The sequence below is a fragment of the Glaciihabitans sp. UYNi722 genome (assembly GCF_040549465.1).
In the GTDB taxonomy this organism is placed as follows: Bacteria; Actinomycetota; Actinomycetes; order Actinomycetales; family Microbacteriaceae; genus Lacisediminihabitans.
This window is the reverse complement of sequence record NZ_JBEPTL010000024.1, coordinates 1-50,750: the sequence shown is the minus strand read 5'-3', so window position 1 is coordinate 50,750 and position 50,750 is coordinate 1. Positions and strand designations below refer to the sequence as shown.

The 50,750-nt window shown below is 64.8% G+C and carries 53 protein-coding genes, 2 tRNA genes and 3 pseudogenes; 41 read left to right on the top strand and 17 right to left on the bottom strand.

Translation table 11 applies throughout. The features are described 5' to 3' along the window. Positions 1 to 128: 128 nt before the first annotated feature. From ABIB56_RS15430 to ABIB56_RS15420, 3 genes and pseudogenes are all read left to right on the top strand, one after another. Positions 129 to 452 (top strand): annotated as a pseudogene (locus tag ABIB56_RS15430) (transposase); the annotation flags it as partial. A gap of 55 nt (positions 453 to 507) precedes the next feature. Next, positions 508 to 1,578 carry an IS1595 family transposase gene (locus tag ABIB56_RS15425; protein WP_502917619.1) on the top strand — a complete coding sequence of 357 codons (1,071 nt, stop codon included), beginning with the start codon at positions 508 to 510 and terminating at the stop codon, positions 1,576 to 1,578. Between the two features lie 9 nt (positions 1,579 to 1,587). Continuing rightward, positions 1,588 to 1,812 carry a M23 family metallopeptidase gene (locus tag ABIB56_RS15420; protein WP_354570114.1) on the top strand — a complete coding sequence of 75 codons (225 nt, stop codon included), beginning with the start codon at positions 1,588 to 1,590 and terminating at the stop codon, positions 1,810 to 1,812. A gap of 639 nt (positions 1,813 to 2,451) precedes the next feature. On the opposite strand, the gene ABIB56_RS15415 is transcribed toward ABIB56_RS15420, so the two are convergent. Continuing rightward, positions 2,452 to 2,525 (bottom strand) — tRNA-Gly (locus ABIB56_RS15415). Between the two features lie 163 nt (positions 2,526 to 2,688). Here ABIB56_RS15415 and ABIB56_RS15410 point away from each other — a divergent pair. Together ABIB56_RS15410 and tig are read left to right on the top strand one after the other, a co-directional pair. Next, positions 2,689 to 2,762, top strand: a tRNA-Pro gene (locus ABIB56_RS15410). Positions 2,763 to 2,804: 42 nt separating this feature from the next. Further along, on the top strand, positions 2,805 to 4,220 hold the full coding sequence (gene tig, locus ABIB56_RS15405; RefSeq protein WP_354570109.1) for a trigger factor: 1,416 nt from the start codon (positions 2,805 to 2,807) through the stop codon (positions 4,218 to 4,220). Between the two features lie 254 nt (positions 4,221 to 4,474). Here the strand turns inward: tig and ABIB56_RS15400 are convergent, their stop codons facing one another. Then, entirely contained in the window at positions 4,475 to 5,095 is a 621-nt protein-coding gene (locus ABIB56_RS15400; RefSeq protein ID WP_354570108.1) for an amino acid deaminase, read from the bottom strand. A 141-nt stretch (positions 5,096 to 5,236) separates the two neighbouring features. Between ABIB56_RS15400 and ABIB56_RS15395 the strand changes: the two genes are divergently transcribed. The 11 genes from ABIB56_RS15395 (at position 5,237) to ABIB56_RS15345 (ending at position 14,303) form a co-directional block, all read left to right on the top strand. Continuing rightward, on the top strand, positions 5,237 to 5,974 hold the full coding sequence (locus ABIB56_RS15395; RefSeq protein WP_354570107.1) for an HAD family hydrolase: 738 nt from the start codon (positions 5,237 to 5,239) through the stop codon (positions 5,972 to 5,974). A gap of 4 nt (positions 5,975 to 5,978) precedes the next feature. Beyond that, positions 5,979 to 6,953 (top strand): phosphate/phosphite/phosphonate ABC transporter substrate-binding protein, encoded by a 975-nt coding sequence (gene phnD, locus ABIB56_RS15390; protein ID WP_354570106.1) that lies wholly within the window; start codon positions 5,979 to 5,981, stop codon positions 6,951 to 6,953. A gap of 3 nt (positions 6,954 to 6,956) precedes the next feature. Continuing rightward, positions 6,957 to 7,781, top strand: a complete 825-nt coding sequence (gene phnC / locus ABIB56_RS15385) for a phosphonate ABC transporter ATP-binding protein (protein WP_354570105.1) — start codon at positions 6,957 to 6,959, stop codon at positions 7,779 to 7,781. Next, positions 7,778 to 8,572, top strand: coding sequence for a phosphonate ABC transporter, permease protein PhnE (gene phnE / locus ABIB56_RS15380; RefSeq protein WP_354570104.1), 795 nt, complete (start codon positions 7,778 to 7,780; stop codon positions 8,570 to 8,572). Before phnC ends, phnE (ABIB56_RS15380) begins: the two co-directional genes overlap by 4 nt. After that, positions 8,569 to 9,405: a phosphonate ABC transporter, permease protein PhnE gene (phnE, locus tag ABIB56_RS15375; RefSeq protein WP_354570103.1), complete on the top strand. Its 837-nt coding sequence runs from the start codon at positions 8,569 to 8,571 to the stop codon at positions 9,403 to 9,405. The genes phnE (ABIB56_RS15380) and phnE (ABIB56_RS15375) overlap by 4 nt, the downstream gene beginning before the upstream one ends. Continuing rightward, positions 9,389 to 10,249 (top strand): MurR/RpiR family transcriptional regulator, encoded by an 861-nt coding sequence (locus ABIB56_RS15370; protein ID WP_354570102.1) that lies wholly within the window; start codon positions 9,389 to 9,391, stop codon positions 10,247 to 10,249. Before phnE (ABIB56_RS15375) ends, ABIB56_RS15370 begins: the two co-directional genes overlap by 17 nt. Before the next feature lie 196 nt (positions 10,250 to 10,445). Beyond that, a complete protein-coding gene (locus ABIB56_RS15365) occupies positions 10,446 to 10,700 on the top strand; it encodes a BatC protein (RefSeq protein WP_354570101.1) in 255 nt (84 codons plus the stop codon). 80 nt (positions 10,701 to 10,780) lie between these two features. Continuing rightward, positions 10,781 to 11,971, top strand: coding sequence for a cupin domain-containing protein (locus ABIB56_RS15360; protein ID WP_354570100.1), 1,191 nt, complete (start codon positions 10,781 to 10,783; stop codon positions 11,969 to 11,971). Next, entirely contained in the window at positions 11,968 to 12,891 is a 924-nt protein-coding gene (locus ABIB56_RS15355) for a ferredoxin family protein (RefSeq protein WP_354570099.1), read from the top strand. The genes ABIB56_RS15360 and ABIB56_RS15355 overlap by 4 nt, the downstream gene beginning before the upstream one ends. A 129-nt stretch (positions 12,892 to 13,020) precedes the next feature. Then, the gene (locus ABIB56_RS15350) at positions 13,021 to 13,617 is read left to right on the top strand and encodes an ATP-dependent Clp protease proteolytic subunit (protein ID WP_354570098.1); all 597 of its coding nucleotides are present in this window, start codon (positions 13,021 to 13,023) and stop codon (positions 13,615 to 13,617) included. 17 nt (positions 13,618 to 13,634) lie between these two features. Further along, on the top strand, positions 13,635 to 14,303 hold the full coding sequence (locus ABIB56_RS15345) for an ATP-dependent Clp protease proteolytic subunit (protein WP_354570113.1): 669 nt from the start codon (positions 13,635 to 13,637) through the stop codon (positions 14,301 to 14,303). A 70-nt stretch (positions 14,304 to 14,373) separates the two neighbouring features. Here the strand turns inward: ABIB56_RS15345 and ABIB56_RS15340 are convergent, their stop codons facing one another. The 3 genes from ABIB56_RS15340 to ABIB56_RS15330 all read right to left on the bottom strand — a co-directional run bounded on the left by ABIB56_RS15340 (position 14,374) and on the right by ABIB56_RS15330 (position 16,426). Then, the gene (locus ABIB56_RS15340; RefSeq protein ID WP_354570097.1) at positions 14,374 to 14,988 is read right to left on the bottom strand and encodes a copper resistance CopC family protein; all 615 of its coding nucleotides are present in this window, start codon (positions 14,986 to 14,988) and stop codon (positions 14,374 to 14,376) included. A gap of 3 nt (positions 14,989 to 14,991) precedes the next feature. Next, entirely contained in the window at positions 14,992 to 15,690 is a 699-nt protein-coding gene (locus ABIB56_RS15335; RefSeq protein ID WP_354570096.1) for a YcnI family copper-binding membrane protein, read from the bottom strand. 115 nt (positions 15,691 to 15,805) lie between these two features. Continuing rightward, positions 15,806 to 16,426 (bottom strand): hypothetical protein, encoded by a 621-nt coding sequence (locus ABIB56_RS15330; protein WP_354570095.1) that lies wholly within the window; start codon positions 16,424 to 16,426, stop codon positions 15,806 to 15,808. A 240-nt stretch (positions 16,427 to 16,666) separates the two neighbouring features. Between ABIB56_RS15330 and clpX the strand changes: the two genes are divergently transcribed. Both clpX and ABIB56_RS15320 read left to right on the top strand, forming a co-directional pair. Further along, the gene (gene clpX, locus ABIB56_RS15325) at positions 16,667 to 17,944 is read left to right on the top strand and encodes an ATP-dependent Clp protease ATP-binding subunit ClpX (RefSeq protein ID WP_354570094.1); all 1,278 of its coding nucleotides are present in this window, start codon (positions 16,667 to 16,669) and stop codon (positions 17,942 to 17,944) included. Between the two features lie 192 nt (positions 17,945 to 18,136). After that, positions 18,137 to 19,381: a benzoate/H(+) symporter BenE family transporter gene (locus ABIB56_RS15320; protein WP_354570093.1), complete on the top strand. Its 1,245-nt coding sequence runs from the start codon at positions 18,137 to 18,139 to the stop codon at positions 19,379 to 19,381. On the opposite strand, the gene ABIB56_RS15315 is transcribed toward ABIB56_RS15320, so the two are convergent. Next, a complete protein-coding gene (locus ABIB56_RS15315; protein ID WP_354570092.1) occupies positions 19,312 to 21,348 on the bottom strand; it encodes a M3 family metallopeptidase in 2,037 nt (678 codons plus the stop codon). The genes ABIB56_RS15320 and ABIB56_RS15315 overlap by 70 nt on opposite strands. A 133-nt stretch (positions 21,349 to 21,481) precedes the next feature. Here ABIB56_RS15315 and ABIB56_RS15310 point away from each other — a divergent pair, with 133 nt between their 5' ends. Next, positions 21,482 to 22,105, top strand: coding sequence for an ArsR/SmtB family transcription factor (locus ABIB56_RS15310; protein ID WP_354570091.1), 624 nt, complete (start codon positions 21,482 to 21,484; stop codon positions 22,103 to 22,105). A gap of 75 nt (positions 22,106 to 22,180) precedes the next feature. Next, a complete protein-coding gene (locus tag ABIB56_RS15305) occupies positions 22,181 to 22,417 on the top strand; it encodes a hypothetical protein (RefSeq protein WP_354570090.1) in 237 nt (78 codons plus the stop codon). A gap of 205 nt (positions 22,418 to 22,622) precedes the next feature. Here ABIB56_RS15305 and ABIB56_RS15300 read toward each other — a convergent pair whose 3' ends face one another. Beyond that, positions 22,623 to 24,125 carry an AlkA N-terminal domain-containing protein gene (locus ABIB56_RS15300; protein ID WP_354570089.1) on the bottom strand — a complete coding sequence of 501 codons (1,503 nt, stop codon included), beginning with the start codon at positions 24,123 to 24,125 and terminating at the stop codon, positions 22,623 to 22,625. 87 nt (positions 24,126 to 24,212) lie between these two features. Here ABIB56_RS15300 and ABIB56_RS15295 point away from each other — a divergent pair, with 87 nt between their 5' ends. The 5 genes from ABIB56_RS15295 (at position 24,213) to ABIB56_RS15275 (ending at position 30,950) form a co-directional block, all read left to right on the top strand. Next, on the top strand, positions 24,213 to 25,133 hold the full coding sequence (locus ABIB56_RS15295) for a ribokinase (RefSeq protein WP_354570088.1): 921 nt from the start codon (positions 24,213 to 24,215) through the stop codon (positions 25,131 to 25,133). After that, a complete protein-coding gene (locus ABIB56_RS15290; RefSeq protein WP_354570087.1) occupies positions 25,130 to 26,497 on the top strand; it encodes an FAD-binding oxidoreductase in 1,368 nt (455 codons plus the stop codon). Before ABIB56_RS15295 ends, ABIB56_RS15290 begins: the two co-directional genes overlap by 4 nt. Before the next feature lie 191 nt (positions 26,498 to 26,688). Then, complete coding sequence (locus ABIB56_RS15285) at positions 26,689 to 27,231, top strand: hypothetical protein (protein ID WP_354570086.1); 543 nt, start codon at positions 26,689 to 26,691, stop codon at positions 27,229 to 27,231. After that, complete coding sequence (locus tag ABIB56_RS15280) at positions 27,228 to 28,457, top strand: PrsW family intramembrane metalloprotease (RefSeq protein ID WP_354570085.1); 1,230 nt, start codon at positions 27,228 to 27,230, stop codon at positions 28,455 to 28,457. The genes ABIB56_RS15285 and ABIB56_RS15280 overlap by 4 nt, the downstream gene beginning before the upstream one ends. Before the next feature lie 255 nt (positions 28,458 to 28,712). Next, complete coding sequence (locus ABIB56_RS15275) at positions 28,713 to 30,950, top strand: HelD family protein (protein ID WP_354570084.1); 2,238 nt, start codon at positions 28,713 to 28,715, stop codon at positions 30,948 to 30,950. Between the two features lie 10 nt (positions 30,951 to 30,960). On the opposite strand, the gene ABIB56_RS15270 is transcribed toward ABIB56_RS15275, so the two are convergent. After that, positions 30,961 to 31,911, bottom strand: a complete 951-nt coding sequence (locus ABIB56_RS15270; RefSeq protein WP_354570083.1) for a hypothetical protein — start codon at positions 31,909 to 31,911, stop codon at positions 30,961 to 30,963. Between ABIB56_RS15270 and ABIB56_RS15265 the strand changes: the two genes are divergently transcribed. Further along, on the top strand, positions 31,898 to 32,089 hold the full coding sequence (locus tag ABIB56_RS15265; protein WP_354570082.1) for a hypothetical protein: 192 nt from the start codon (positions 31,898 to 31,900) through the stop codon (positions 32,087 to 32,089). The genes ABIB56_RS15270 and ABIB56_RS15265 overlap by 14 nt on opposite strands. Before the next feature lie 112 nt (positions 32,090 to 32,201). Here ABIB56_RS15265 and ABIB56_RS15260 read toward each other — a convergent pair whose 3' ends face one another. After that, positions 32,202 to 33,536, bottom strand: coding sequence for an MFS transporter (locus ABIB56_RS15260; RefSeq protein ID WP_502917618.1), 1,335 nt, complete (start codon positions 33,534 to 33,536; stop codon positions 32,202 to 32,204). Positions 33,537 to 33,567: 31 nt separating this feature from the next. Here ABIB56_RS15260 and ABIB56_RS15255 point away from each other — a divergent pair, with 31 nt between their 5' ends. The 3 genes from ABIB56_RS15255 to ABIB56_RS15245 all read left to right on the top strand — a co-directional run bounded on the left by ABIB56_RS15255 (position 33,568) and on the right by ABIB56_RS15245 (position 37,007). After that, on the top strand, positions 33,568 to 34,713 hold the full coding sequence (locus ABIB56_RS15255; RefSeq protein WP_502917617.1) for an acyl-CoA dehydrogenase family protein: 1,146 nt from the start codon (positions 33,568 to 33,570) through the stop codon (positions 34,711 to 34,713). After that, positions 34,713 to 35,981 (top strand): CoA transferase, encoded by a 1,269-nt coding sequence (locus tag ABIB56_RS15250; RefSeq protein WP_354570079.1) that lies wholly within the window; start codon positions 34,713 to 34,715, stop codon positions 35,979 to 35,981. Before ABIB56_RS15255 ends, ABIB56_RS15250 begins: the two co-directional genes overlap by 1 nt. A 243-nt stretch (positions 35,982 to 36,224) precedes the next feature. Beyond that, positions 36,225 to 37,007, top strand: coding sequence for a nuclease-related domain-containing protein (locus ABIB56_RS15245; RefSeq protein ID WP_354570078.1), 783 nt, complete (start codon positions 36,225 to 36,227; stop codon positions 37,005 to 37,007). Position 37,008: 1 nt separating this feature from the next. Here ABIB56_RS15245 and ABIB56_RS15240 read toward each other — a convergent pair whose 3' ends face one another. Next, positions 37,009 to 37,788 carry an SDR family NAD(P)-dependent oxidoreductase gene (locus ABIB56_RS15240; protein ID WP_354570077.1) on the bottom strand — a complete coding sequence of 260 codons (780 nt, stop codon included), beginning with the start codon at positions 37,786 to 37,788 and terminating at the stop codon, positions 37,009 to 37,011. Positions 37,789 to 37,830: 42 nt separating this feature from the next. Between ABIB56_RS15240 and ABIB56_RS15235 the strand changes: the two genes are divergently transcribed. After that, a complete protein-coding gene (locus tag ABIB56_RS15235) occupies positions 37,831 to 38,592 on the top strand; it encodes a dienelactone hydrolase family protein (RefSeq protein ID WP_354570076.1) in 762 nt (253 codons plus the stop codon). 9 nt (positions 38,593 to 38,601) lie between these two features. Here ABIB56_RS15235 and ABIB56_RS15230 read toward each other — a convergent pair whose 3' ends face one another. Beyond that, positions 38,602 to 39,786: a MarP family serine protease gene (locus tag ABIB56_RS15230; RefSeq protein WP_354570075.1), complete on the bottom strand. Its 1,185-nt coding sequence runs from the start codon at positions 39,784 to 39,786 to the stop codon at positions 38,602 to 38,604. A 199-nt stretch (positions 39,787 to 39,985) separates the two neighbouring features. Between ABIB56_RS15230 and ABIB56_RS15225 the strand changes: the two are divergent. Further along, positions 39,986 to 41,441 (top strand): annotated as a pseudogene (locus tag ABIB56_RS15225) (phytoene desaturase family protein). Positions 41,442 to 41,536: 95 nt separating this feature from the next. Here ABIB56_RS15225 and ABIB56_RS15220 read toward each other — a convergent pair. Then, complete coding sequence (locus tag ABIB56_RS15220; protein ID WP_354570074.1) at positions 41,537 to 42,259, bottom strand: ribonuclease H family protein; 723 nt, start codon at positions 42,257 to 42,259, stop codon at positions 41,537 to 41,539. 266 nt (positions 42,260 to 42,525) lie between these two features. Between ABIB56_RS15220 and ABIB56_RS15215 the strand changes: the two genes are divergently transcribed. Together ABIB56_RS15215 and ABIB56_RS15210 are read left to right on the top strand one after the other, a co-directional pair. After that, positions 42,526 to 43,086 carry a hypothetical protein gene (locus ABIB56_RS15215; RefSeq protein ID WP_354570073.1) on the top strand — a complete coding sequence of 187 codons (561 nt, stop codon included), beginning with the start codon at positions 42,526 to 42,528 and terminating at the stop codon, positions 43,084 to 43,086. Next, the gene (locus ABIB56_RS15210) at positions 43,079 to 43,498 is read left to right on the top strand and encodes a hypothetical protein (RefSeq protein WP_354570072.1); all 420 of its coding nucleotides are present in this window, start codon (positions 43,079 to 43,081) and stop codon (positions 43,496 to 43,498) included. Before ABIB56_RS15215 ends, ABIB56_RS15210 begins: the two co-directional genes overlap by 8 nt. A gap of 61 nt (positions 43,499 to 43,559) precedes the next feature. Here ABIB56_RS15210 and ABIB56_RS15205 read toward each other — a convergent pair whose 3' ends face one another. The 4 genes and pseudogenes from ABIB56_RS15205 to ABIB56_RS15190 form a co-directional block, all read right to left on the bottom strand. Beyond that, complete coding sequence (locus tag ABIB56_RS15205) at positions 43,560 to 43,904, bottom strand: cytochrome P450 (protein WP_354570071.1); 345 nt, start codon at positions 43,902 to 43,904, stop codon at positions 43,560 to 43,562. Beyond that, the gene (locus ABIB56_RS15200) at positions 43,867 to 44,448 is read right to left on the bottom strand and encodes a cytochrome P450 family protein (RefSeq protein ID WP_354570070.1); all 582 of its coding nucleotides are present in this window, start codon (positions 44,446 to 44,448) and stop codon (positions 43,867 to 43,869) included. Before ABIB56_RS15200 ends, ABIB56_RS15205 begins: the two co-directional genes overlap by 38 nt. A 35-nt stretch (positions 44,449 to 44,483) precedes the next feature. Beyond that, positions 44,484 to 44,882: an SbtR family transcriptional regulator gene (locus ABIB56_RS15195; protein WP_354570112.1), complete on the bottom strand. Its 399-nt coding sequence runs from the start codon at positions 44,880 to 44,882 to the stop codon at positions 44,484 to 44,486. Further along, a pseudogene (locus ABIB56_RS15190) lies at positions 44,883 to 45,071 on the bottom strand (helix-turn-helix domain-containing protein); the annotation flags it as partial. 137 nt (positions 45,072 to 45,208) lie between these two features. Between ABIB56_RS15190 and ABIB56_RS15185 the strand changes: the two are divergent. From ABIB56_RS15185 to ABIB56_RS15155, 7 genes are all read left to right on the top strand, one after another. Continuing rightward, on the top strand, positions 45,209 to 45,862 hold the full coding sequence (locus ABIB56_RS15185) for a DsbA family oxidoreductase (RefSeq protein ID WP_354570069.1): 654 nt from the start codon (positions 45,209 to 45,211) through the stop codon (positions 45,860 to 45,862). 101 nt (positions 45,863 to 45,963) lie between these two features. Further along, positions 45,964 to 46,410: a nuclear transport factor 2 family protein gene (locus ABIB56_RS15180; protein ID WP_354570068.1), complete on the top strand. Its 447-nt coding sequence runs from the start codon at positions 45,964 to 45,966 to the stop codon at positions 46,408 to 46,410. Between the two features lie 323 nt (positions 46,411 to 46,733). Next, the gene (locus ABIB56_RS15175; RefSeq protein WP_354570067.1) at positions 46,734 to 48,071 is read left to right on the top strand and encodes a hypothetical protein; all 1,338 of its coding nucleotides are present in this window, start codon (positions 46,734 to 46,736) and stop codon (positions 48,069 to 48,071) included. 188 nt (positions 48,072 to 48,259) lie between these two features. Further along, positions 48,260 to 48,505 carry a hypothetical protein gene (locus ABIB56_RS15170; protein ID WP_354570066.1) on the top strand — a complete coding sequence of 82 codons (246 nt, stop codon included), beginning with the start codon at positions 48,260 to 48,262 and terminating at the stop codon, positions 48,503 to 48,505. Between the two features lie 31 nt (positions 48,506 to 48,536). Then, entirely contained in the window at positions 48,537 to 48,896 is a 360-nt protein-coding gene (locus tag ABIB56_RS15165; RefSeq protein ID WP_354570065.1) for a GNAT family N-acetyltransferase, read from the top strand. Beyond that, entirely contained in the window at positions 48,896 to 49,039 is a 144-nt protein-coding gene (locus tag ABIB56_RS15160) for a hypothetical protein (RefSeq protein ID WP_354570064.1), read from the top strand. The genes ABIB56_RS15165 and ABIB56_RS15160 overlap by 1 nt, the downstream gene beginning before the upstream one ends. Positions 49,040 to 49,178: 139 nt before the next feature. Next, a complete protein-coding gene (locus tag ABIB56_RS15155; RefSeq protein WP_354570063.1) occupies positions 49,179 to 49,718 on the top strand; it encodes an NUDIX hydrolase in 540 nt (179 codons plus the stop codon). 44 nt (positions 49,719 to 49,762) lie between these two features. Here ABIB56_RS15155 and ABIB56_RS15150 read toward each other — a convergent pair whose 3' ends face one another. Then, positions 49,763 to 50,002 carry a DUF4287 domain-containing protein gene (locus ABIB56_RS15150; protein ID WP_502917616.1) on the bottom strand — a complete coding sequence of 80 codons (240 nt, stop codon included), beginning with the start codon at positions 50,000 to 50,002 and terminating at the stop codon, positions 49,763 to 49,765. 237 nt (positions 50,003 to 50,239) lie between these two features. On the opposite strand from ABIB56_RS15150, the gene ABIB56_RS15145 reads away from it, so the two are divergent. Beyond that, positions 50,240 to 50,635, top strand: a complete 396-nt coding sequence (locus tag ABIB56_RS15145; protein WP_354570062.1) for a PNPOx family protein — start codon at positions 50,240 to 50,242, stop codon at positions 50,633 to 50,635. Positions 50,636 to 50,750 lie beyond the last annotated feature (115 nt).

The window sequence follows — 50,750 nt, the reverse complement described above, 5'->3', positions numbered from 1 at the left end:
TGCTCTCGCCGCCGGAATCTGGCACAACTGGCTCATCGGAGCCCACCACAAACGATCTCTCATCGCCTACGACCATTAGGACTCACTCATCTAGTTGGCCTTTGATCGCCGTGCGCGACGATAGTCATATGAGTAGTCCCGGACCCCGTGCTGGCGGTCCGACCTCGAGGAGGTCGTTTACCCCGGCGCAGAAACTTGATCATCTGGCCGCGTATGAGGCCGCCATCTCGAACAGTGGAGGTGGTGCGTATCTGCGGGAGGAGGGGATCTATTCCTCCCAGATCACCGAGTGGCGAAGGCTGCGTGATGCCGGTGTGTTGGCGGGGAAGAAGCCCGGGGACAGGATTGGCCGGTTAACTCCGGAGCAGGCCGAGATCGCACGGTTGCGGCGCAAGTTGGAAACGACGCAACGGCGTCTGGCGAGAACGGAGGTCGTCTTAACAATTATGGGAAGTGGCTATCCATGTAACTGCCACGATGTCGGGGGCTGTGGGTATCGTGCCGATCATGCTGGAGGCGCCGGTGGAGGGTCGCGACTTTCCGGGATCGCTGCCGGAGTTGCGGGCCTGGTTCCGGTCGGACGCTGACTGCGTTGACTATCTGGACTGGTTGCGATGGCCCGACGGATTCGTCTGCCCGTGGTGCGCGGACGTTGGGGATTGGTCCGCCACTGCCAGCATCTATCGGTGCAACGGTTGTCGACGCCGGGTCAGCGTGACCTCCCAGACGGTGTTCCACCGCACCCGCACCCCGTTGACCGTCTGGTTCGAGGCGGCATGGCTGAAGATGGTGTCGAAGCAGGGGCTGTCGGCGCTGAACCTGCAGCGGGTGACGGATCTGGGCAGCTACCAGACCGCGTGGACGATGACTCATAAGCTGCGAACGGTGATGAGCCAATCCGGGCGCAAGCGGTTGACTGGTCAGATCGAAATCGACGAGACCTACGTCGGAGGGGCGGGCAAGCCCGGCCTGACCGGGCGAGGCGCCGCCGGTAAAACGCTGGTGGCGGGGGCGGTCGAACGGCGGGGCAGAGGGATGGGCAGGGCCCGACTACAGGTCATTGCCGATGCGTCGTCGGCGAGCCTTGAGATCTTCCTCCGCGATCACGTAACACTCGGAGCGACAGTGATCACGGACGCGTGGCGTTCCTATCCCGCCGCGACCGCGGCGGCCGGGGTGGCCCATGAGGTGCGAAATGTGTCAGCGTCGGTGCAGCCCGCGCACGTATCGTTGCCGGGGGTGCATCGTCTGTTCTCGCTGAGCAAGCGGGTCCTTGAGGGAACCTATCAAGGCAGCGTGCAACCGGAACACCTCCAGGCGTATCTGGACGAGTTCGTGTTCCGCTTCAACCGCCGCAACTCGCACACCAGGGGCATGCTGTTTCTCCGGCTACTCGAATCAGCTGTTGCTGGCCACCCGGCCCCATACACGGACCTTGCCGTCATCCACCGCAAGCCGCGACTGGTCCCTGTCCCGCCGCAAGCACCACACGCTCTGCCACGCACCCTCACCGGGCCACCACTCAAACGACCCTGGCGATCTGCCCGAGCCGCGCAATCGTGGCAGTTACATGGATAGCCACTTTTCATAATTCTCGATCATGGAAACGGCATCCAGTCCGCCTACGCACACATAATCGATGGTGGTCGGCTGGTGTCTGACGGGCAAACAGTCACTGCCGGCCAACTGATCGCCCGCACCGGAAGCACCGGAGGGTCCACAGGGTGTCACCTCCATTTCGAAATCCGATCGGGGGGAGTGGCATTCGATCCGGTCCCGTTCATGCAACAGCGCGGAATCACGCTGGGGTGAACGCCTAAACCCACCATCGGACCTGATCCTCACACCTCCGGGTCCGCCTCACACAAGACGACAAAACAATGACCTTGTTTTTCAAGAGAATCTGTACCGTCCCAGAATTCGTGCCGATTTCTTTAAGGTGAGAGGAGGAGTTCCACCCGTCGTCTCCCGCGATCACAAACATTCGTGAGAGTGAGATCTGGACTCCTACTCAATCCGATCGTATGCCCGTAGGCCGAACCTTAAAAGGTCCCGACTCGTGGACTTCAATTTCAACGGACCGTCATGGATCCAGGTGATCTGAGGTTCCTGGTCAGTGCTCTTCGTTTGCGATTTCTTCAATCCAGTCCGTCGCGCGATTGGATAGGTGGAAGCGGTCTGGGCCGTTTTCGCCCACCCACCAGGCACTCGATGTCACAATTCCTCCCGCGACGGTGATCGTAACGCGCCGTCGGCGGGCCTTCGCGCCGGGTAGCTCGTCGGTGTTCCGTGGCCCATGAAACCGGGCTTTGACCAGCCAATAGTTGCTCCCAACGCAATTGACACCAGTGTCAGGAATTATGCGAAGGTTTCAACAACTAATCACTGAGGATCAATCCGCTTGAGGAGTTACATGAGAAGTTGCAGTGGGCCTGCTGCCCAGCGTTTACTTGGAGGGGATGACGGGAATCGAACCCGCGCCATCAGTTTGGAAAACTGAGGCTCTACCATTGAGCTACATCCCCATGGGCTTCGGCCCGGGGGCCAATCGCGCGGTAGCCAGCCTAATACATACCCGGAACGCTCGATGCGAACACACACTCAGGGACCAGCAAACAGTGCGGTAGGATTGCCGAGGCTTATTTTCGGAACCGACTTATGTCATCCGCTCGGCCTCAGTGCATATCACGGGATGTAGCTCAGCTTGGTAGAGTGCTCGGTTTGGGGCCGAGATGTCGCAGGTTCGACTCCTGTCATCCCGACACGGCCCTTCAACACACCAGATAGTAAGCAGGAGAACCATCGTGAAGACCACGGTTGACAAGCTGAGCCCCACCCGAGTGAAGCTGAGCATCTCAGTCACTCCCGAGGAGCTCAAGCCCAGCATTGATCACGCCTACAGCCACATCGCGGAGTCGGTCAACATCCCCGGCTTCCGCAAGGGCAAGGTTCCGCCGCCCATCATCGACCAGCGCGTCGGTCGCGATGAGGTGCTCAACCACGCGGTCAGCGACGGACTGGACAAGTTCTACCGCCAGGCCATCGAAGAGGAGAAGATCCGCCCTCTCGGTCGTCCGGAGGCCGACGTCACGGAACTCCCCGACGTCAAAGACTTCAGCGGCGAACTCAAGGTGACCGTCGAGGTCGACGTGCGCCCCGACTTCGAACTGCCGAACCTCGACGGCATCGAGCTGACCGTCGATGCCATCGAGGTCACGGATGACGAGGTCGAGACCGAGCTGCAGAACCTGCTGACCCGCTTCGGCACCCTGATCACGGTCGACCGTCCGGCCAAGACCGGCGACTTCGCCCAGATCGACCTGGTCGCGATCATCGCAGGCAACGAGGTCGACACGGCCAACGCGATCTCCTACGAGGTCGGATCGGGCGACCTGATCGAGGGCATCGACGAGGCCCTCGACGGCCTGAGTGCCGACGAGACCACGGTCTTCGAGTCGAAGCTGCTCGGCGGCGACAACGAGGGCGAGTCCGCTGAGATCACCGTGAAGCTCCTCGCCGTCAAGGAGCGCGAGCTTCCGACGGCCGACGACGACTTCGCGCAGATCGCCAGCCAGTTCGACACCATCGACGAGCTGAAGGCCGACATCCGCGAGCAGGTGAGCAAGTCGAAGGTGTTCGGCCAGGGCGCACAGGCTCGTGACCAGGTCGTCGACAAGCTGCTCGAGTCGCTCGACATTCCGGTGCCGGAGCAGCTCGTGCTCGACGAGGTGCATCGTCACCTCGAAAACGAGCAGCGCCTCGAAGACGACGAGCACCGCGCGGAGGTCACAGAGTCCAGCGAGAAGACCTTCCGCAGCCAGATTCTGCTCGATACCATCGCGGAGGCTGAAGAGATCAAGGTCAGCCAGGACGAACTCACCCAGTACCTCGTGCAGGGAGCGGCCCAGTACAACATGGAGCCCGGCGAGTTCATCAAGGTGCTCGACCAGAACGGCCAGATTCCCGGCATGATCGGTGAGGTCGCTCGCGGCAAGGCACTGGCAATCATCCTGTCGAAGGCCAAGGTGGTCGACTCGAATGGTGCCGCCGTTGACATCTCAGAGTTCGCCGCACCGTTGGCCGACTCGGATGATGACTCCGACTCCGCAGACCTGCTCGCCAACGCTGACTCGCATGAGGGCCACGAGCACGCGGACGGCGGCCGTGACAGTCACGGACGCAAGTCGAACAACGAGCACTACGGTCACGACCACAAATAACGCCTGAAGGAAGGGCCCGTCGCTGCGGTGGCGGGCCCTTCGTCATCTCATGGCTGATGAGCGCTCGCGTCGCCCGAGTGGGTCAGCCCAAAGGTGGTGTGCCTCCAGTGCCAAATGAAGGCACACTCGCCCGCACCCGCCGCGTTCTTCGGGTGCGGATCTCCAGAACGGGCACGAGTGCCTTCATTTGGCACTCGGGTCGACGCATTTGGCACTCGGGTCGAACTATTTGGCACTCGGGTCGGCGCGGACTCTCAGGAGGTGAGGGGTGACCGCGGTGGCAGCGAGGTGGTCGCGGCGTTGTAGCGCATCCGGGCAGGTTGCTGGGCGAGCGAGCTGAGGAAATGGGATGACGGCGTCACCGGAAACGCGGTGATCGCCCGCATCCGGTCGCCATCGTGCACCCCGTACAGCAGCGCCGACTGCCGACCGACCGGAGGGAGCACCAGGGTGCGGAACACCTGTCCGTCGTCGGACAGTTCGTCACGCAGGAACAGGGAGTCGGGGGAGTGTTCGAGGCGCGGAAGCACCGATTCGGTGACGCGTTGCAGCACCGTCTCCCCGGCATCCGCGGCACTCTCGAGCAGGAACGCGTCGGGTGACAGGCCGAGCGCAATGGCGAGCTCGCCGTCGAGCCACCTGTCGCGTTTCAGCCCGTACGGTGTCTCGATGGTTGACAGCAGGTAGCCGTAGACGTGGAGGAGTCCGGCGTTGCCGATCGGCCAGGTCGCGGTGATGGACGCCGCCTCGTGCAGCTGCTCGAAGACTTCGGGCTCGATCACCGGAGCGTCGATGTTCTCGTCGATCACCGTCGACATGCCCCAGGCATCGAAACGTCGGGCGCGGGTGTCGTCGGCGATCTGCTCGAACATCATCCGCCCATCGTACGGACCTCGTGGGTGACGCTCTACGCAACGTTTACGAGCTGTTAACGCAACGAAAGTCATTTCGTCGCTCAAATACTTCTACTGTGGACATTGCGTCCACGATCGCTGGAGGCACGCGAAAGGATGATCGTGACGGTGCGTGAACGGGTGTTGGTCTTCGACTTCGACGGGACAGTCTCCCTCGGTGACGGACCGGTTCGTTCCTATGCGCGTTTCGTCGCCGAATCTCTCTCGCCTGCTGATCGTGCCAACTTTCTCGACGAGGTCGATGCCGGACTGCTCGGCGAGACCACCCTCGGAGTAAACCCGATCGACGGCTACGACCTCGTGCGCCTGCTGTCCCAGCGGCACGATGTCTCTTTGGAGAACCACTCCCGCGCCTACGATCTCAGCAGGGGAGAGCTCGCCACAGAGCATGCCCCCGTGGTGGCACCAGAGGGCCTCGCCGCATTCCTCGGCACGGTGCGGGAGTCGGCTCGTCTCGTGCTGGCCACCAACGCCCCGGCGACCAACATCGCCGAAGCGCTGGACGTTCTCGGGCTCGACGATCTCTTCGACGCCGTCTACACCTCGGTGGGCAAACCGCTCGGCTTCGAGACGATCCTCGACGAACTTCTCGAGGGTGTTCCGGATGCCGCGACCGCCATGCTCAGCATCGGCGATGTCTGGCAGAACGACCTCGAGCCCGCGTACCGCAGGGGAGCCAGCACCGCTCTCGTCGGACCGCGGGCCGACCCCGCAGCCACCCCCACCTTCCGGGCCGACTCCCTCGAGGAGCTCTACCCGGCCCTGACCTCCTGGCTTTCTTCCCCCGCATCACCGCCACACCGCACCACCTCCTCCTCACCAACACTCGATCGAAGGTAGAAACGTGAATTACAGAAAGGCACTCGTCTTCACAGCCACGGCATCCGTCGCCATGGTCGCTCTCGCCGGTTGTTCGGCATCCGCAGGTTCGGCGAGCAACGACAAGCCGGCCGCCGACCCGAAGTCGCTCACCCTCGCGCTCGTTCCCTCGCAGGATCAGGCCGGCCTGGTGAACACCGCCAAGCCGCTCACCGATATGCTCACCAAGGCCCTCGGCATGCCGGTCACCGGCGTCGTGTCGAAGGACTACCAGGCTGCCGTCGAAGCCATGGGTGCCGGGCAGGCCCAGATCGGATTCCTTCCCTCGCTGCAGCTCTGGCAGGCGAGCGACATGTACAAGGCATCCGTGGTGCTGCAGACCGAGCGCAACGGCAACATCACCTATCCGGCGCAGTTCATGACCAACAACCCCGACAAGTACTGCACCGACAAGCCTGTCGAGCGCGACGGCAAACTGTTCTGCAATGGCGCCGACGCTCTCAAGGGCCCGGCCGGTCTCAGCTCGATCAAGAAGGTCAAGGGCGCGAAGGTCGCCGTTCTCGGCCCAGGATCTCCTGCCGGCTACATCTACCCGATCCTGGCGCTGAAGAATGCCGGGTTCAACACCGACAGCGACATCCAGCAGATCCCGGTCACCGCCAACGACGCCTCAGTTCTGGCCGTATACAACGGTGACGCCGAAGTCGGCTTCAGTTTCTGGGATGCCAGAGACATCGTGAAGAGCGACAAGCCCGACGTCGGCCAGAAGGTCGTCGTCTTCGCGCTGACCGACGAGATCCCGAACGATGGAGTCGCCCTCACCAAGGACCTCTCGCCGAAGCTGCAGAAGAAGATCACCAAGGCGCTCGAGGACTACTCGGACACGGATGCCGGATCGAAGGTGCTCACCTCGATCTACTCGATCACCAAGCTCGCACCGGCGAACCCCAAGACCCTCACTGTGGTCGCGGATGCCGCCAAGAAACTCGGTCTGCAGTAGTCCATGACCGACGTCAGTTCGAACGCGGAGGCCGGAGCTATCGCTCCGGCCTCCGCGCCATGGTCGATTCGGATGCGGGATGTCACCGTGCGGTATCCGAACGGGGTCGTCGCGTTGAACAGGGTGACACTCGACATCGAGGCCGGGGAGATGGTCTCGGTGGTCGGGCTGTCCGGCTCGGGCAAGAGCAGCATGATTCGCACCATCAACGGACTCGTGCCGATCACCTCGGGGTCGCTCGAGGTCGGCGGGCGCCACCTCGAGTCCCTGCGCGGACGCGAACTGCGTCGACTCCGCGGCGAGATCGGCATGATCTTCCAGAGCTTCAACCTCGCCAGGCGTACCAGCGTGCTCAATAATGTGCTTGTTGGACGTCTTGCCCACACGCCGACCTGGCGCACGCTTCTCGGGCTGTATCTCTCCGATGACAAGCAGATCGCCTTCGAGGCGCTCGACAGCGTCGGTATTCTCGCGAAGGCATATGACCGAGCATCGACTCTTTCCGGCGGGCAGCAGCAGCGGGTGGCCATCGCCAGGGCGCTCGCGCAGCAGCCGAAGCTCGTGCTCGCGGACGAGCCAGTAGCGAGCCTCGATCCGCCGACAGCCATCGGGGTGATGGGGGATCTGCGTCGCATCAACCATGAGCTCGGCATCACCGTGCTGACCAACCTGCACCTGCTCGACCTCGCACGGCAATACGGCACGCGACTGATCGGATTGCGCGCGGGGGAGGTCGTCTACGACGGCCCCGCGGCCACCGCAAGCGACGAGGTCTTCGAGAACATCTACGGTCGATCCATCGAGCACGAGGACGTACTCGGCGCATGACCGATCTCGAGCTGCCGCCGAGACCGCGCGGACGATGGAAACCGTGGTTCGCCCTTGCGGTGATCGTGGTCATCACCGCAATCACCCTGAGCCCGCAGCTGGGTATCGCTTTCAGCTTCGATGCGATCGCCCGCAATTGGCAGAACGGCGCGAACAAGATCTTCGCCATGCTGCAGCCAGACTGGGCCTTCTTTCCCCGAACGATCCCACCGTTGCTCGAGACCCTCGAGATGGCCGTGATCGCGACCTTCGTCGGCTCGGCCATCTCGCTTCCGCTGTGTCTCTGGGCGGCGCGGCTGACCAATCCGAACCGCTGGGGCCGTGGCATCCTGCGCACCATCCTCAACATCGTGCGCTCGATTCCCGACCTGCTCTACGCCTCGGTACTCGTCGCGATGGTAGGCGTCGGCGCTCTCCCCGGCATCATCGCGCTGCTGCTGTTCAACATCGGCATCATCGTGAAGATGGTCTCCGAAACCATCGAGGCCAATGACGCCGGGCCGCTCGAGGCAGGCAAGGCCGCCGGTGGCACCCAACTGCAGATCAACCGGGCGATTGCCCTCACCGATGCGGCACCGTCGTTCATCAACCAGACGCTGTATGTGCTCGAACTGAACGTTCGTGCCTCCACCGTTCTCGGCCTGGTCGGCGCCGGTGGCCTCGGCCTGCTCATCGACGCCGTGCGCACCTTCTACCGTTACGACCAGCTGTCGCTCATCATCCTCGAGATCCTGATCGTGGTGGTCATCATCGACTCGGTGAGCGACGCCATTCGCCGGAGGCTGGTATGACCGCGCTCCGGCCGTCCCGCACGGCACCACTGCTGATTCCCAGCCGACCGAAGCGCTGGGGGCGCCTGGCCATCACCGTCGTCGTCATCCTCGTGGTCGTCGCCGCCTTCTGGTCGATCGACATCAACTGGGGCAGGCTCGGCAGCCTCCCCGCCGAAATCGTGCACTACCTGTGGCTCATGTTCTCCAACCCGGACTGGACGAAGCTGCCGGAGGCGCTCTTCCAAACCTGGCGATCGGTGGAGATGGCCTGGGTCGGCACGGTCATCGGGCTCATCATCTCGTTGCCGCTGAGCTTCCTGTCGGCGCGAGGCTTCTCGCCCGCCCCGGCCAGAGTCGGACTGCGGGTGATCTTCGCGATCATCAGGGCGGTTCCCGAGATCATCATCGCGATCGTGATCCTGTCGGTCACCGGACTCACGCCCCTCACCGGCGCGCTGGCCCTCGCGGTCAACAGCGTCGGCACCCTGGGCAAGTGGGGCTACGAGTCGATCGAGGGTGTCGACCCCGGCCCCATCGAGGCAGTTAGAGCCGCGGGCGGTTCGACGGCCGAGGTGATCCGCTGGGGAGTCTGGCCGTCGGTGAGCCCCGACTTCATCTCCTTCTGGCTCTACCGTTTCGAGATCAACGTGCGCTCATCCGCTGTTCTCGGCCTCATCGGCGTTGGCGGAATCGGCGACATGCTGACGTCGTACACCCAGTACCGGCTCTGGTCGGTGGTCGGCGTACTGCTTCTCGTGGTTGTGGTCGTTACGATGAGCATCGACGCCGTGTCTGGTGCGATTCGCCGCCGAATAACAGAAGGGGCCACCGTTCGTGAGCTGGACCGGTAACGACGAGGCGACAGCCACGACGCGCATCGCCACGGTGCTCAACTCACTGCTGCCGAGCGAGCACCGAGTGGTCGAGCTCATCGTCGAGGACCCAGACGGCGTGGTCGAGATGACAGCCCAGGATCTCGCAGATCGGGCCGGCGTCGCGCGCTCCACCGTCATCCGCACCTGTCAGGCACTCGGCTATCGAGGATTCCCGCAGCTTCGGGTGGCTCTGACCCGTGAGCTCGCCCAGGCCTCCACCGGCACGCACGACTACGGCGAGTCGGCGCTCGGCGTGATCCGGGCCGACATCGATTCGCTCGCGGCATCCCTTCCCCAGATTGCCAGCGTTCTCAGCGAACAGGCGGTGGAGGATGCCGTGACCACCGTGATTGGCGCGACCCGTCTGCTCGCTCTCGCCAACGGGCTCTCGTCGCCCCTGGCCTCCGACCTGTCCATGCGCCTCACAGCCATCGGACGCCCCACGGAGTTCGTGGCAGACCCGATCGGTCAGCAGATCTCCGCGCGCACCCTCACCGCCACCGACGCGGCCGTCGTGCTGAGCGGCAGCGGGGCGAATGAGTCGAGTCTCAAGGCCGCGCGAGCTGTGCGGCAGACCGGCGCCAGGCTCATCGTGGTCACCTCGTTCGCGACATCGCCGCTCGTCACGCTCGCCGATGTCGCGCTGGTGGTCGCGCCCGCCAGGGGTTCATTCCGACACGAGCTCGAGCACACCTCGCGTGTGCCGCACGTGATCCTGCTCGAATCGCTCGTCGAAGTGGTGGCGGACAGGCTCGGCGACCGGTCGCGCGAGACCCGTTCGACGGTGCTCGCGATCCTGAGCGACAACCTCAGCGAGTAGTCCGGCCTCGCTCGCGTCGCCGCGAAATGTGAGTGTTCCCTGTGGGGACCATTGTTCCTGTTCGAGCCGGACCATATGTCGCATAAAGGAACAACGGCGACGCGACTTTGTCAACCCACTGCGCTGCGTGGGGGGAGCGACGTAGGGTGAATGCGGGCGACAAAAGCCGCTCTTCAGCTACGTTCGGAGGTTCACCATGAGCATCAACGATGACGACATCAGCAGCACAGATCACTCCGCGGAAGAGGGTCCCGCTGATGGCGGTGCCAGCGCCAACGGTCACGATGAGGGCGCGGACGGCTCGGCGGGCTCCGGTGAGGGAACAGCTGATGGCGGTGCCAACGCCGGTGGCCATGACGATGGAGCCGACGGTTCGGCTGACGCCGAAGGTACCGCTGATGGCGGTGCGGACGCCGACGGCCAAGACGGTGGCGCGGACGGCTCTGCCTGAGCCTGACAGTGTTACCTGGTGACACCGCGTTATTCAGTGACGCCGGGCGCGGGTCGGTTCGCCGGCCCGCGCTCGCACGATTGACAAGCGTTTCTGCCGACAGGTTCGCCGACGACTACTGGAGTCATAAACCATTGCTGTCGCGCGCTGAGGAGCTCGGCCAGGATTTCGGCGACCTGTTCAGCCTCGCCGCCGTCGACGAACTGGTTGCCGATCGCGCCATTCGAACACCGTTCGTGCGAATGGCCGATGAGGGAAAACTGCTCGACGTCTCCCGCTATACCAGCAGCGGCGGCTTCGGCGCCGAGATCGGCGACCAGCTGGATTCCGGCAAGGTGCTGCAGGAATTCGCGGCCGGCGCGACCCTGGTGCTGCAGGCGCTCCACCGCACCTGGCGGCCGATCGCCGACTTCACCCGCGATCTCGTGGCTGACCTCGCCCATCCAGCTCAGGTGAACGCCTACGTGACCCCGGCATCCTCTCGCGGCTTCGACCCGCACTACGACGTGCACGACGTCTTCGTGATCCAGATCCATGGTGAGAAGCACTGGAAGATCCATCCTCCGGTGCACGAAAACCCGCTGCGTAGCCAGCCGTGGACGGATCACAGCGAGGCTGTCGCCCGCCAGGCGGAGGGCACACCCGCCATCGACGAAACCTTCCGCCCCGGTGACGTGCTCTACCTGCCGCGAGGCTGGATCCATTCGGCTACGGCCCTCGGTGGCACCTCGATCCATCTCACCATCGGCGTCTCGGCGCTCAACCGTTGGGATGTCGTGCAGCAGCTCGTCGCCCAGTCCGCTTCAGACCCGGCCCTGCGATCCTCGCTTCCTCTCGGATTCGACGCGACGGATGCCGCGGCTCTCGAATCCCTGGTGCAGGAGACCGTCGACGCTCTCGCCGACCAGCTCAGGTCATCCGCAGAGCGCCCGGATCCGATCGGCGATCGGCTCACCCGCACGCTGCGGGACTTCACGCAGCCCGAGCCGGTCTCGCCCATTTCGACGGTCGAAGCCCTGGCCTCCCTCGACGACAGCGCGATCGTGAGCTGGCGGCAGGGTCTGGTGCGACGGATCGACGAGAGCGAGAATCAGGTGCACATCGTGCTGGCGAAGCGAACCGTGTCACTGCCCGGCGAGGCAGCCGCAGCGGTGCGGTCGCTGGCGTCCGGCGAGCCAACGGCCGCGACAGCCCTCGTCGACCTCGACGCGGATTCCTCTCTCGTGGTCGCCAGACGACTCCTTCGCGAGGGCATCCTGGTTCTGCGATGACCGTGTCCACGCTGCTCACCGGAGCGATCGAAGGTTGGATTCCCTGCAGCGACCGATCGCTCGAACGGGACGATCCGCTGATCGGCACGGCCGGTTTCGGCGAACGCTGGTTCCTGGTGGAGATCGACGGGGCGTGGGGCGAACACGCCTTCGTCCAGTCGCGGCTCGATCCTGAGGCGGCGCGGCGTCTCGTCTCACGCATCGAGGGTGCAGGCATCCGACCACTGGCCATCCGCCGCACCGGCCGCAAGGCCGACGAGAGGCGGGCACAGAAGCGCTGGCGCTGGGCTGCGATCGACGCGCGGCAGGGTCAAGAGTCGGTGCGCTGGGGCGTGGCGGACGATCCACTCGAACTGCTCGAGATTCCCCTCGACGGTTCGACAGGTGAACTCTCCGACGAACCGGTGATCTGCGTCTGCACGCATGCACGGCACGACCAGTGCTGCGCGGTGAAGGGCCGCCCGGTGGTCACTGCTCTTGCGAAGCTGTATCCCCAGCAGACCTGGGAATGCTCGCACCTCGGCGGCGACCGATTCGCGGCGACGATGATCGTCTTTCCGCACGGCCTGCTCTATGGCCGCATGCGTGCGGATGCGGCATCCGCCCTGATCGAGAACTACACCGCGGGGATCGCCGACCCGCGCTTCTTTCGCGGCCGCACGTCGCTGCCGAACGCGGTGCAGGCAGCCGTCGGGTTCGCCAGCCAGGCAACAGGTGACTATCGAGTCGATGCCTTCCGTTACGTCTCGGAGCAGAGGGGCGACGCGACCTGGTCGGTCACTCTCGATCATGACGGAACCGAACTGGTCGTCGATGTCGTCGCGACCCTGTCGGAGCCGCTGCTGAGCATGTGTTCAGCCGTGCGTGCGGCGCCCGTGCGCGAATTCGCTCTGCGGGAGATCAGCCCCGCGGCATCCTGACCGGTGCTGCCTTCCAACCGTCGTAGCGACGGAAGCGCGTCCGCGCTCTGCCGTCGGCGAACAGAGCATATCTGGTGCGTTGGCTCCTATAGATTCAACAACAAGCGATAACTGAAACGGAGCGCAACAATGGCCCAACCGGCATTGGTCTCGAGCATTTTCGACCAACTCCTCAAGGACCGCATCATCTGGCTTGGCTCAGAGGTGCGTGACGACAACGCCAACGAGATCTGCGCAAAGATCCTGCTGCTCGCGGCAGAAGACCCGAAGCGTGACATCTTCCTGTACATCAACTCACCCGGTGGCTCGATCACCGCGGGCATGGCGATCTACGACACGATGAAGTTCGTTCCGAACGACATCGTCACCGTCGGAATCGGCATGGCGGCTTCGATGGGCCAGTTCCTTCTTTCCTCCGGAACCAAGGGCAAGCGGTACATCACCCCGAACGCCCGGGTGCTACTTCACCAGCCGTCCGGTGGATTCGGCGGAACCTCCGCAGACATCCAGACGCAGGCCAACCTCATTCTCGACATGAAGAAGCGGATGGCGGAGCTCACGGCCGAGCAGACCGGCAAGACCGTCGAGCAGGTCATCATCGACGGTGACCGTGACAACTGGTTCACCGCGCAGCAGGCACTCGACTACGGCTTTGTCGACCACCTCCGCGAATTCGCCTCCGAGGTTATCGGCGGCGGCGGAACCGACGACAGCGTTACCAAGTAGGGATGGGCAAGGCAGACATGGAATTCACCAACTTCAACGGACCGGGCGGCATGGCCAGCCCGAGCGCGGAGGCGCGCTACATTCTCCCGACCTTCGAGGAACGTACCGCCTACGGGTACAAGCGTCAGGACCCTTACGCGAAGCTCTTCGAGGATCGCATCATCTTCCTCGGCGTGCAGATCGACGACGCGTCGGCCGATGACGTCATGGCCCAGCTGCTCGTGCTCGAGAGCCAGGACCCCGACCGTGACATCACGATGTACATCAACTCACCCGGTGGCTCGTTCACCGCGATGACGGCGATCTACGACACGATGCAGTACGTGCGTCCGCAGATCCAGACAGTGGTTCTCGGCCAGGCGGCCTCGGCTGCCGCCGTGATCCTCGCCGCTGGTACTCAGGGAATGCGTCTCGCACTGCCGAACGCGCGCATCCTGATCCACCAGCCCGCGACCGGCGATGCCGGCCGTGGACAGGCCTCGGACATCGAGATCCAGGCGCGGGAGATCCTGCGGATGCGCGAATGGCTCGAAGAGACGCTGTCGCGCCACTCGAACCGCACGATCGAGCAGGTTAATAAGGACATCGACCGCGACAAGATCCTGAGCGGGCAGGAGGCTCTCGAATACGGCCTCATCGACCAGGTTCTGACCACGCGCAAGAACATCCCGGCGATCACCAAGTAGTCGTCAACGACTAAGGGCCCGCGGCATTCGTGCTGCGGGCCCTTCGTCGTTGTTCCCGAGCCGGTGAGAGTCAGGCCTTCTTCCTGCGGCTGGTCAGCAGCAGGGTGACAACGACCGCGATACCGACGGCCACGACCGCGCCGCCGATCCAGAGCGCGGTGCCCAGGCTGTTGTCGGAGACGGCGGGCTTCTGGCCCGTCGCGTCGGGTTGCGGGGAGGCGTTCGGCGACAGGGTGCCGTTGCAGTCCGGGGCGGCTTTCGAGCCGGTACTGACCTTGGCATCCGCCGACGAGGGTTGCCAGGTGAAGTTGAACTCGTTCGACACCGTGTGGCCATCTGTCGAGATCACCTGCCAAGTGACGGTGTACTTGCCGGGCGCACCGAGGGCTGCGTCCGTGGTTATACCCGGGCCGTCGACGGCGATGCATCCATCGCCGTAGTACAAGCCCTTCGCATCCTGCACCTGCAGTGCGAAACCCGATCCGTCGTTACCGATCTTGAGCAGCAGATCGTTGGTCGTTACGGAGAATTCCGCCGGAAGTTCGGTGAGCGTCTCACCGGCCGCCGGCGTAGACGACACCAGGTAGTTGTGCGCCTGTGCCGGGGCGGCGAGCCCCAGCACAGACACAGTCGCTACCAGCACCGCGAAGGCGGCGTAACCAAATCGCTGAGTGCGGGTAGCCATGGACTAGTCCGTCACCCTGCGACGCATCGTCACCACGGCCAGAACGATGCCGATGGCCCCGAGCACGAGACCACCAATACCGATTCCGCGAGCGACCACATCGCTGGACGAGGCCGCCGTAATCGTTGGTTCCTTAGTGGCGGTGACCGTCGCGTCGTGATGCGAGTCGGCTGGCGCATCATTCACATAGAGCACCGGAGCCGGGTGTTCTGCGTCCGCCCCGGTCTGCGTCCACTCGACCACGCTGCCGTCGCTGTACGTCTGCAGAGCTTTGAGTTCGATCTTGCCGGTGGAGGGTACGGAACCGACGGACAGCGGAAACAGCTGAAGCTGACCTTCCTTGATCTCCGATCCGGGCGAAGCCGTCCAGGTCACCTTCGTCACCGCTTCCTTCAACTCGTTGTCGCCGACCTTGACGGGCTTCGGCAGGGTCTCCGTCGTGAGCTCGGCTGTCCACCCTGGCACAGGGACATAACTGACCGACGAGAACGGAGTATCGGTGGGGATGTCGACCTCGAGTTTGGTGGTGGTCGCGGTCGCGGATTCGGTCGGTACTTTGAAGGTGATCAGCGAATAGGAACCCTCCGGCGCAGTGTTCGGAGTGATGGTGACGTGCGCGCTGGCAGACAGCGGCAGTGCGCACGCCAGCAGGGCTCCCGCGCCGAGCGTGATGGAGAGCTTGGCGGTGGTGCGTTTATTCATTAAGTACCTCAGCAATTGGTGCGGTCGGTCGCGCGGGAAACCGTCCCCAGAAAAGCACTGGGGTGGTGGCATCCGGAGGTGTTGAACCGACCTCGGAAATAGTTGTCGTTGGGTGTCAGGCCATCACGACCGCGGGGGGACCGCGATGTCGCAGGGCGGAGAGCACATGGTCGACCGGCCGCGGTATCTGGGCACGCTCGGCCGCGACGACGCTCGGCCGCAGGCTGGCAACGGGCTGGACACGGTGTGCGTACAGCGCCAAGCGTGTGATACGCAGCAGCGTGAGCTCGAGGAGCTCCCAGAACGCGGCCTCACCGAACCGGAAGGCGACGATGGTTATCGCCGCGGCCACGGCGTGCCCCAACCACATGCCAGGATCGGCCGACATCGCCGCATGAGCGCCGGGGGAGACCTGGTTCAGGTGCAGCGACATCGCGCCTGCGGAGTGGTCGTGCATGCCGGGCATCGGAATCGAGGATGGCGCGGCATCCGCCAGCAGGCTGAAGGCGCCGTGGAAGGCGAACTGACTCACCCCGATGGAGATGGACAACCTCAGCAGGGAGAGCGTCTTGCCTGCCAGAAGAGTGCAGAGCACCGTCGAGAAGGCCAGGCACAGGGCGAGTCCGACCAGGCTCGGGATGCTTCGGCCAGAGAGGGTGTGGGAGCAGGCGGCGACGAAGGTGGAGAACAGGGCAGCGAGCAAGCCGCGGGTCAACCGCGCCCATCTCGTGCTCATCCATGCCCCCGATATCGATGTACAGGCCTCGCCGAGAAGTCTATGACCGCCCGATGAGCCCGCGGCTCGCCGTGTCGTATTTGCACATGGTGCGAACAGTGTCGTCTACTCGGGTTAGGCTCGGTATTCAGAACCACGGTTGCATGACCAGATCCGCTTATTTTCGCGTTACCGAGCTCTCACGATCATGAGCATTCTGGGTCTCAGCGCCGAGATCCGAAGACCAGGAGGAGTCCGAGCATGGCTCGTATAGGTGAGAGCGCCGATCTGCTCAAATGCTCCTTCTGTGGCAAGAGCCAGAAGCAGGTGCAGCAGCTGATCGCTGGCCCAGGCGTCTACATCTGCGACGAGTGCGTCGAACTCTGCAACGAGATCATCGAAGAGCGCCTGGCCGAGGCCGGCGAGGAAACATCGAGCGAGTTCGAGCTCCCGAAGCCGCGCGAGATCTACCAGTTTCTCGAGGAATACGTCATCGGCCAGGAGGCGGCCAAGAAAGCCCTCTCCGTCGCTGTCTACAACCACTACAAGCGCATCAGGGCTCGCAACACGATCACTTCGGCGGATGCCGTCATCGACGACGTCGAGATCGCCAAGTCCAACATCCTTCTCATCGGTCCAACCGGCTGCGGCAAGACCTATCTCGCGCAGACCCTGGCCAAGCGTCTCAACGTGCCATTCGCGGTCGCGGATGCCACTGCACTCACCGAAGCCGGCTACGTGGGCGAAGACGTGGAGAACATCCTCCTCAAGCTGATCCAGGCCGCGGACTACGACGTCAAGCGGGCTGAGACCGGCATCATCTACATCGATGAGATCGACAAGATCGCCCGCAAGGCCGAGAACCCGTCCATCACCCGTGACGTCTCCGGCGAGGGGGTGCAGCAGGCGCTGCTCAAGATCCTCGAGGGCACCGTGGCCTCGGTGCCGCCGCAGGGTGGTCGTAAGCATCCGCACCAGGAGTTCATCCAGGTCGACACCACCAACGTGCTATTCATCGTCGCCGGTGCTTTCGCCGGCCTCGAGGAGATCATCTCCCAGCGTGCGGGCAAGAAAGGGATCGGCTTCGGCGCCCCGCTGCACAGCAAGGGCGACGACGTGAATCTTTTCGGCGAGGTGCTGCCGGAAGACCTGCACAAGTTCGGGCTCATCCCCGAGTTCATCGGTCGCCTGCCCGTGGTCACCACCGTGACGCCGCTCGACCAGGTCGCTCTCATGGAGATCCTCACCAGGCCGAAGAACGCGCTCGTGCGCCAGTACCAGCGCATGTTCGAACTCGACGGCGTCGTACTCGATTTCGAGCAGGATGCCCTCGAGGCGATTGCCGACCTGGCGGTGCTGCGCCAGACCGGTGCCCGCGGCCTTCGTTCGATCATGGAAGAAGTGCTCGGCCCGATCATGTTCGAAGTACCGTCGAGCGACGAGATCGCCAGGGTCATCGTCACCAGGGCCGCCGTTCTCGAGAACGCGGCACCGACGATCGTGCCTCACAAGGCGATCCGCCAGGAGAAGTCGGCCTGACCGCTCGGGCTTAGCGCCTCGCAGCGCCCGTATCAGCGCGCCGCAGCGGCGCGCTGTTGTCGGTGCGGCTGCTGTGTCGGTACGGTCGTGGTCGACCAGTCCACCGCCCGGGCATTGGCCCGCGTAACACAGTGGCCCGGGCTCTAGGCTGGTTGCACCCTGCCGGCAGCCGCGAGAGAGTCCGATACGTTCATGGTCCAGCCGATCGTCGCGGGCATCGTCGCAGCCATCACGGGTTTCTCCAGTTCTTTCGCGATCGTGCTCGCGGGGCTGGCCGCTGTTGGCGCCTCGCAGTCGCAGTCAGCATCCGGTTTGCTGGTGATCTGTGTCGCGCAGGGGCTGATCGCGATCGTGCTGAGCATCGCCTATCGGGTGCCGCTCAAGTTCGCCTGGAGCACTCCTGGGGCGGCGCTGCTCGTCGCCACGGCCGGCGTGACAGGGCGATTCGGGGAAGCAGTCGCCGCATTCATCGTGGCGGCCGCACTGATCGTGCTTGTGGGTCTCGTGCCCGCCCTGGAGCGGCTCATCGCACGCATCCCGCGGCCGATCTCAAGCGCCATGCTCGCCGGCATCCTGTTGCCACTCTGCCTCGCGCCGGTGCAGGCTGCCGTCGGGGCTGACACCTGGTTCCTCGCTGTGCCTGTCATTGTCGTCTGGCTCGTGCTCTACCGCCTCGCTCCGCGCTGGGCGGTGCCCGCGGCGATCCTGCTCACCGCTGTTCTGCTGGCCGTGACGGCGGGTTCTGGCTGGTTGCGTGGCGCTCACCTGGCGCCGCAGTTAGATTTTGTCGCGCCGGAATTCAACCCGCTGGTAGTGGTGAGTCTCGCCATTCCGCTCTTCATTGTGACGATGGCCGGCCAGAACATTCCGGGGGCCGCGATTCTCAACAACTTCGGTTACCGCCCGCCGGTTCGAGCGGCATTGGTCGGATCCGGCGCACTCTCTGGGATCGGCGCCCTGTTGGGCGGCATCACCATCAACCTGGCCGCGCTCACCCAGGCGCTCACCGCCGGACCGGAAGCCTCACCGGACAGGAACAGGCGCTGGATAGCGCCGGTATCGGCGGGCACGACCTACATCGTGCTCGGGTTGCTGGCTGGCGTCGCGACGGCGTTCGTGGCGGCATCGCCACCGATCCTCATCGAGGCCGTCGCCGGGCTCGCGCTGTTGAGCGCGCTAATCGGGGCCGTCACCGGCGCGATCGAAGAACCGGCGCACCGCCTCGCGGCGATCGTGACCTTCCTGGTCACGGCATCCGGAATCGTCGTCGTCGGTATCGGATCGGCCTTCTGGGGCCTGCTCATCGGGGCCGTCGTGATGCTCTGGCTCGGGTGGACGCGTCGCCGCTCGGGCGACGGGCCGAGCGGTCAGTCCTTGAGGCCGCGGCGCTCCAACAGCGGCTCGATCACGGCGTCGCGCCCGCGGAAGTCCCGGTAGGCCTCGAGCGGGTCTTTCGATCCGCCGACGCCGAGCAGCAGCGAACGGAACCGGTCACCGTTTTCGCGGGTCAGGCCGCCATTCTCGGTGAACCATTCGACAGTGTCGGCGTCGAGCACCTCGCTCCAGATGTAGGAGTAATACCCGGCGTCGTATCCACCGGAGAAGGTGTGGGCGAAGTAGGCGCTGGAGTATCGCGTCGGCACGGCCGGGTTGTCGAGTCCGACGGCGGCCAGCGCCTCCGCCTCGAACTCCGCGACATCCGCCACCGTGTCGTCGGCGCTGATCCGGTGCCAGGCCTGGTCGAGCAGGGCAGCGGCGAGATATTCGCTGGTCTTGAATCCTTCATTGAAAGCGGATGACGCCTGGATTTTGTCCACGAATTCCTGCGGCATCGCGGCACCGGTTTCGAAGTGCACCGCGTAGTTGGCCAGGATCTCGGGCCATAGCATCCACATCTCGTTCACCTGGCTGGGGAACTCGACGAAGTCGCGGAACACGTTCGTGCCGGCGAACTTGGGATAGGTGACGTGAGCGAACAGGCCGTGCAGAGCGTGACCGAACTCGTGGAAGAAGGTGTTGACCTCGTCGTAGCTGAGCAGTGTCGGTTCACCGGCCGCGGGCTTCGACACATTGAGGTTGTTCACCACGACGACGGGCTGGTCGAGCAGGCTGTTCTGCGAGATGAGCGGGTTCATCCAGGCGCCGCCGCGCTTGGAGTCGCGCGTGTACAGGTCGAGAATATAGAGGCCGACGGGTGAGCCATCCTCGTTCGCGACCTCGAAGATCCGGGCGTCGGGGTGGTACGCGACGAGCTCCGGGCGCTCGGTGAAGGTCACGCCGTACACCTGATTGGCGGCGAAGAACACGCCGTCGCGCATCACGCGTTCCGACTCGAAGTAGGGTCGCATCTCAGCGGTGTCGACCTCGTATTTGGCCTGGCGTACCTTCTCGGTGTAGAAGGCCCAGTCCGCGGCATCCAGGTCGAAAGAGTCACCGATCTGCTGCTGCAGGTCGGCCTGCTCCGCGCGAGCGTTGCGCGCGGCGACGGGCGCGAGTTTGCCGAGCATCGAGGCGACTGCCTCCGGGGTCTTCGCCGTCTCATCGGCCGTGACGTAGGCGGCGTGGTTCGCGAACCCCAGCAGCCGTGCACGTTCGGCGCGCAGGCGGGTGATCTCGAGCACGAGTTCGCGGTTGTCGTTGTCGCCGCCACGGCCTCCTCGTGAGCGGGAGGCGGTCATGATGCGTTCGCGCACCTCGCGGTTGGTGAGCGAGTCGAGGTAGGGATGCCCCGTCGGTAGTACGAGCGTCACCAGGTATTTGCCCTCGAGGCCGCGCTCCTTCGCGGCCTCGGAAGCTGCGGAGATCTCGCCAGCACCCAGTCCGTCGAGCTCGGCCACGTCGTCGATGACGATCGCCAGCTCGTTGGTGTCGGCGAGCAGGTTCTTCTCGAAACGTGTGGTCAGGGTCGAAAGTTTCTGGTTGTAGTCCCGCAGCGTCTCCTTGGCGTCGTCGTCGAGGCCGGCACCGGCGAGGGTGAACTCGGCGTAGTAGCGCTCGACAAGATAGGTCGACTCGTCGTCGAGACCGAGCTGTGGCAGCTGGTCGCGCAGTGTTGTGATGCGCCAGTAGAGCGGGGAGTTGAGTGTGATCGCGTCGGAGTGGGCGGCCAATAGGGGAGCGATCTCCTCCTCGAGGGCGTTGGTGAAGTCCGAACTGTCGGAGGAACTCTTGTTGAAGAAAACCGTCGCAACCCGCTCGAGCGTCTGCCCCGACTGCTCGAGGGGGATCATCGTGTTCTCGAAGGTCGGCATGTCGCGGCGGCGGGTGATGTTCGAGACTTCGCGAAGCTGCTCCTCGAAGCCCTTCTCGAAGGCTGGACGGTAGTGATCGTCTCGGATGTCCGCGAAGGGTGGGAGACCATAGGGGAGAGAGCTGGGAGTGAAGAAAGGATTCTGTTCAACCATGGTCCAAGCCTAGGTGGAGCCTTGGAATCCTGATCGACCAGCGTGCACAACGCATGCTGCGCAATAGGTCGTGCAAAAAAACTGTTGCAAAGAGATCCTTGCAAAGAATATATGGCAATGCTAGTTTTGCATTATGGAAGAAAGCACAGCGCCTGATCTCCACGTCGATCTCGAGACGCTCAAGGGTCTGGCGCATCCGCTCCGGATCCAGATCCTGGATGCGCTGTCGACCTACGGCCCTTTTACCGCCAGCGGACTCGGCGAGCGGCTCGGGGAGTCCAGCGGAGCCACCAGCTACCACCTTCGTCAGCTCGAGAAACACGGCTTCGTCAACGAGATCGAAGGCCGCGGAACGGGCAGGGAGCGTTGGTGGGAGCGAACCCCCGGTAGCATCACCTTCTCTTCTGTGGAGATGCAGGACACTGCCGTGGGTCGTGTCGCTTCGGACATCGTTCTCACGCAGTGGCAGGCGAATCGCGATCGGCTGCTGCGCGAGTTCACCGATCGCGGGCCTGAAGAGCTTTCGCGTGAGTGGCAGGAGGCGAGCATGGTCAGCACGGCCAGCGCTCCGCTCACCATCGAGCAGTTGCGCGAACTCAGCCAGGCCTGGGACGCGCTTCTTCGCGACTTCGTGCAGAGGTATCGGGGTCAGCAGGTTCCCGGCTCCCGTCCGGTGCAGGTGCAGTTCAATGCCTTCCCGGTCGTCGACGGTGTCGAAGTCCCGCTGGAGCCAGCACATGATCCCGTCGAGAGTTAACCGTCCAGCCTTCACCCGGCCGCCGAAATGTCGGTGGTCGCCCGTAAATTTGTCTTCAAGAGAGAGGGAAATCTGATGACTGCAGCCGTCGCCTATGACGGCGGTATCCACGCCCCACGCTCACGTCGTGCACGTCCCCACGGTCTCAATCGGGTCGTCATGCGTCTCAGCATCGTGATGCTCAAGTGGGCCCGCAGGCGCGCAGAGCGTTCCGCGTTGACGTACGAGGAATCGGCTCGCCTATTGCGCATGCAGCAGCAACGCCAGGCTCATGAGAACGAGACTGCGCTCATGGCAATGCGACTGCTCTGAGCCCGCCAGACTCAGCCCCGGTGACCCGCCCCGTCCGGACCGCACACGGCGTCCTAGCGCCACCTCCTGTGCACTATCTCCGGGGCGGTGCTCATCGGGGCTGTCTGCTGCCCCAGGCGAGTCTCCGAAAGTCCTCGATTGCCTGAGCGGCGGCCGCTGAGGGGGAACGGCGGGGCGGCACGTCACAGGTGGCGTGCGGCTCCGCTCAGTCGGCGGCGGGCCGCGTCGCGCTTGTCACCGGCCGCGAGCGCCAGAGGTGCATCCCCGCGTAGCTGCGCCACGGAGCCCAACGTGTGCCGTAGTCGGCCAGGCCGCGTGCTGTCGCGGGTAGCCCGAGGCCGACGCCGCTTGCCAGCATCACCAGGTCGCTGGTGAGCAGCACATCGGGGTTGCCGAGCACGCGCATCGCCAGGTATCCCGCCGTCCACGGGCCGATGCCCGGCATAGCGACCAGGCGACGTTCGAATTCCGCTGCGGGCATGCCAACGTCGAGCACGAGTTCGCCTTCGGCCAGGGCTCGAGCCACCCCGATGATCGCCGCAACCCTGGTCGCCGGGCCCCTCAGCACCTCATGGCCGTGTTCGGCGATCTGCGCCGCGGTGGGGAAGAGCCCTGGCGTCTCGGAGAGTTCGGTGGCGATCCTTCCCAGTACTGTTCGTGCAGAGGCGACCGAGATCTGCTGGCCGATCATGGTGCGGAAGAGTGCCTCATCCGCGTCCAGACTGCCTGGCAGCCGAATGCCAGGATGCGCGAATACGGATGCCGCGAGCACCGGGTCTGCGGCGAGGGCGCTGTCGATCGCCTCGGAGTCCGCGTCCAGGTCGAGCAGGCGCCGAACCCTGGACACCATCGTGGAGAGATCCGCGATGCTCTCCAGTTTCGCGCTGCAGAGCACTGTTGTCGGGCCGTCGAGTTGAAGTTCGATCGCTGCGACGCCATGCGGCAGTCTCATGGAACGTCGAAAACTGGTCTCATCTCCCGATTCGACACCGAGGACCGCGTGGTCGGCAAAGAACCTCATCAGACCGGGCCCGTCGAAAGGCGGGCGAGCCGGCAGCCGCAGTGAGATCGAGGTCGAATCCGTCGCGCCGGGTCGCGGTCTGGCGAGGATGCGGCGACCACGCTCCCGCAGGGCGGTCGGGGTGGTCTCGTAGACGGCCTGCACGGTGTCGTTGAACTGGCGGATGCTCGAGAAGCCGGCCGCGAAAGCGACGTCGGCGACCGACAGTTCGGTGCTCATCAGCAGGGTGCGCGCGGTCTGGGCTCGATGGGCGCGGGAGAGGGCGAGCGGGCCGGCGCCGAGTTCCTTCACCAGCACGCGTCCGAGGTGGCGTGGGGTGTAGCCCAGGCGCGCGGCGAGGCCCGGTACGCCGTCGCGCTCGACGGTGCCATCCGCGATGAGTCGCATGGCGCGTGAGGCGATGTCGTCATGGATGTTCCACTCCGGAGAACCCGGAACGGCATCCGGCTGGCAGCGCTTGCAGGCGCGCAGCCCTGCCTCGTGGGCGGCCGCGGCGGTGCGGTAGAAGGTGACGTTGGACGGCTTCGGCGTCATCGCTGGGCAGCTCGGACGACAGTAGATGCCGGTGGTATGCACGCCGGTGATGAACTGTCCGTCGAAACGCGAGTCTCGCGACGACATCGCCCGATAGCGTTCGGCGAAGAGGGGATCGGTCGGGCGAAGGGCAGCGGGGGGAATGGCGGTCACAGGACAAGACTCACACGACCGACTGACATTGACTAGCGGAAATCAGACACTACCTGCACCGGCTAATCTGGCTTGATGAGCGGCTTGATGAGCAACGACGCACCGGTCGGCGTGACGATTGTCGGCAGCGCCAACATGGACATCGTCTTCGCGGTGGATCGCATTCCGCGACCGGGAGAAACGCTTCTCGCCGACTCCGCGCAACGGTTTCCCGGTGGCAAAGGCCTCAACCAAGCCGTCGCCGCAGCGCGTGCCTCGGCGCCGACCCGGTTCATCGGGGCGCTGGGGCGCGACGAGAACGGCGCAGCGCTGGCCGCGACCATGGACGATGCGGGGATCGACAGCACGCTGGTGCGCCGGGTCTCCGATCCCACCGGCCAGGCATTCATTGTCGTCGACGGCTCGGGGGAGAACACGATCATCGTGGCTTCGGGTGCCAACGCGACGGTGACCGACCTCGGGGAGGGCGATCGCGAGGCTCTCGCGTTGACCGCTGTGCTGCTCATGCAACTCGAACTTCCCCTCGCAGCGGTGCGTTCCGCGGCATCTGTAACCCACACCGCAGGCGGCATCGTCATCCTGAACGCGGCACCCGCGCAGCCAGTGCCGCGCGAGCTGCTCGACAGTCTCGACTACCTCGTAGTCAATGAACACGAGGCGTGTCTCGTCGGAGAATCCGCTGACCTCGAGGTGGCATCCGCAAGGCTTGCCTCCCTGGTGAGCAGGCTCGTCGTCACACTCGGATCGGCGGGATCGGTGTTGTTCGACGACGGGGTGGAGGTCGCCAGGATCGCGGCACCGAAGGTCACGACGGTCGATACGACCGGCGCCGGTGACACTTTCTGTGGCGCCTTCGCCGCGGCGATCGCCGAAGGTATGGACTTCGCGGATGCCGCACGGTTCGCCACGGCGGCCGCCGCACTGTCGGTGCAGGCGGTCGGCGCTGTTCCCTCCGTTCCCCAGCGCGCGGCGATCGACGCTGTACTCACAGACAGGACAGAAGCATGACGGACGCCGTCCTCGCCGCACTCAAAGCCGAACTGGGCGATGCCATGTCGACCCGGCCGGAGGAGCTCGGCGAGCTGACCAGGGACAAGTCCGGCCACGACTCGTTCAGCCTGCCCCTCGCCGTCGTGAATGCCCGTACCGTCGCCGATGTGCAGGCCACCATGCGCATCGCAAACGAGCACGGCGTTCCGGTCGTGCCGCGCGGGGCGGGAACGGGACTCGCCGGCGGAGCGGCCGCCGCGGCCGGCGAAATCGTGCTGTCGACGCTCGCGATGAACAGGATCCTCGAGATCTCCGTCGCCGATGAGGTCGCCGTCATCGAGCCGGGCATTATCAACTCGGATCTCAACGCCGTACTCGCCGAACAAGGCCTCTGGTTCGTGCCCGACCCGGCCAGCAAAGCGATCTCGACTGTCGGTGGCAACATCGCGACCAACGCCGGCGGCCTGCTCTGCGCCAAGTACGGGGTCACCCGTGAGTCGGTACTCGGCCTCAAGGTCGTACTCGCCGACGGTCGCCTGCTCTCCCTAGGTCACCGCAGCGTCAAAGGTGTGACCGGCCTGGACCTGACCGCGCTGATGATCGGTTCAGAGGGCACACTCGGCGTCATCGTCGAGGCGACAGTGAAACTGCGGGCGCTGCCGGTCGGCCCGGTGGCGACGATCGCCGCGTTCTTTCCGGATGTCGTGGCTGCGGCATCCGCGTCGGCTGCGATCAGCGCGGCCGGTCTCCGACCCGCGGCGCTCGAGCTCATGGACGAGGCGGCGTTGCTCGCCACCGACGCGTTCCTCGGTGTGAGGCTCGCGGAACGTGGCAACACCTGCCTGCTCGTGCAGACCGACGGCGCGGGAAGTGCCGAGGACGCCGCGGCTGCCCTTGAGATCATCCGCTCACTCGGCGGAGACGCCGATCTCACCACGGATGCCGCGGAGGGTGAGCGCCTGTTCGAGGTGCGGCGGGCCTTCCATCCGGCACTCGAAGCGCAAGGCACGGTGCTGATCGAGGATGTGGCTGTTCCACGGAGTGCGCTTCCAGAGATCTTCGCGGAGATCACCCGGATCGCCGACCGTTACGGCATCACGATTCCGACGGTGGCCCACGCGGGCGACGGTAACCTGCATCCGAACTTCGTGTTCACGCCCGCCGCTGACGGGGCCGTTCCCGACACGATCTGGGACGCGGCCGGCGAGCTTTTCGCCGCCTCCCTTCGCCTGGGCGGCACCCTGACTGGCGAGCACGGCGTCGGCCTGCTCAAGAAGCGCTGGTTGCGTGACGAACTCGGCGACGACCAGTTCGACCTGCAGCTGCAGATCAAGCAGGTCTTCGATCCGAAAGGCATCCTGAACCCCGGCAAGGTCTTCTAGGGCTTCCCACAGCACACCGAATTGGTAGTTGCGGCGACATAATCCACGCGTGAGGTCGCCATAACTGCCAACTCGAGCGTTCAGGAGGTGGCGACATTCGGCCCGCGCGCGGCCACCGCGGTGAGCAGTACCAGCCCGTCGCCGGCTGACACAGTGATGCGTCGGGATGCCTCAACTCCTAGGCTGAGCGCATGACGTTCCTGCCGATCACGCCACACGACAGCCTGAAGCCGGAAGCGCGTGCGGCCGGAGACATCTTCGCTGCCAGCCACAACGACCAGCTCACCAACCTGCAGGCCGCACTGCTCGAAAACGTGCCCAGTTTCGGGGCCTATGCACAGTGGTATTCGCTCTGGGACGAGATCGCCCCATGGATCGGTGAGCGGGCTCTCTCGCATTTCGCCTACGCGATCTCCGACGAGAACGGATGTCCCGGCTCCGCACTCCACTTCCGCAAGACTCTCGTCGAGGCCGGCGATGACCCCGACCAGCCGCAGGTCACGGAGACGGAGCAGCTGCTCATCGACTGGGGCCGGTTGATCGTGCGCAGCCCTCACGACATCCCGCAGGATTTCTACGACCGTCTCGAAGCGGCGTTCAGCGCCGAGCGACGCCTTATTTTGCTCGCCTTCGCCGGCCTCACGGTGGCGATGAATCTGCTCAACACCGTGGGCCGCGTGCCGCTCGACGATGGGCTGTCCGACTATCGTCGCGACAGCGGGGACGACGCGTGAGCCACGCGTTCTCGGGAGTTGCTCCCAGCGGCCAGCCGGTCGTCGAACATCCGGCACAGGTTCCCGTCGTGCGCCCTGTGCGGCGCAACAAGCGCACCATCGTGCTCGCCATCATCGGGTTCGTCGTACTGTCGCTCGTGCTGGTAGTGGTCGCGGAATACCTGTTTCTGGTACTCGGTCCGCGTGCTCTACTGATCGCCCTCGTGCTCGCCGCGATTCCACTGGTGATCGTGCTCTTCGGTATCCGCTGGATCGATCGCTGGGAACCGGAGCCACGTGGTGCATTGGTGTTCGCCTTCCTTTGGGGAGCGGCGGCATCCATCCTGATCGCCCTCATCTTCTCGAGCATCACGCAGGACTATCGTGCGGCAGCCAATATCCAGAGTTCTGTAGGCACCGAGCTTTTCGAGACCGTTGTGCAGGCGCCGATCGTGGAGGAGACGGCCAAGGGCTTCGGCATTCTGCTGCTGTTCTGGGTGATGCGGAGAACCTTCGACGGACCTGTCGACGGCCTGGTCTACGGCGCCACCGTCGCGATCGGCTTCGCCTTCACCGAGAACCTGCAGTATTTCGGTCTCGCGCTCCTGCACTCCAACGGGGGTGTCGGGGTCGCCTCGGTTTTTCTGTTGCGCGCCGTGCTCTCGCCGTTCGCGCACGTGATGTTCACGGCGTGCACTGGTGTGCTGCTGGGGGTCGCCGCGAAGCGGACCAACGGGCTGGGCGGCATCGGGTTCTTCATGCTCGGCCTGATCCCGGCCGTTCTGCTGCACGCTTTGTGGAACAGCGCGGGATTCTGGGCTGACAACTGGTTCGAGTACTACTTCGTCGTGCAGGTGCCGCTCTTCATTCTCGGGATCGTCGGTGTCGTACGCCTCCGGCGGCGGGAGCAGCTGCTCACCCACGCGAGGCTCTCCGAATATGCGGCCGTCGGCTGGTTCACCCCGAGCGAGGTGAACCAGCTCTCTACCGGCACCGGCCGTCGGCAGGCAGTGGCGTGGGCTGCGCGCAACCGGTTAAAGAAGCCGTACCTGAAATTCGTGCGGGATGCCACGCACCTGGCCTTCACCCGCGAACGGCTGATCAACGGTAAGGACCGCATTGGTGGCCAGCGCGATGAGGCCGAACTGCTCGACGCCCTCGGGAAGGATCGCCTGTCGCTCGCCGGGCTTCCGCCCGTGCCGCCACCGCCCGGCTACGTCATCGTGTCGGCGCCCCCCGCCACCTGAACGCTGCTTTCTCCTGGCATCCGGCGTGACGGCGACTTTCTCGCACGTTTCTCCGGAGGAATTCCGTTTGTAACCCGCATCCATGCGTTTTCGGTCCCGTCTGGCGGAATCCTCCGGAGAAACGTGGTGGCGGTTGGGTTACAGCGACGATGATGGCGGGAACTCGCGCGCGCAGCACTGTCAGCTGTGAGCGGAAGGTCAATCGTGTGCGGCCGACGCGACTAAACTCGAATGCCGGATTTAAGGGGTATTTGAGTGGTTGATCACGAGCTGAAGCGCGAGCAGGACTACGTTGCGACCCTCTACGCGAGGCTCGATGCGCTCAAACTCGAAGCCGAGCAGCAGCTCGATGCGATCCGTCTCCTCGACGTCGGCGGCAACCACCAGGGCCGTTCAGAGCGCGACACCTTCGCGCGCATCTACGAGGACCGCATCGTGCAGCTGCGCGAAGTGGACGAGCGTCTCGCCTTCGGTCGCCTCGAACTCGTACCTGATAAAGACAACCCCGATGACGACGGCCAGGTGCTGCGCTACATCGGCCGCATCGGCCTGCGCGACGACGACCTGCAGCCGATCCTGCTCGACTGGCGTGTTCCACAGGCCAGCGCCTTCTACCAGGCCACCGCCGCGACCCCACTCGGGGCACGGGCACGCCGCCACCTGCTGTCGAAGGGGCGCAGCATCATCCGCATCGAGGATGAGATCTTCGACGCCGCGCTGCTGGAGAGCGATTCGGCCGAACTGCAGGGTGAGGGCGCGCTGCTCGCGGCTCTGACCGCACAGCGCACCGGGCGGATGGCGGACATCGTCGCCACGATCCAGGGCGAACAGGACCGCATCATCCGCTCCGATCTCAAGGGTGTTCTGGTGGTGCAGGGCGGCCCCGGAACCGGCAAGACCGCGGTCGCGCTACACCGCGCGGCCTACCTGTTGTACTCCCATCGTGAGCGACTTCGGAACTCCGGCGTGCTGATCGTCGGGCCGTCGCGGTCGTTCCTGCAGTACATCGAGGCAGTGTTGCCATCGCTCGGCGAGACCGGTGTGGTGCTCGCGAGTGTCGGCCAGCTCTATCCGGGTGTCGAGGCGAGCAGGGAGGATGCCCCGGCCGTGGCCGCGCTCAAGGGCCGGCCGTTCATGGCCGGTCTCATCGCTCGCGCCGTGCGTTCCCGCCAGCGAGTGCCCGCCGCGCCGCAGGATCTCGAGGTGAACGGCGACCGGCTCACGCTGGATCCGCAGCTGGTGGCCAACGCGATCAACCGTGCGCGCGAGTCGAACAAGCCGTACAACGAGGCCAGGGCGACCTTCGTCAAGAACGCCCTCGCCGCCCTGAGCCGGCAATGGCTTGCGCAGCTCACCGACGCGGGCAACTCGATGGACGACTCCGACCTGCCGATGTTGCGCGAAGACCTCCGCTCAGCGGAGGACGTGCGCGTTGCCCTCAACACCGCGTGGCTGCCGCTCACCCCGCAGAGGCTGCTGCAGGACCTCTATGCCCGCCCGCAGTGGCTCGCCGAGCTGACCCCCAGTTGGACACCGGAACAGCGAGCACTGCTGCGCCGCGACCGCGATGCGGAGTTCACCATTGCCGACGTCCCGCTGCTTGACGAGGCGGCCGAGCATCTCGGTGAGTACAGCGTCGCCGACGCGGCCCAGAAGCGCGAGGCCAAGCAGCAGCGTAAACGCGACATCGAGAACGCGGAGCGTGCCATCGAGAACATGGATGTCGCGGGGATGGTCAATGCGAAGGCCCTTGCCGACAACTTCGCCGAGCTCGGCGACCGGGCGACGACTGCCGAGAAAGCTGCTGGCGACCGCACCTGGACCTACGGTCACGTGGTCGTCGACGAGGCACAGGAGCTCTCGCCGATGCAGTGGAAGCTGCTGTTACGTCGTGGACCGCTGCGGTCGTTCACGATCGTGGGCGACATCGCGCAGGCGGCGTCGGCCGCGGCATCCTCCAGTTGGAAGGATGCGCTGAAGCCGCTGCTCGATGGGTCGCCAGAGGGCGATCGCTGGCGCCTCGAGGAGCTCACTGTCAACTACCGCACACCGAGCCAGATCGCCGACGCGGCGGAGAAGATGGCCGTGGCCCACGGCCTCCCCGTCACCCCGTCACGGGCGGTGCGGGCGAGCGAATGGCCGATCGAGGTGGTGACGGACGCCGCGGAGGCCGTACGTCGCAACCGCGCGCTCGACACCGGCGGCACTCTCGCCGTCATCGTGCTCGAGCCCCAGCTGCCCGCACTGGCTGAGGCACTCGCGGGGGAGTTCGGTACTGCCGTCGGCGTCGGCGCCCAGGGACTCAGCCGCGACGTCGCGATCATCACGCCGCAGGACGCGAAGGGCCTCGAGTTCGATGCGGTGATCGTAGTCGATCCGGCAGCGATCGTGGCGGCTTCCGAGCGGGGAGCCGGAGCGCTCTACGTGGCGATGACCCGGGCGACGCAGCGCCTGTACCTGGTGGCGGACGGCGAACTGCCCGCGGGTCTCTGACCCGCGATGGCTAGTGGAACGCGTTCCAGATCCAGAACGCGCCGTAGGCCACGAGGAATATGACGGTGATCATGGGGAAGGTCTTTTTGAGTCGTCGGCCCTGCGGCGCGACCATGTTGACGGCGCGGTCGCTCATACGCTCGTCGGCGTAGCGTTCGGTCTGGCTGAGCGTCTTCGCGCCGACCGTGTCGACCGCGCCGACCGTGTCGATGATACGGAACAGGTGGTTGAGGGTCGGCACGTCGCCCATGTTGAGCGGCTTCGAGGAGTAGACGAACATCCAGTCGTCGACGATCTCGACGTCGAACTGCTGCGTCTGGTCGATCAACAACGCCATCAGGTCGGGCGTGAAGACACAGAGGGCGTCCGTCTTGTATTCGCGTGGGCAGTACAGCGTGAAATCTTTGTCGAAGTCGCCTTCGAGCGACAGGCTCTGGTCGCGTTTGAGCGCATCGGGCAGGTTCGTGCCACCGAGGAGGTTGTTGTTGCTCCTGGCATCCAGCACCATATTGGGCAGCCGACGGTCGAGCTTGATCGCCAGGTAGCCCCAACCGTGATTGGTGCGGCTTCGCCCTGATCCCGTGATGTAACGGTAGTTGCCCATGTCGAAGAAGCGGCCGCCGCGACGCGACAGGTGGTCGTAGGCGAATCGATGGTCCCCGTCGTCGAAGATCTGGCCCGGGTAGCCGGGGTTCGGATCGAGAGGTGAGAACTGCAACTGGTTGGCCGAGGCGAAGCGGCTGAGTCTCAGCCAGCGTGTCCAGGTGCGCGCACTCGGTATCTCAGCGCGGACGGTTCGCACGCCGATCATCACGAGGAAGCAGACAACCGCGAGTTCCACGAGAAGGAACACCACGAAGAAGAAATTCGCTGAGGAGAATCCGTCGAAGGCCGTGCCGAAACCGACGAGGGAGACCGGTGCGACGATCAGGAAGATGACGGCGAGAATGCCCAGAACCACGAGCTGCACCACGGTGCCGGCGCTCAGCGTGTTGCGCGCCCAGTCGGCGCCGGATCCCCGCGAAGCGAGCCTGAAAATCCTTGAGTTCCTGAGCCTTCGGCTGCGCGGGAATGGCGCTGTAGTCGATGCTGCGGGAGGTGTTCGTGGTCACGGTGACACCCTATCCGGCAGCCTGTGACCTGCTCCAAACTCGGCGATTGTTCCTCGTCGGTAGGTTCGTTCCTCCTCGAGCAGGAACAGGCCTACCGAAGAGGAACAATCGCGGGGTTATCTCGGCCAGGAGGGCCCCGTTACGGCTTCGGATCGAGGGCGTCGTAGCGCAGGAATCCGCGCTGGATCCTGGTGAGCACGATCAGCAGGGCGACGATCAGGATGCCGCCCAACAGCGGTGGCAGCCACAGCGCTCCGATCGAGGCGATGATGCCGACATAGATATCACCGATACGTGGTCCGCCGGTCACCACCACCGTGAAGATGCCCTGAAGCCTGCCGCGCATGTTGTCGGGTACGGCGGTCTGCAGCATCGTCTGGCGGAAGATGCTGCTGACGTTGTCAGCGGCGCCGGCACCCGCGAGCAACCCGGCTGAGACTGCGATCCCGATGAAATTGGCGTGGTCGAGCGAGAGCGTCACGCGTCCGAAATGCCCGAAACTCACCACGACGAGCACCACTCCGAAACCGGCGACAAAGGCTCCGTACACGATGATCGAGCCGGTGATGGCCCTGCCGTGCCAGCGCACCCCGCCGAGTCGTCCGGAGAACAGGCTACAGAGCAGCGCGCCGACTGCGCCCGCAGCGGTCAGGATTCCGACGGTGACCGCGCCGCCGCCGAGCACCAGCGCACCGACGGCGGGAAACAGCACTCTGGGTTGCCCGAAGGTCATCGCGACGATGTCGGCGATGAACGTCATCCGAATGTTCGGCGCGCGTTTAAGGAAGGCCAGCCCGTAGCTCAGCGACTCGAGCCCCGGTCGCTGCACCTCGCCCTCCGGCGAGAGCTTCGGCAGCGAGAGGATGCCGAGAAATGCGCTGAGGAACAGGATCACGTCGATCGTGTAGGTCCAGGCGAACCCGACGCTGGCCACGAGCACCCCGGCGAGGGCAGGCCCGACGGTGATCATGATGCCGACGCTGATGCCACCGAGAGCGGATGCCGCGGGCAGCAGTCTGCGTGGAAGCAGCCGTGGCGGCACCGCCGACCGCACGGCGCCGATCACTGTCGCGGCCACGGCGGTCGTCGTCGTCAGTAGGTAGAACGGCCAGACGGTCTCGACGCCCAGCCAGGCGATGGTCGCCAGTGTGATGGTGGACGCCCAGGCCACGACCGCCGCGACGAACAATACGATCCTACGGTCGAAGGCGTCAGCCAGCATCCCGCCGTACAGCCCGAAGATCACCATCGGCACGAGGGCGAAAGCACCGACGAGCGACACGGCCAAGGTCGAATGGGTGATCTCGTAGATGTGCAGTCCAACGGCGACGATGGTCATTTGACCACCGATGCCGGAGATCGCACCGCCCGCCCAGAGCCTGGCGAAGGCAGGGGATTCGCGCAGCGGCGACAGGTCGATGAAGTGCGAACGCCTGGCTTCGATCTCCTCAGGCTCTATGCTCACTGTTCCCATTCTTCCGCACTCGCGGTGACATGCTTGAGTGGTGAGTATTCTCGACGACGACCTGCTGGCCCGCATCCATGATCGCGCGGCCGGCTATGACCGCGACAACGCCTTCTTCGCCGAAGACCTGGCCGAACTGACAGCTGTCGGCTATCTGCGAGCCCTCGTGCCGACCGAACTCGGCGGGTTGGGTCTTTCGCTGCTCGAACTCGCCCACGAGCAGGTGCGTCTCGCCAGCGCCGCTCCCGCTACCGCGCTCGCCGTCAACATGCACCTGGTCTGGACCGGAATCGCCAAAACCCTCCGCGATCGCGGGGATGACTCCCTCGAATTCGTGCTGCGCGAGGCAGCAGCGGGGGAGGTGTTCGCCTTCGCGATCAGCGAGGCGGGCAACGATCTCGTGCTGTTCGGCAGCAACACGGATGCCCGTCCCCAGCCAGACGGCAGCTACGCATTCACCGGCACCAAGATCTTCACCAGCCTCTCGCCCGCCTGGACGCGCCTCGGCCTGTTCGGCCTTGACACCCAGTCCCCGGATGCGCCCAAACTCGTCCACGCCTTCGTCAACCGCGATACGCCGGGCGTGACCACCCTCGCAGACTGGGACACCATCGGCATGCGGGCGAGCCAGAGCAACAGCACGCGGCTCGACGGGGTGGTTGCGGCATCCGATCGGGTGTTCCGTCGCCTCGACCCCGGACCGAATGCCGATCCGCTGATCTTCGCCATCTTCGCCAACTTCGAGATTCTGGTCTCCGCCGTCTATACCGGGATCGGAGAGCGTGCTCTCGAACTCGCCGTGGCCTCGGCCCGTGGCAGGACATCGGCGCGCACCGGCACCACGAAGGATCAGGACCCCAACACGCGCTGGAAGATCGCGGATGCCGCCCTCGCGCAGGACGCGCTGCTGCCGCAACTGGATGCGCTCGCCGCCGATGTGGACGATCTCGTCGATCGCGGAACCCAGTGGTTTCGCGCGCTCGTCGGGCTCAAGTCGCACGCCACGCGCACGGCACGCTATGTCGTGGACCAGGCCATCGCTGTCGCAGGCGGAGCGGCCTTCTCGTCGTCGAGCGAGCTTGGCCGCCTGTACCGTGATGTGCTCGCCGGCGGATTTCACCCGAGCAACGACGACTCGGTTCACACGACGGTCGCGACCGCCCTGCTCGGATACCTGGAGGAATGATGGACGTTCCACTCACAGCCGCGCTGCCGGTCGGCGCGCTTGTCAGCGACGCGGTGGCGCTCGCCTCGCTCTCGGCGGCCTCGCTTGTCGGTCGACGGCTCGGAATCGACAGTCCCGCCATCGACGACGATCCGGTACGCACGGCCACCGCTGTGACCTCCGAGCGGCACTTCCGCATCGACGGCGAACAGCCGCAAGCCTGGGCTGAACTCTCCGGGTTTTGGCGTGCAGCGGACGGCTGGGTGCGCACCCACGCCAACTATTCGCACCATCGCGAACGACTGCTCGACACGCTCGGCCTGTGGCACAGCGCGAGTGCCGACGACCTGCGTTCCGCTATCGGGCAGTGGCAGTCTGACGACCTCGAGGATGCCGTCGCGGCCCGCGGGGGAGTGCTCGCGCGGGTGCGCACCGAGCAGGAGTGGCGAGCGCATCCGCAGGCCGTCGCCGTGGCCGGGCATCCGCTGCTCGGAATCAAGCAACTCGATACGAGACGAAACGGATGGGGTGTGCCGCCCGCTCTCGCCGCGCCGCTGGCGGGCGTGCGGGTGCTTGATCTCACCCGCGTGATCGCCGGCCCGGTCGCCACCCGCACGCTGGCGCTCTGGGGTGCTGACGTGCTGCGCGTGGACTCTCCGCTCAACCCGGAGAGCGGCTGGCAGCACCTCGACACCGGCGCGGGCAAGCGCTCCACGCTGCTCGACCTCGGCCGTCCGACAGACCGCGCAACCTTCGACGCTCTTCTCGAGATGGCGGATGTCGTGGTCACCGGATACCGCGCAGGCTCGCTCGACAAGTACGGACTCTCACCGTCCGCCCTTGCGGAGCGTCGGCCGGGAATCACCGTCGCGCGATTGAGCGCGTGGGGACCCGACGGCCCGTTCGCCGACCGCCGCGGCTTCGACAGCATCGTGCAGGCAGCCAGCGGCATCGCGATGATCGAGAGCGCGGATGGCGAGAAACCGGGTGCGCTACCGGCGCAGGCCCTCGACCATTCGGCCGGATATCTGCTCGCCACCGGCATCGTGGTCGCCCTGCGTGACGATCGCGGCGGTGCGCTGGTGGAGACGTCGCTGGCCAGGGTCGCCCAGGCTCTCCTCGACGCACCACGGGGTCCGAAGGTCTCGCATCCAGAGTGGCAGCCGACGACGGAGGTGCGCGACGGCATTACGATCGCTCGGCCCGCTCCCGGCTATGTCGGAGGACCGCGCGGGTGGCCGAGCGGTCCGGTTTCGTGGGGGAGCAGCACCCCGGAGTGGCTCGCCTGAGGCCACGGCAGCGATTTCTGCACGACGGGAAGACTGGAGAAAACGACCCCACACAGACTCATCGCCCGGTGCGGCACTTGGTGCGGCTCTTCCGGGCGGTGAGTTGTTCTTCACCCAGACTGCTCCTGGTCGACGGAGAACGCAAGAGTCAATTCCGCCGTCACCCCGTTCTGGGGATGTCGAACGCGGCACTCCGTCGATACGGTGGTGAGGCAGGCACAACGGCGAAGGACGGCTCACATCATGGAAGACCCTGCCGATGTCGAGCCTGCGATTCGTGCCCAGCAGCGCCGGTTCACAGCCATGGACGACTGTCTTGCACAGCAGGCTGAGGCGCCACGGCTTTCGCTTTTCGCCAGACTGTTCGGGCTTGATCCACTCGCACAGGGAGCACTCCGCTCCTACCGCGGCGCCCGTGCAGAGTTGGCGGTCGCGCATTCGCTCACGTCCCTCGGTGACGACTGGACCGTGCTGCACTCGGTGTCGATGGAACCGAATACCCCGGCTCTCGAGCACCTGGCGATCGGGCCGCCAGGGGTGTTCGTCATCTCGACCAAGAGCCACGCGGCCCAGACGGTGTGGGTCGGTGAACTGATGTTCATGGCCGACGACATCCGGTACCCCTATCTCCCGATCGCGGAACAGCAGAACCGGGAAGTCGCCGAGCGATTCGACCTTCGTGCCCCGGTCACCTCCTGCATGGTGGTGGCGGCCCCGCGTGAGCTGACCGTCCGCCGTCACGCGCGGCACATCGAGATCGTCACCGCACACGGCTTTGAGAAATGGCTGCGCGAGCTGCCGAGGCTGCTGTCGCCACAACTCGTCTCGACACTCGCGGCAGAGGCGTCGTCCTGGCCTGCCGCGAACGCGCAGGACAGCGCAGGGGAACTCCACGCTTTCGAAGCACTGCGCCGCCGCATCCGTCGATCCCTGGTCACCCGGCTCGGATGGATCGCCCTGGCCATCGGAATCACCTGTGGCGCGCTCTATCGCGCCGTGCTGGCGTTGATGGCCGCACCAGCGTGACTCAGCGACCGCGCAGGGCTCCCGCCGCCACGATCCTCTTCGGCAGCCAGCCGGAGAACCAGACGATGACCTTGTAACGCACAGTCGGCACCGAGATGGCTTTGCCGCGCTTCACGTCCCGAAGGGCGAGCCGCACGAGGGTGGCCGCATCCAGCCAGAGGAAGCCGGGGACGCCGGCCTTGCTCACCTCCATGCGGTCATGGAATTCGGTGTGCACGAAACCCGGTGCGACGGCTGTTACCGAGACACCGCGCGAGCGGTAGGAGATGTTCGCCCAGCGGCTGAAACTCAGCACCCAGGCCTTTGCGGCGCCATAGGTGCCGCGGGGTGTGAATCCGGCGACGCTTGCGATGTTCACGATCGTGCCGGCCCTGGCGGCGAGCATCTGGTCGAGCGCCGCGTGGCTGAGTCGCATCGGCGCGGTGACCAGCAGGTCGAGCAGTCGCTGTTCATCCTCCACGCTGTTCTGCTCGAAAGACTCGCGCAGGCCGAAACCGGCGTTATTCACCAGCATGGTCACGCGTCGAGGGGCGGATGCCGCCACCCGGGTCTCCACCGCATCCAGCCCTTCGCGGCTCACCAGGTCCGCCGCAAGCACCTCGACCTGCACCGCGCGGCCGGCCCGGAGCTCGGCCGCAAGCGATTCCAGCCGCTGCAGGTCCCTGGCCACGAGCACCAGGTCCCAGCCGTCGCCGGCGAGCTGTCTCGCGAATTCCGCGCCGATGCCAGCGGTTGCTCCGGTCACGAGGGCAAGGCGGGAGGACGATACGGAAGCGGTCATGGTCTCACGCTAACGCCAGTGAGTGCGTGGAACAATCGAGTCATGCCTGAAACGATCTCCCTGCCCGTCACCGAAGCGGGAAACGGTCGGCCAACAGACTTCTCCGCCTACCTCGCGCGACCGAAGGGCGAACCCGTCGGCGCGCTCATCGTCATCCACGAGATCTGGGGGCTCGTCGAGCACATCACGTCTGTCGCTGCTCGTTTCGCGGCCGAGGGATACCTGGTGCTCGCGCCGGACCTGTTGAGCTCCGTCGGCATCGAGGCGCAGGTCGGCATGGAGCTCAACGCGATCATGACCAGTCCGGATGAAAAGTTGCGCATCGAGGGCCAGACCCGTCTGCGTGACGCTTTCGCCCCGATGCGCGTGCCCGAGTTCGGAACCTGGGCTATCTCCGCTCTCCGCTCCAGCGTCGACTACCTGGAGGCGCAGCCGGGTATCAACGGACGCATCGCCGTCACCGGCTTCTGCTTCGGAGGCACCTACAGCTTCGCGCTGGCGGCGGCTGATACTCGTGTCAGGGTAGCCGTGCCGTTCTACGGAGCGCCGCCGGAGCTCGCGGACGTCGCGAAGATCACGGCACCGATCCTTGCCCTCTATGGCCAGGACGATCCCCGCCTCATGGAGTCTCTACCGGAAGTCACCGCGGCGATGCGGGCGGCGGGTGTCGACTTCAGCAGCAAGGTCTATGAGGGCGCAGGCCACGCATTCTTCAACGACACCAGCCCACACGCGTACAAGCCGGATGTCGCGGCCGACGCCTGGCGCCGCACCCTCCAGTTTCTCGCCGCGCACATCGGCTGACGGCACGTGTCAGCCCCGAGTGCAGTGCCCGGATGAGACAGCGGCGGACAGGCTCGCAGCCTGGCTGACAATCGGTCGCAGCACGCCCGTCGTCATCGCGAACCCCAGGTGCTGGGACGTCGCGGACTTGGCGAACACGAGTCCCGCGACCTTGCCACCGGAGTCGAGCAGCGGACCCCCGGAGTTGCCCTCCTGCACGTCGGCGGCGAGGTAGTAGACATTGCGCGGGCTGGGGTTGGCACCGTAGATGTCCGCGACATCCACCGTGCTGGTGCTCTGCACCGCTGCCGGCCCGGAACGGAAGGGACCGCCGAGCGGGAAACCGTCGAACACGGCCTTCGTGCCTGGCGCGAGATCGGTGCCAAGGTTTAGGGGCGTGGTCGGCAGCCCGGAGACGGCGAGCACCGCGAGATCGTTCACCGTGTCGAAGTAGACAACACGCCCCGACCATGCGCCGCCGTCCTGCGTCTGCACCACCGGTTCGGTGACGCCGGCGACCACGTGGGCGTTGGTTACCACCCGGCCGGAGGAGACGACGAATCCGCTGCCGGACTGGTTCTGGCCGCACTGGAAGGCGTTGCCGACGATCTTGACGACCGACTGCGCGGCGGTCTGCTGGGCAGCGGTGGCTGCACCGTCCGCAGGCGCCGCGACGGGGGTTCCGTTGCCGATCGCGCCGAGCAGGCGGGGGAGCCCGTCCTGGGCGACCAGCGAACGCACCGTGGCCTCGAGCGACTTGACCGGATCCGGTGTGATCCGGTTGATGGTGTTCACGACGGCAGATGACCCGATCGCCTGCGACACGAAGGGAACGCCGAGAGAGCCGAGCCCGAACGCGATCATCGACATGACGATCGCGGTCACCACGAGGGTGATGACAGCGCCGAGGAGTCGGTCGAGGAGTCGCAGCGGAGACTTGTTGACCCCTCGCTTGATGGCTCGCCCGATGCCGACTCCGAGGGCCTGGCCGAGGCCGAGCAGCAGGATGACCGCGCCGATAATCGCGGGAAGCCGCCATTCGCTCGCCGACACCCACCCTGTCACCAGTGGAATGGCGAAGAAGGCGGCCACCGCTCCCACAATCAGTCCGAGGAGGCTCGCGAGGCTGAGTGCGAACCCGGCCCGGAAACCGTAGATCGTGTAGGCGATGAGTACGAGACACAGGGCGATGTCGAGAATGATCGGGCCGGGCATCCGCTGCTCCTGTTCTGGTCGAGGTCGTTCGGGTGCACGTTATCTGCACCCCGGGTGTACAAGTGAATCATGACCGATACGATCACCACCTGGATGTCCGGCGGCGATTTCACCGAATGGTGGATCGAGCGTCCGCCGCAGCCGCGATGATCCGGACGGATTGCTCGCTTCGTCGGCTGAGTGCTGTCAGGGTAGGAATATGACCTCAGTTGATGCGATTGTCGTGGGCGCCGGCCCCAACGGGCTGGCAGCGGCGGTCACCCTTGCCAGGGCCGGCCTCTCCGTGCGCGTCTTCGAGAGGAGCGAGACGATCGGCGGGGGGGGCGCGCACCGAGGAGTTGACCCTGCAGGGCTTCCTGCACGACGTGTGCTCCGCGGTGCATCCGCTGGCCCTCTCGTCGGGTTTCTTCCGCCGCTTCGAACTGCACAAGAGAATCGAACTCGTCGTACCGCCGATCTCCTACGCGCAGCCGCTCGACGACGGCCAGGCCGGCATCGCCTGGCGCGATCTCGACCGCACGGCGGAATCGCTCGGCGTCGACGGCCCCGCGTGGCGGAGACTCTTCGCACCGCTCGTTCGTCATGCCGATCAGATCGCCCAGTTCGCTGGCTCGCAGATTCTGCAGGTTCCGCGGCATCCAGTCGCCCTCCTACAACTCGGCCTGCGCATCCTGGAGCAGGGGAGCGTTGACTGGGGAACCCGGTTCCGCCAGGACGTCGCGCCCGCACTGCTCACCGGAGTCTTCGCCCACGCCATTCGTCGGATGCCCAGCCCGTCGACGGCGGCTGCGGGCCTCGTGCTGGCGACCGCAGGACACGCACGCGGCTGGCCGATCCCCGTCGGCGGCAGCCAGTCGATCGTCGATGCGCTCGCCGCAGACCTGATCGCTCACGGCGGCGAGATCGTCACCGACACCGAGATCACGGACATCGCAGAACTCCCCACCGCCACCGCTGTGCTCTTCGATACGACCCCGCGGGCCCTCTCGAGCATCGCCGGAGCGCGGCTGCCGCATAGCTACCGACGGTCCCTCGACCGTTTCCGCTACGGCGGCGCCGTAGCCAAGGTCGACTTCGCTCTCTCCGATCCGGTTCCGTGGACGAACCCACAGCTCGCGGGGGCGGCGACCCTGCACGTCGGTGGCACGAGAGCACAGATGGTGCAGGCCGAGGCGGATGTCGCGGCCGGCCGTGATCCGCAGGATCCCTACGTGCTGGTCTCCCAGCCCACACCCTTCGACCCCTCACGGGCACCGGACGGCAAGCATGTGCTGTGGGCGTACACGCACGTACCGAAAGGATCGACGCACGATCGCCAGGAGGCGATTATCGCGAAGATTGAGCGTTACGCGCCCGGCTTCCGTGACACGATCCTCGCCACCGCCAGTCGCACGGCCACGGACATCGGGCGGTACAACCCCAACTACATCGGCGGCGACATCGGCGCGGGCGACGTGGGGCTCGGGCAGCTCATCGCCCGCCCGGTGCTCTCGCCGACGCCGTGGCGCACACCCGCTCGTGGAATCTACCTGTGCTCGGCATCGACGCCTCCGGGCCCCGGCGTGCACGGTCTTGCCGGCTACTACGGGGCGATGGATGCCCTGCGCAGGCAGTTCGGCGCGACCAGCGCTCCGCATCTCGGTGTGGAGCAGTAACGCTTAGCTCACGGCAGGCTTCGGTCAGGGGACGGAAATCGCTCCAGGATCGCGCGATGAACAGCCATTTCTGGCACCTCATCAGCCGTGGCGACTCAGATCAGGTCGCGCAGGGTCTGCTCCGGCGTGGTACCGCGCGACTTCGACCGTGAGCGCAGGCGCTCGTACTCGGGCGCGGAGAGGGTGATGGTCAGGTCCACGGTCGGCGCGTGCTCGGCGTCGAGGCCCGGCTCGTCATCGAAGCTCGGCCCGTCATCGAAGCCCGGCTCGTCATCGAAGCTAAAGAGCGACGGCGTTGGTTCGGAGGGGGCGGCCAGTGTCGTCTCACTTGGTCGAGCCGCGGCGGCATCCCCACTCCTCACGAAACCCGGTCCGCTCGGGATTGGCGCGCCACGCTGGTAGGCCTCGGATACTGCCCGGGCGCGCGAGTCCGCCGCCTCGTTGAGCGGATGGTTGGCGTGACCTTTCACCCACTCGAAGCGGTAGGTGCGCCCGACGAGTTCCGCGTCGATCTCTTTGAGCAGTTCCAAGTTCATCACCGCCTTGCCGTCGGCCTTGCGCCAGCCCTTCTTCTTCCAGCCGGGCATCCACTTGGTCACGCAGTTGATCACATACTGGCTGTCGCACAGGATCAGCAGATCGTCGTCCAGATGCGCGGTGGCACGAAAGAACTGCAACACGGCGGTGAGTTCGGCCTGATTGTTGGTGGCGTGCTTCCAGCCGCCCGCCGCCCAGGACCTGTCGTCGATGTACCAGGCCCAGCCGGCCGGCCCTGGGTTGCCGAGGGCGGAACCGTCTGCGGCGGCGCGAATCGTCATGCTGGCCTTTCGTCGTGTGCCTCCCAAGTCTGACCTACTCGACCGCCGTCTCCTCGCATCCCCGGCTGCCAGCGACATCGACGAGAGTCGCCAAATGGCCCCACGAGGTGCTTGCGAGGGGCCATTTGGCCACTTTCGAGCGCCATGGACCTGGTCGATGTGTTCCGAACAGAACGGCGAGTGCCACGATTGCGGTGACACCCGCCTGAACCGTCAGCGGTGAGGTCGGTGGTGCGGCGTACCGTGGGGTTATCGGGGAGGAAACCATGAAGGCGCTGAGCAGAGAGGAACGCAGGCAGCTGGCGCACGCGCTGGGCTGTACCGTCGGCGAACTGGATGGTCGAATCACGTCAGTCTCCGAGGCCGCCACTCGGGAGTACCTCGCCATGTTCCTCGGGCAGGAGGGCTTCAGCCGGGTAGACGATTTCCTCGTCTGGCGTCTCTACCTCCTCATCGACACCGTGTTCGCGCAGCGCCTGCCGTCGACGGCGACGGTCAGCGCGCTGTTCCAGACCACGGCATCCCGCAGTCGCAGCCTGCTGCGATCCGTCATGTCGAAGTACCAGTACCAGCTGCAGGAGGCGATCACCGAGTCACTGCAGCTGCTGCTGGATGCCTCCGAGTCGGCGTTAGACGACACCGCCGCCCGCGTGGTCGTGCCGGGGTCCGACATCCTGATCGAGGCACTCAACGACCGGATCGCCTCCCGTGGCGGTGACTATCCGTCCATCGGCAAGGTGCACGGCCACGTCAATCAGTACCGGGTGGAGAAGTCGAGTTTCGACGTGCTGGTGGAGATCCTCGCCGCGGAGCGTGCACATGATTGACGTTCCACTCGCTGCCGCATCGCTTCTCGCTGCGGCCGCCGCGGTCATCCTCACTTACGTACGCAAGAACGTGGATGAGGCGCTCGCCCAGGCTGTGCCGTCGCGTCGGGCGGATCGGGAGCCGGTCATTCGTCGGCTGCGTCGCGTGCTCTGGACCTCGGCCATCCCGCTCGGGCTGTTCATCGTGGCTTCGCTCGTCGTGGTCGCGCCCTTCGCCATCCGCGTTATCGGGGATGTCGCCACCGACGGTCCGCTCGGCTGGCACGGTTTCGGCTCAGGGGAGTGGGTGCAACCTGGAGCCTTCCTGCTGTTCAGCGTGCTGCTGATCGGACTGCTCGTGATGTCGGCGCTGATGATCGCGCGCCTGTCGAAGCGGTTGGCGAAGGCTGCGGTGCCGGACGCCGATCGGTGAGCCGCAGATTCGCGCGGTGTCAACCATCGGCCGTGCGTGATTCAGCCAGCCGAGCGCAGCCTCAGTCGATGGTGTCGAAATCCACGAGCAACTCGCTGGGGCCGCGCAGGGCGGCGTTGCGTCGGTACGGCGGCGGATCCTGCACCAGTCGCGGGTTCTTCACGCGGGCGAGCCAGGCGTTGAGAGCGACGAGGCCCTCCAGCCGGGCTAGCGGCGCACCGAAGCAGTAGTGCAGGCCGGGATTCTCGCGCACCAGCGCCAGCTGCTCCGGATTGCGCAGGAACAGCAGGATGCCGTTCGTGATGGCGTTAACGGTTGTCTCATGTCCGGCGATCAGCAGGATGATCGCGTTGCTCACGATCTGCTCGTCACGGAGGCGGCCACCTTCCGAGTCGTCGTTGACCATGTCGGAGATCACGTCGTCGCCGGGATCGGTCTCTGCGACGCTGCACGAGGCCGTACATGTAGCCGGCAGCCTCCTGCGATGCTGCGCTGCCCTTCATCGACGCCTCGACATCGAGCTGGGCATCGGGGGAGGCGAGCAGCGAGATCGCCTTGGTCCAGACGGAAAACTGTGGTTCGTCCTCGTGGGGTACACCGAGCAGGTCACAGATGACGCTGACGGGCAGCGGATAGGCGAAGTCCTCGACGACATCCATCCGAGTGCGTCCGCGCACGGCGTCCAACGCATTCTCGGTGTAGGCGGAGATCGAGTTCTCGAGGGATGCCACGAATCCTGGGCGATGCGGCGGACCGAAGTGGCGCATCACCCTGCTCCGGTTGCGATTGTGCTCCGGTGGGTCTTCGACCACGAAATTGGCGGCGTGCCCTTTCGCATGGTCGCCGCCACCCCCGTGATCGGCGCTGATGCGCGGGTCGGCCGACAGCGAACGCACCTCGTCGATTGCGATGACGGAAGGCTTGAAATTGGTTGCATCCGGATGCGGCAACGGCAGCGGGGTATTGCAGCAACGCGGTGGACTTCTCAGATGTGCGTGTCGTTGTGAATACCGTCGAGGGCGAGGTTGAGCAGTCTTCGAGCTGCGTGCTCGGCCTCGGAATTGCCTTCCGTTACCCACGCGACGGCGTTCACCAGGGTCAGTAATTCCCTGATATCAAGATCGGCGCGCACTTTCCCGGACCGCTGCGCCAGATGTAAGAGTTCGCCGCCTGCCCGCATCAACATCGTTTCGCAGGTCCCATCCGAGTCGAGGGTCACCTCGGCTGTCAAGTTCAGCGATTGGGCCAGTCCTCGAGTGGTCGCCCCGAACGTGGCGAGTTCGGTCAGCCACTGGTGTAGCGAATCGGCAGGATCCGCCGTATCCAAAAGCCCATCGGCGCGGGCGCACAGCCCCTCCACCCGGTCGTGGAACACTGCCTGCATTAGTGCATTTCTGGAGGGGAAATGTCGGTGCAGAGTTGCCGATCCAACTCCGGCCCGCCGAGCGATCTCCTCGAGGGATGCCTCGGAGCCGTGCCGGGCTACTTCCTGCTCGGCAGCGCGAAGGATTGCGTCGTAGTTACGCCGCGCGTCAGAACGTTTCGGTACCACAGCTATCCCTGCTCTCAGCATCGGTTCGCATCACATCGTCTGGTCGGTAAGTCGGTACCCTGTCGTCCATTCACGCTAATTGACAAGTGGGGTAGTACCCCATATTGTATTCGGAGGGACACCCCACATTAGCATTTCCCAAGATAAAGGGCCTCGGAATGACGTTTGACCATGTGACGGACCTTCCGGTTCGTGTGGAAATTTGGGCGGACGTGCAATGCGTTTGGTGCTATGTCGCCGATGCCCGCTGGGCAGATGCGCTTAGTCAGTACGGCAGGCCAGTCGAGACGGTGCACCGGTCGTTCGAATTGCAATCCGACTCTCCAGTGAACTTCGACGCTCGGGCGTACCTTCACACACAGCGCGGCATGACTCCGGAAGACCAAGAACGCGCGTTCGAGGCTATGACCCGAGTAACGGCCGCTGAGGGACTCGATTACGACCCCGCTCGGATCCGTCCCACTAACTCCCACCTCGCTCTGGAGTTGCTTCACTACGCCGACGCTCATGGCCAGCGCCAGAAGTTGAACGATCGGCTGTACGCCGCATACTTCGCCGAAGGGTGCCACATCGGCCGGATCGAAGACCTCGTAGTTCTTGCCGGTGAAGTCGGGTTGGATACGAAACTTGCTCACACAGCACTCACCGCTGGCACCTATGTGATGGCTGTCGACACCGACAACGCTCGCGCTCGATCCCTGGGCGTTCAAGGCGTCCCGTTCTACGTCATCAACAACACCTACGGCATCTCCGGCGCCCAACCCACAAACACTTTCGTCGAAGCACTGACCCACGCCGCTGCGAGTTCATGACCAGTGCAAATGCTCCTCTGGACATCCTCGCCATCGACACCCACGTCTACGTAGATGGCCTCTGCACTTCCCCATCCCCAACCGAATACAAGGAGTCACCCATGCCCACTACACCCCTCACCCTCGATCCCGCGCTTCGCTTCGAAATCCTCGACCTCGTCACCCGTTACGCAACCGCAATCGACACCAAAGACTGGGACCTATTCCGCAGTACCTTCGCCAACGAGGTCGTCATCGACTACGGGCCCGCTGTCGGCTCCTGGACCGATCCCGACGCGTTCACCACATTCATGCGCGACGGTCACCAACCGGCCGGCCGAACCCTGCATCGAATGTCCAACACCACCATCACCGGAACTGATCCACTCACCGCCCGCACCTACGGAGATGGAATCGTGCTCGAAGCAGACAACACCAAAGGCACACTCGCCACAGCCTGGTATGACGACGAAATCACCCCAACCTCTACAGGGTTGAAAATATCCCGCCGCACCGTCCACATGATCCTCTTCACCCCCGTAGGCCCCAACCTCGCCGCCACCATGTAAAGCCTCTCCGTACATTTCGAGCCGAGCCCGACGAAAAAGTCCGACTTGACTACGGATTCAAAAACCGCCCGCAAGCCGGAGGTTCAGCGACGCAGTTCGAACACGAAAGCAACCATCGAGCCGAGGAGCTCGACGTGTGTCACATAGGAACCCTCGGCGGGACGGTCAAAATCTGACTCGCCAATCGGCCTTCACGGAAAGGATCGCTCTGTCGGGCGCCAAGCACCAGGTCCAGCCATGACCTCTTGCCCATCATGGCGCCCTCTCTCGCGGGCGCGGGTAGTGTTTTTGTATCTGATCTGTTCGAGCGAAGGGCGATCCCCGTGACTGATTCGCGTGTTGTGAAGGACTCCAAAGAACTCCAGGCTGCCGTCAATGACGGCGTGAAGGCAATCCAGGTCGTCGGCACGATCTCGGGCGCGCCCCGTGTCGTTCTCGCGCCAGGCGTCAGCCTGAGTGGTGGACGATTGGAGTTCGGGTCCAAGGGGGTCTTGCTCACGCGCGACAACACCGTCGAGAACATCGAAGTAGTGGTTCCCGAGCACGAGGTCGCGATCTACGCCGACACCACCCAGACCGACTGGGGCACGCTTACCCTGCGGGGCGTGACCACGGTCGGGCAAGTAGCCATCATCGCGACGGATGCTGTCCGTTCCGGCCACATCTCGATCGACGGACTCACGGTGCGGGCGGCCGATGTTCGCGGCCGCGTCGATCGTCCGCGTGGATTTGGCGTTGAGGCGATGCAGGGCGGGCTGACGGTCTGGAACCGTCAAGCCGACGCGTCGGTGCAGATCACTGCTGAGATCACGAACGTGGCTGCCGGATCGGAACACACGCCCGTTCGGGGCAGCGGCGTCTTCGTCGCCGGACACGGGACGGACGACGGCAAGGCCTTCGGAGGAGTTCTAACTGTGACGACTCTGAGCACGGGCGAGATTCATACCGACGGCGGAATCGCCGAGGGCACACCGGATCTCATCAGCGGCGGCGTTTTCGTCATCAGCGGGGCGCGCGTTCAGAACGTCATCAATGAGGGCCCGGTCACCACCCTCGGCCAGAACGATATGGTGCTCGACAACTGGGGCGACGTGCAGACATGGACAGCCAAGCAGCCGATAATCTCACGCGGCCCCAGCGGGATCGGCTTCGTCAACTTCAGCGACATCAAGACGCTGACGGTTCAGGCGCCGATCCAGACCTACGGCAAGGGTGCCCGCGGGTTCAACCTGTACGACGGATCACTCAGTGAGGCGACCTTCGAGTCCATCCAGACCCACGGTGATGGCTCCATCGGCGTGCAGCTATCCAGGCCGCTGCCCAAGCTGACCATAACGAACAACCTGTCGACCGAGGGCGGCGAGGGTCTGAGCCTGGTCAAGGGCGTGCAGATGACACTCAAGGCCATCGCGTTGAGCATCAGGCCCGGCGGTGCGCTGGGCGAGTTGCATGTCGGCGGGGCGATCAGCACATCCGGTAACGACATCGTGTCCGTCGAGCTCGCAGACAGCGTCGGCAGCTGGGACGTTCCGGGCGGGATCGTGGCCAAAGGTAAAGGTTCCGACGGGGTGTACTACTCGGGGAACGGCACTGCGCCGTCCGGTGTCACGGTCTCTTCCGAGCAGGGCAAGGATGTCGTCGCGGACCCCACCGCGTCGTAGCACCACAGCGTTGTCGACGCTGCGGCACCGCCGCCCCGCGCTCGGGCCACGATGAGACGAGGACGGGACGCGGGCCACGCCGGCGCAATTATGATCGTCCGGTCTTCACATCGAATTCTTTCGGTATTCTCGCCTCAGTGCCGAATGGCCGTGGATCCGCTCGATCTGAAGCAACTGGAGTGACACACATGACCGATTATTCCTTTGGGGGTGCGGCGGACATCGATCGGGCGATCGGATACCTTGTTGGCCTCGACGCCGCGCAGACGAACGCCTTGGCGGTCCTTGAAATCGATGACGCCATCACCGAGCTGCAGGGCGAGTACGAGAAGAGCGCCGCCGATGTCACATACCGGCCAGGCGATGACTTCATCGCGCGCCTTTCCGGATACCTTGCACGGGCCGACGACCAAGACAACCCAAAGCTCGCCTGACCCGCACCAGCCCGACGATGTTCAGGCGGCTGTGAGGATCAGCAATGAGGGCGTGACCCGCGACATGCCCGCGATGGTGAGGGTCGCGCGGCATGAAGACCTCGACGGCATTCTTGCAATCCAGCGTGAGGGAGGCCGTTCGTCATCCGAGTTGTTCGCCAACACCACTTCAGACGCGTTCGACGATTCCCTGCGGCTTGTTGTGGTCGCCGAGGCGAGCTTCGGGCTTGTTGGCAGGGCTACCACGCAGTACTCGCCAAACCAGGACGGGGCGGCACCATCCGGCCACTACTTGATGGGAGTCACCGTGGCATCCCAACAACGGCGACTCGGCGTTGGGCACGCCCTCATCAATGCACGGATCGAGTGGATTCGTCACCGGGCAGCGTGATGTTTTTCACCAACGCGACAAACACAGCCTCTATCGCCGCGCACAGTCCGTGGCCATTCCAGGAGATCTCCCGCGGCGACGGGTTTCGCGGCGTCGAATTTGACGGCGGGCTTGGACTGCTCTTCCGCGCCCAACTCAACTGAGCACACGTGCCCGCGAGCGGAACGTTAAGTGCGACGGTGCTCTCAGGCGAATCACCACTAGCGGACGAAGCACAGAACGCCAATCGAACCAAGACGGGATCAACAATCAGCCCAAGCCTGGCTGTCGGATAATAGCTGTGTGATCGTCGACAACGTCCTAACCAGCCTCGAAGCCTTGCCCGTTTCGCAAACCCGCGAATCCTATCTGTCCTTCGTCGCGACTGGCGGCGCGGCTGCTCTCCAGCGCGACGGTGGACCTGAGCACGTCACCGCGTCTTGCTTTGCGTTCTCGCCCGATTTCGATCGCGTGCTGCTGTGCTTCCACCGCAAAGGCGGATTCTGGGTGCAATTCGGAGGCCACATCGAATCCCACGACACGTCAATCGCGAGCGCCGCCATACGCGAGGCACGAGAAGAATCTGGAATCACAGAACTCAGCCTTCTGTCCGGCTCGATCGCTGACCTTGATCGTCACAATCTGCAGAGCGGATTCTCCTGCACTGCTCACTGGGACGTGGGATTCGTGGCCATCGCCGCAACCGACGCGCAGGTTGCGGTCAGCGACGAAAGCGAAGACGTTCGTTGGTTCCCCTGCCAAGCGCTCCCGACCACCGTACCTCCCGGGCTACGCGAGCGACTTGATAAAGTCTTGGACGTCATCCCCACACTCGTCCGGTAGCGGAACCTCAAACGGTGTCATCCCCGGGCGGCGCTTCATCAGAGTTATCCAGTCGCCTCCGCCACGTTGCCGGCCAATGTCCATCCGACAAGTGCGTTAGCGTGCCGGTGTCCCATGGCATGCTCCACCCTCAGGTAGTTGACAATGTCCATGTGTTTCTCTTGGCCGCACGCCGCAATGATCTGCTGCCAATCTGCGATCGAGCGTCCGTACTTTTTTTCGATCGAGGGAAAGTATGAGGCCGGCCCTTGCTTCGGCCAAGGTGACTGCAGCGGCTCAGCCAATCGTGTCTCTTCCTTGGTGTCTTGTTCGTCTTCAGCGTTATCTTTGCGCTATCCGGATGTGATCGCCACTTTCGCCGCAGACCCCACAAGCCGCACCCTCTGCCGGCACGCGAGTGGTCCGCTGTGCGAATGGTCCTGATCGGATCGTGTGCGCGCTGACCACATCCACGAGCGCGTACGCTGAACCGGCGGTCGTGCGTTCGGTCAAGAACACGTGCTGTGTGGCATGCTGCTCGCATGGGTCTCGGATCGAAGCTTCGCACCGGCTGGCTGTTCACGATCAAGCACAGCTTGAACCGGCTGACCGGCCGCATGGCCCGCCAGGGCAGCAATCATTTCTCGATTGTGCGCACCGTTGGCCGCAAAAGCGGCAAGACCTTCGAGACTCCGATCATGGTGCAGCCAATCGAAGGCGGTTTCGTCTGCGAGCTCACCTACGGTCCCGAGGTCAACTGGTATCGGAATCTGGTCGCGGCCAATGGCGGCGAAATATTGCGCGACGGCCTGACCACCAAGATAGTCGGGCTCGAACCAATGACGACCGCTGAAGGCATTGCAGCGTTCACCCCATTCCAGCGACTCGTGCTGAGGATGCTCAAACGCACCCACTTCGTGAAACTGCTTGCCACCTAGTGTTGCGTGTTGTTGAATGGTTTAGGTGTGGAGTGGCATCAGACTTGAGTCATGGTTTACCTGGCTCGGGCGTTGGTTTTGCGTGATGGTGACCGGTCGAGGCTGGAGCGGCTCA

Coding starts and splice junctions, on each gene's coding strand:
- ABIB56_RS15310 (WP_354570091.1), top strand. CDS start 21,482: ATGGAAGAAAGCACAGCGCCTGATCTCCACGTCGATCTCGAGACGCTC.
- ABIB56_RS15340 (WP_354570097.1), bottom strand. CDS start 14,988: ATGGCTACCCGCACTCAGCGATTTGGTTACGCCGCCTTCGCGGTGCTG.
- ABIB56_RS15355 (WP_354570099.1), top strand. CDS start 11,968: ATGACCGTGTCCACGCTGCTCACCGGAGCGATCGAAGGTTGGATTCCC.
- ABIB56_RS15220 (WP_354570074.1), bottom strand. CDS start 42,259: ATGACGATTCGCGCCGCCGCAGACGGTTCCGCCCTCGGCAACCCAGGG.
- ABIB56_RS15260 (WP_502917618.1), bottom strand. CDS start 33,536: ATGGGAACAGTGAGCATAGAGCCTGAGGAGATCGAAGCCAGGCGTTCG.
- ABIB56_RS15240 (WP_354570077.1), bottom strand. CDS start 37,788: ATGACCGCTTCCGTATCGTCCTCCCGCCTTGCCCTCGTGACCGGAGCA.
- ABIB56_RS15335 (WP_354570096.1), bottom strand. CDS start 15,690: ATGAATAAACGCACCACCGCCAAGCTCTCCATCACGCTCGGCGCGGGA.
- ABIB56_RS15230 (WP_354570075.1), bottom strand. CDS start 39,786: ATGCCCGGCCCGATCATTCTCGACATCGCCCTGTGTCTCGTACTCATC.
- ABIB56_RS15215 (WP_354570073.1), top strand. CDS start 42,526: ATGAAGGCGCTGAGCAGAGAGGAACGCAGGCAGCTGGCGCACGCGCTG.
- phnC (WP_354570105.1), top strand. CDS start 6,957: ATGACCGACGTCAGTTCGAACGCGGAGGCCGGAGCTATCGCTCCGGCC.
- ABIB56_RS15185 (WP_354570069.1), top strand. CDS start 45,209: ATGACGTTTGACCATGTGACGGACCTTCCGGTTCGTGTGGAAATTTGG.
- ABIB56_RS15250 (WP_354570079.1), top strand. CDS start 34,713: ATGGACGTTCCACTCACAGCCGCGCTGCCGGTCGGCGCGCTTGTCAGC.
- clpX (WP_354570094.1), top strand. CDS start 16,667: ATGGCTCGTATAGGTGAGAGCGCCGATCTGCTCAAATGCTCCTTCTGT.
- ABIB56_RS15290 (WP_354570087.1), top strand. CDS start 25,130: ATGACGGACGCCGTCCTCGCCGCACTCAAAGCCGAACTGGGCGATGCC.
- ABIB56_RS15205 (WP_354570071.1), bottom strand. CDS start 43,904: ATGGTCAACGACGACTCGGAAGGTGGCCGCCTCCGTGACGAGCAGATC.
- ABIB56_RS15160 (WP_354570064.1), top strand. CDS start 48,896: ATGTTTTTCACCAACGCGACAAACACAGCCTCTATCGCCGCGCACAGT.
- ABIB56_RS15210 (WP_354570072.1), top strand. CDS start 43,079: ATGATTGACGTTCCACTCGCTGCCGCATCGCTTCTCGCTGCGGCCGCC.
- ABIB56_RS15170 (WP_354570066.1), top strand. CDS start 48,260: ATGACCGATTATTCCTTTGGGGGTGCGGCGGACATCGATCGGGCGATC.
- ABIB56_RS15350 (WP_354570098.1), top strand. CDS start 13,021: ATGGCCCAACCGGCATTGGTCTCGAGCATTTTCGACCAACTCCTCAAG.
- ABIB56_RS15400 (WP_354570108.1), bottom strand. CDS start 5,095: ATGATGTTCGAGCAGATCGCCGACGACACCCGCGCCCGACGTTTCGAT.
- ABIB56_RS15365 (WP_354570101.1), top strand. CDS start 10,446: ATGAGCATCAACGATGACGACATCAGCAGCACAGATCACTCCGCGGAA.
- ABIB56_RS15235 (WP_354570076.1), top strand. CDS start 37,831: ATGCCTGAAACGATCTCCCTGCCCGTCACCGAAGCGGGAAACGGTCGG.
- ABIB56_RS15305 (WP_354570090.1), top strand. CDS start 22,181: ATGACTGCAGCCGTCGCCTATGACGGCGGTATCCACGCCCCACGCTCA.
- ABIB56_RS15285 (WP_354570086.1), top strand. CDS start 26,689: ATGACGTTCCTGCCGATCACGCCACACGACAGCCTGAAGCCGGAAGCG.
- phnE (WP_354570103.1), top strand. CDS start 8,569: ATGACCGCGCTCCGGCCGTCCCGCACGGCACCACTGCTGATTCCCAGC.
- ABIB56_RS15245 (WP_354570078.1), top strand. CDS start 36,225: ATGGAAGACCCTGCCGATGTCGAGCCTGCGATTCGTGCCCAGCAGCGC.
- phnE (WP_354570104.1), top strand. CDS start 7,778: ATGACCGATCTCGAGCTGCCGCCGAGACCGCGCGGACGATGGAAACCG.
- ABIB56_RS15425 (WP_502917619.1), top strand. CDS start 508: ATGCTGGAGGCGCCGGTGGAGGGTCGCGACTTTCCGGGATCGCTGCCG.
- ABIB56_RS15180 (WP_354570068.1), top strand. CDS start 45,964: ATGCCCACTACACCCCTCACCCTCGATCCCGCGCTTCGCTTCGAAATC.
- ABIB56_RS15330 (WP_354570095.1), bottom strand. CDS start 16,426: ATGAGCACGAGATGGGCGCGGTTGACCCGCGGCTTGCTCGCTGCCCTG.
- ABIB56_RS15295 (WP_354570088.1), top strand. CDS start 24,213: ATGAGCAACGACGCACCGGTCGGCGTGACGATTGTCGGCAGCGCCAAC.
- ABIB56_RS15265 (WP_354570082.1), top strand. CDS start 31,898: ATGCCCAGAACCACGAGCTGCACCACGGTGCCGGCGCTCAGCGTGTTG.
- ABIB56_RS15320 (WP_354570093.1), top strand. CDS start 18,137: ATGGTCCAGCCGATCGTCGCGGGCATCGTCGCAGCCATCACGGGTTTC.
- ABIB56_RS15345 (WP_354570113.1), top strand. CDS start 13,635: ATGGAATTCACCAACTTCAACGGACCGGGCGGCATGGCCAGCCCGAGC.
- ABIB56_RS15315 (WP_354570092.1), bottom strand. CDS start 21,348: ATGGTTGAACAGAATCCTTTCTTCACTCCCAGCTCTCTCCCCTATGGT.
- ABIB56_RS15195 (WP_354570112.1), bottom strand. CDS start 44,882: ATGCAGGCAGTGTTCCACGACCGGGTGGAGGGGCTGTGCGCCCGCGCC.
- ABIB56_RS15145 (WP_354570062.1), top strand. CDS start 50,240: ATGGGTCTCGGATCGAAGCTTCGCACCGGCTGGCTGTTCACGATCAAG.